Annotated in this window: 54 protein-coding genes (1 of these 54 only partly in view); 17 read left to right on the top strand and 37 right to left on the bottom strand. The window is 71.4% G+C overall.

Annotation, left to right across the window (positions count from 1 at the left end; all coding sequences use genetic code 11):
- Window positions 1–128: 128 nt before the first annotated feature.
- Window positions 129–953 (bottom strand): hypothetical protein, encoded by an 825-nt coding sequence (locus ACFRU2_RS16205; protein WP_382972337.1) that lies wholly within the window; start codon window positions 951–953, stop codon window positions 129–131.
- Between the two features lie 400 nt (window positions 954–1,353).
- Between ACFRU2_RS16205 and ACFRU2_RS16210 the strand changes: the two genes are divergently transcribed.
- Window positions 1,354–1,944, top strand: a complete 591-nt coding sequence (locus tag ACFRU2_RS16210; protein ID WP_382972339.1) for a hypothetical protein — start codon at window positions 1,354–1,356, stop codon at window positions 1,942–1,944.
- Between the two features lie 94 nt (window positions 1,945–2,038).
- Window positions 2,039–2,611, top strand: a complete 573-nt coding sequence (locus ACFRU2_RS16215; RefSeq protein WP_382972340.1) for a Uma2 family endonuclease — start codon at window positions 2,039–2,041, stop codon at window positions 2,609–2,611.
- Between the two features lie 65 nt (window positions 2,612–2,676).
- On the opposite strand, the gene nuoN is transcribed toward ACFRU2_RS16215, so the two are convergent.
- The 14 genes from nuoN to ACFRU2_RS16285 are packed head-to-tail and all read right to left on the bottom strand — an operon-like array spanning window position 2,677 to window position 18,553.
- Entirely contained in the window at window positions 2,677–4,296 is a 1,620-nt protein-coding gene (nuoN, locus tag ACFRU2_RS16220; RefSeq protein ID WP_382972574.1) for an NADH-quinone oxidoreductase subunit NuoN, read from the bottom strand.
- Between the two features lie 38 nt (window positions 4,297–4,334).
- Window positions 4,335–5,951 (bottom strand): NADH-quinone oxidoreductase subunit M, encoded by a 1,617-nt coding sequence (locus ACFRU2_RS16225; RefSeq protein ID WP_382972342.1) that lies wholly within the window; start codon window positions 5,949–5,951, stop codon window positions 4,335–4,337.
- 1 nt (window position 5,952) lies between these two features.
- A complete protein-coding gene (nuoL, locus tag ACFRU2_RS16230) occupies window positions 5,953–7,848 on the bottom strand; it encodes an NADH-quinone oxidoreductase subunit L (protein ID WP_382972344.1) in 1,896 nt (631 codons plus the stop codon).
- A 12-nt stretch (window positions 7,849–7,860) separates the two neighbouring features.
- Window positions 7,861–8,160: an NADH-quinone oxidoreductase subunit NuoK gene (gene nuoK, locus ACFRU2_RS16235; RefSeq protein ID WP_112449176.1), complete on the bottom strand. Its 300-nt coding sequence runs from the start codon at window positions 8,158–8,160 to the stop codon at window positions 7,861–7,863.
- Window positions 8,157–8,993 carry an NADH-quinone oxidoreductase subunit J gene (locus ACFRU2_RS16240; RefSeq protein ID WP_382972346.1) on the bottom strand — a complete coding sequence of 279 codons (837 nt, stop codon included), beginning with the start codon at window positions 8,991–8,993 and terminating at the stop codon, window positions 8,157–8,159. Before ACFRU2_RS16240 ends, nuoK begins: the two co-directional genes overlap by 4 nt.
- Entirely contained in the window at window positions 8,990–9,604 is a 615-nt protein-coding gene (gene nuoI, locus ACFRU2_RS16245; protein ID WP_382972348.1) for an NADH-quinone oxidoreductase subunit NuoI, read from the bottom strand. Before nuoI ends, ACFRU2_RS16240 begins: the two co-directional genes overlap by 4 nt.
- Window positions 9,597–10,967, bottom strand: coding sequence for an NADH-quinone oxidoreductase subunit NuoH (nuoH, locus tag ACFRU2_RS16250; RefSeq protein WP_266905640.1), 1,371 nt, complete (start codon window positions 10,965–10,967; stop codon window positions 9,597–9,599). Before nuoH ends, nuoI begins: the two co-directional genes overlap by 8 nt.
- On the bottom strand, window positions 10,964–13,468 hold the full coding sequence (locus ACFRU2_RS16255; protein ID WP_382972350.1) for an NADH-quinone oxidoreductase subunit G: 2,505 nt from the start codon (window positions 13,466–13,468) through the stop codon (window positions 10,964–10,966). Before ACFRU2_RS16255 ends, nuoH begins: the two co-directional genes overlap by 4 nt.
- On the bottom strand, window positions 13,465–14,814 hold the full coding sequence (gene nuoF / locus ACFRU2_RS16260) for an NADH-quinone oxidoreductase subunit NuoF (protein WP_382972352.1): 1,350 nt from the start codon (window positions 14,812–14,814) through the stop codon (window positions 13,465–13,467). Before nuoF ends, ACFRU2_RS16255 begins: the two co-directional genes overlap by 4 nt.
- Window positions 14,814–15,551, bottom strand: a complete 738-nt coding sequence (gene nuoE / locus ACFRU2_RS16265) for an NADH-quinone oxidoreductase subunit NuoE (protein ID WP_382972354.1) — start codon at window positions 15,549–15,551, stop codon at window positions 14,814–14,816. The genes nuoF and nuoE overlap by 1 nt, the downstream gene beginning before the upstream one ends.
- Complete coding sequence (locus ACFRU2_RS16270; protein ID WP_382972356.1) at window positions 15,548–16,888, bottom strand: NADH-quinone oxidoreductase subunit D; 1,341 nt, start codon at window positions 16,886–16,888, stop codon at window positions 15,548–15,550. Before ACFRU2_RS16270 ends, nuoE begins: the two co-directional genes overlap by 4 nt.
- Window positions 16,888–17,628 carry an NADH-quinone oxidoreductase subunit C gene (locus ACFRU2_RS16275; RefSeq protein WP_382972358.1) on the bottom strand — a complete coding sequence of 247 codons (741 nt, stop codon included), beginning with the start codon at window positions 17,626–17,628 and terminating at the stop codon, window positions 16,888–16,890. Before ACFRU2_RS16275 ends, ACFRU2_RS16270 begins: the two co-directional genes overlap by 1 nt.
- A complete protein-coding gene (locus ACFRU2_RS16280) occupies window positions 17,625–18,179 on the bottom strand; it encodes an NADH-quinone oxidoreductase subunit B family protein (RefSeq protein WP_243339941.1) in 555 nt (184 codons plus the stop codon). Before ACFRU2_RS16280 ends, ACFRU2_RS16275 begins: the two co-directional genes overlap by 4 nt.
- Window positions 18,180–18,193: 14 nt before the next feature.
- Window positions 18,194–18,553 (bottom strand): NADH-quinone oxidoreductase subunit A, encoded by a 360-nt coding sequence (locus tag ACFRU2_RS16285; RefSeq protein WP_030010013.1) that lies wholly within the window; start codon window positions 18,551–18,553, stop codon window positions 18,194–18,196.
- A 782-nt stretch (window positions 18,554–19,335) separates the two neighbouring features.
- Between ACFRU2_RS16285 and ACFRU2_RS16290 the strand changes: the two genes are divergently transcribed.
- The gene (locus ACFRU2_RS16290; RefSeq protein WP_382972360.1) at window positions 19,336–20,193 is read left to right on the top strand and encodes a C40 family peptidase; all 858 of its coding nucleotides are present in this window, start codon (window positions 19,336–19,338) and stop codon (window positions 20,191–20,193) included.
- Window positions 20,194–20,362: 169 nt separating this feature from the next.
- Here ACFRU2_RS16290 and ACFRU2_RS16295 read toward each other — a convergent pair whose 3' ends face one another.
- Window positions 20,363–20,776, bottom strand: coding sequence for a hypothetical protein (locus ACFRU2_RS16295; protein WP_382972361.1), 414 nt, complete (start codon window positions 20,774–20,776; stop codon window positions 20,363–20,365).
- A gap of 375 nt (window positions 20,777–21,151) precedes the next feature.
- Here ACFRU2_RS16295 and ACFRU2_RS16300 point away from each other — a divergent pair, with 375 nt between their 5' ends.
- Window positions 21,152–21,478 (top strand): hypothetical protein, encoded by a 327-nt coding sequence (locus ACFRU2_RS16300; RefSeq protein ID WP_382972363.1) that lies wholly within the window; start codon window positions 21,152–21,154, stop codon window positions 21,476–21,478.
- A 16-nt stretch (window positions 21,479–21,494) separates the two neighbouring features.
- Here ACFRU2_RS16300 and ACFRU2_RS16305 read toward each other — a convergent pair whose 3' ends face one another.
- Entirely contained in the window at window positions 21,495–22,499 is a 1,005-nt protein-coding gene (locus tag ACFRU2_RS16305; RefSeq protein ID WP_382972365.1) for a hypothetical protein, read from the bottom strand.
- 190 nt (window positions 22,500–22,689) lie between these two features.
- On the opposite strand from ACFRU2_RS16305, the gene ACFRU2_RS16310 reads away from it, so the two are divergent.
- Window positions 22,690–23,052, top strand: a complete 363-nt coding sequence (locus tag ACFRU2_RS16310; protein ID WP_382972367.1) for a hypothetical protein — start codon at window positions 22,690–22,692, stop codon at window positions 23,050–23,052.
- On the opposite strand, the gene ACFRU2_RS16315 is transcribed toward ACFRU2_RS16310, so the two are convergent.
- Window positions 23,018–24,301, bottom strand: a complete 1,284-nt coding sequence (locus tag ACFRU2_RS16315; protein ID WP_250740951.1) for a geranylgeranyl reductase family protein — start codon at window positions 24,299–24,301, stop codon at window positions 23,018–23,020. The two genes, ACFRU2_RS16310 and ACFRU2_RS16315, sit on opposite strands and share 35 nt — an antisense overlap.
- A 95-nt stretch (window positions 24,302–24,396) precedes the next feature.
- Between ACFRU2_RS16315 and ACFRU2_RS16320 the strand changes: the two genes are divergently transcribed.
- The gene (locus ACFRU2_RS16320; protein ID WP_382972368.1) at window positions 24,397–24,921 is read left to right on the top strand and encodes a GNAT family N-acetyltransferase; all 525 of its coding nucleotides are present in this window, start codon (window positions 24,397–24,399) and stop codon (window positions 24,919–24,921) included.
- A 407-nt stretch (window positions 24,922–25,328) separates the two neighbouring features.
- Here ACFRU2_RS16320 and ACFRU2_RS16325 read toward each other — a convergent pair whose 3' ends face one another.
- Both ACFRU2_RS16325 and ACFRU2_RS16330 read right to left on the bottom strand, forming a co-directional pair.
- The gene (locus tag ACFRU2_RS16325; protein WP_382972370.1) at window positions 25,329–26,240 is read right to left on the bottom strand and encodes a glutaminase; all 912 of its coding nucleotides are present in this window, start codon (window positions 26,238–26,240) and stop codon (window positions 25,329–25,331) included.
- A gap of 6 nt (window positions 26,241–26,246) precedes the next feature.
- Window positions 26,247–26,939 carry a demethylmenaquinone methyltransferase gene (locus ACFRU2_RS16330; protein ID WP_351377311.1) on the bottom strand — a complete coding sequence of 231 codons (693 nt, stop codon included), beginning with the start codon at window positions 26,937–26,939 and terminating at the stop codon, window positions 26,247–26,249.
- Window positions 26,940–27,134: 195 nt separating this feature from the next.
- Here ACFRU2_RS16330 and ACFRU2_RS16335 point away from each other — a divergent pair, with 195 nt between their 5' ends.
- The gene (locus tag ACFRU2_RS16335; RefSeq protein WP_382972371.1) at window positions 27,135–28,016 is read left to right on the top strand and encodes a CPBP family intramembrane glutamic endopeptidase; all 882 of its coding nucleotides are present in this window, start codon (window positions 27,135–27,137) and stop codon (window positions 28,014–28,016) included.
- On the opposite strand, the gene ACFRU2_RS16340 is transcribed toward ACFRU2_RS16335, so the two are convergent.
- From ACFRU2_RS16340 to ACFRU2_RS16360, 5 genes are all read right to left on the bottom strand, one after another.
- The gene (locus ACFRU2_RS16340; protein WP_382972373.1) at window positions 27,982–28,635 is read right to left on the bottom strand and encodes a hypothetical protein; all 654 of its coding nucleotides are present in this window, start codon (window positions 28,633–28,635) and stop codon (window positions 27,982–27,984) included. The two genes, ACFRU2_RS16335 and ACFRU2_RS16340, sit on opposite strands and share 35 nt — an antisense overlap.
- A gap of 7 nt (window positions 28,636–28,642) precedes the next feature.
- Complete coding sequence (gene mqnC / locus ACFRU2_RS16345; protein ID WP_382972375.1) at window positions 28,643–29,842, bottom strand: cyclic dehypoxanthinyl futalosine synthase; 1,200 nt, start codon at window positions 29,840–29,842, stop codon at window positions 28,643–28,645.
- A 164-nt stretch (window positions 29,843–30,006) separates the two neighbouring features.
- Window positions 30,007–30,813 (bottom strand): prepilin peptidase, encoded by an 807-nt coding sequence (locus ACFRU2_RS16350; RefSeq protein ID WP_382972377.1) that lies wholly within the window; start codon window positions 30,811–30,813, stop codon window positions 30,007–30,009.
- A 124-nt stretch (window positions 30,814–30,937) separates the two neighbouring features.
- Window positions 30,938–31,765: an MBL fold metallo-hydrolase gene (locus ACFRU2_RS16355; protein ID WP_382972379.1), complete on the bottom strand. Its 828-nt coding sequence runs from the start codon at window positions 31,763–31,765 to the stop codon at window positions 30,938–30,940.
- 256 nt (window positions 31,766–32,021) lie between these two features.
- Entirely contained in the window at window positions 32,022–32,885 is an 864-nt protein-coding gene (locus tag ACFRU2_RS16360; protein ID WP_250740960.1) for a menaquinone biosynthetic enzyme MqnA/MqnD family protein, read from the bottom strand.
- A 237-nt stretch (window positions 32,886–33,122) separates the two neighbouring features.
- Between ACFRU2_RS16360 and ACFRU2_RS16365 the strand changes: the two genes are divergently transcribed.
- The 3 genes from ACFRU2_RS16365 (at window position 33,123) to ACFRU2_RS16375 (ending at window position 35,100) form a co-directional block, all read left to right on the top strand.
- Entirely contained in the window at window positions 33,123–33,326 is a 204-nt protein-coding gene (locus ACFRU2_RS16365; protein ID WP_112451444.1) for a cold-shock protein, read from the top strand.
- A gap of 314 nt (window positions 33,327–33,640) precedes the next feature.
- The gene (locus tag ACFRU2_RS16370; RefSeq protein ID WP_382972382.1) at window positions 33,641–34,234 is read left to right on the top strand and encodes a TetR/AcrR family transcriptional regulator; all 594 of its coding nucleotides are present in this window, start codon (window positions 33,641–33,643) and stop codon (window positions 34,232–34,234) included.
- Window positions 34,231–35,100 (top strand): alpha/beta fold hydrolase, encoded by an 870-nt coding sequence (locus ACFRU2_RS16375; protein WP_382972384.1) that lies wholly within the window; start codon window positions 34,231–34,233, stop codon window positions 35,098–35,100. The genes ACFRU2_RS16370 and ACFRU2_RS16375 overlap by 4 nt, the downstream gene beginning before the upstream one ends.
- On the opposite strand, the gene ACFRU2_RS16380 is transcribed toward ACFRU2_RS16375, so the two are convergent.
- Window positions 35,097–36,815: a lytic transglycosylase domain-containing protein gene (locus tag ACFRU2_RS16380; protein WP_382972386.1), complete on the bottom strand. Its 1,719-nt coding sequence runs from the start codon at window positions 36,813–36,815 to the stop codon at window positions 35,097–35,099. The genes ACFRU2_RS16375 and ACFRU2_RS16380 overlap by 4 nt on opposite strands.
- A gap of 307 nt (window positions 36,816–37,122) precedes the next feature.
- Here ACFRU2_RS16380 and ACFRU2_RS16385 point away from each other — a divergent pair, with 307 nt between their 5' ends.
- The gene (locus ACFRU2_RS16385) at window positions 37,123–37,920 is read left to right on the top strand and encodes a thioredoxin domain-containing protein (protein ID WP_382972388.1); all 798 of its coding nucleotides are present in this window, start codon (window positions 37,123–37,125) and stop codon (window positions 37,918–37,920) included.
- 21 nt (window positions 37,921–37,941) lie between these two features.
- On the opposite strand, the gene ACFRU2_RS16390 is transcribed toward ACFRU2_RS16385, so the two are convergent.
- Entirely contained in the window at window positions 37,942–38,460 is a 519-nt protein-coding gene (locus ACFRU2_RS16390) for a hypothetical protein (RefSeq protein ID WP_382972390.1), read from the bottom strand.
- Window positions 38,461–39,140: 680 nt separating this feature from the next.
- On the opposite strand from ACFRU2_RS16390, the gene ACFRU2_RS16395 reads away from it, so the two are divergent.
- A complete protein-coding gene (locus ACFRU2_RS16395) occupies window positions 39,141–41,531 on the top strand; it encodes a tetratricopeptide repeat protein (RefSeq protein ID WP_382972392.1) in 2,391 nt (796 codons plus the stop codon).
- 209 nt (window positions 41,532–41,740) lie between these two features.
- On the opposite strand, the gene ACFRU2_RS16400 is transcribed toward ACFRU2_RS16395, so the two are convergent.
- Both ACFRU2_RS16400 and ACFRU2_RS16405 read right to left on the bottom strand, forming a co-directional pair.
- The gene (locus ACFRU2_RS16400) at window positions 41,741–42,079 is read right to left on the bottom strand and encodes a hypothetical protein (RefSeq protein WP_382972394.1); all 339 of its coding nucleotides are present in this window, start codon (window positions 42,077–42,079) and stop codon (window positions 41,741–41,743) included.
- Complete coding sequence (locus ACFRU2_RS16405; RefSeq protein ID WP_382972396.1) at window positions 42,079–42,600, bottom strand: DUF6232 family protein; 522 nt, start codon at window positions 42,598–42,600, stop codon at window positions 42,079–42,081. The genes ACFRU2_RS16400 and ACFRU2_RS16405 overlap by 1 nt, the downstream gene beginning before the upstream one ends.
- 217 nt (window positions 42,601–42,817) lie before the next feature.
- On the opposite strand from ACFRU2_RS16405, the gene ACFRU2_RS16410 reads away from it, so the two are divergent.
- Window positions 42,818–43,294, top strand: coding sequence for a hypothetical protein (locus ACFRU2_RS16410; protein WP_382972397.1), 477 nt, complete (start codon window positions 42,818–42,820; stop codon window positions 43,292–43,294).
- Between the two features lie 31 nt (window positions 43,295–43,325).
- Here ACFRU2_RS16410 and ACFRU2_RS16415 read toward each other — a convergent pair whose 3' ends face one another.
- Window positions 43,326–43,922 (bottom strand): hypothetical protein, encoded by a 597-nt coding sequence (locus ACFRU2_RS16415; protein WP_382972399.1) that lies wholly within the window; start codon window positions 43,920–43,922, stop codon window positions 43,326–43,328.
- A 282-nt stretch (window positions 43,923–44,204) separates the two neighbouring features.
- On the opposite strand from ACFRU2_RS16415, the gene ACFRU2_RS16420 reads away from it, so the two are divergent.
- Window positions 44,205–45,131, top strand: coding sequence for a hypothetical protein (locus ACFRU2_RS16420; protein ID WP_382972401.1), 927 nt, complete (start codon window positions 44,205–44,207; stop codon window positions 45,129–45,131).
- A 208-nt stretch (window positions 45,132–45,339) separates the two neighbouring features.
- Here ACFRU2_RS16420 and ACFRU2_RS16425 read toward each other — a convergent pair whose 3' ends face one another.
- On the bottom strand, window positions 45,340–47,112 hold the full coding sequence (locus ACFRU2_RS16425; protein ID WP_382972403.1) for an AMP-dependent synthetase/ligase: 1,773 nt from the start codon (window positions 47,110–47,112) through the stop codon (window positions 45,340–45,342).
- A gap of 119 nt (window positions 47,113–47,231) precedes the next feature.
- On the opposite strand from ACFRU2_RS16425, the gene ACFRU2_RS16430 reads away from it, so the two are divergent.
- Window positions 47,232–48,248: an AraC family transcriptional regulator gene (locus ACFRU2_RS16430; protein WP_382972405.1), complete on the top strand. Its 1,017-nt coding sequence runs from the start codon at window positions 47,232–47,234 to the stop codon at window positions 48,246–48,248.
- A 30-nt stretch (window positions 48,249–48,278) separates the two neighbouring features.
- Here the strand turns inward: ACFRU2_RS16430 and ACFRU2_RS16435 are convergent, their stop codons facing one another.
- From ACFRU2_RS16435 to ACFRU2_RS16450, 4 genes are all read right to left on the bottom strand, one after another.
- Window positions 48,279–48,836 carry a hypothetical protein gene (locus ACFRU2_RS16435; protein ID WP_382972407.1) on the bottom strand — a complete coding sequence of 186 codons (558 nt, stop codon included), beginning with the start codon at window positions 48,834–48,836 and terminating at the stop codon, window positions 48,279–48,281.
- 186 nt (window positions 48,837–49,022) lie between these two features.
- On the bottom strand, window positions 49,023–49,241 hold the full coding sequence (locus tag ACFRU2_RS16440; protein WP_382972409.1) for a hypothetical protein: 219 nt from the start codon (window positions 49,239–49,241) through the stop codon (window positions 49,023–49,025).
- Entirely contained in the window at window positions 49,163–49,639 is a 477-nt protein-coding gene (locus tag ACFRU2_RS16445) for a DUF6232 family protein (protein WP_382972576.1), read from the bottom strand. Before ACFRU2_RS16445 ends, ACFRU2_RS16440 begins: the two co-directional genes overlap by 79 nt.
- A gap of 133 nt (window positions 49,640–49,772) precedes the next feature.
- Window positions 49,773–50,264 carry a hypothetical protein gene (locus ACFRU2_RS16450; protein WP_382972411.1) on the bottom strand — a complete coding sequence of 164 codons (492 nt, stop codon included), beginning with the start codon at window positions 50,262–50,264 and terminating at the stop codon, window positions 49,773–49,775.
- 215 nt (window positions 50,265–50,479) lie between these two features.
- Here ACFRU2_RS16450 and ACFRU2_RS16455 point away from each other — a divergent pair, with 215 nt between their 5' ends.
- A complete protein-coding gene (locus ACFRU2_RS16455; protein WP_382972413.1) occupies window positions 50,480–51,667 on the top strand; it encodes a lipase family protein in 1,188 nt (395 codons plus the stop codon).
- 55 nt (window positions 51,668–51,722) lie between these two features.
- Here ACFRU2_RS16455 and ACFRU2_RS16460 read toward each other — a convergent pair whose 3' ends face one another.
- On the bottom strand, window positions 51,723–53,327 hold the full coding sequence (locus ACFRU2_RS16460) for an alpha/beta hydrolase (protein WP_382972415.1): 1,605 nt from the start codon (window positions 53,325–53,327) through the stop codon (window positions 51,723–51,725).
- 108 nt (window positions 53,328–53,435) lie between these two features.
- Here ACFRU2_RS16460 and ACFRU2_RS16465 point away from each other — a divergent pair, with 108 nt between their 5' ends.
- The gene (locus tag ACFRU2_RS16465; RefSeq protein ID WP_382972417.1) at window positions 53,436–55,307 is read left to right on the top strand and encodes a protein kinase; all 1,872 of its coding nucleotides are present in this window, start codon (window positions 53,436–53,438) and stop codon (window positions 55,305–55,307) included.
- A 65-nt stretch (window positions 55,308–55,372) separates the two neighbouring features.
- On the opposite strand, the gene ACFRU2_RS16470 is transcribed toward ACFRU2_RS16465, so the two are convergent.
- A protein-coding gene (locus ACFRU2_RS16470; protein ID WP_382972418.1) for an AMP-dependent synthetase/ligase crosses the window boundary here: on the bottom strand, window positions 55,373–55,664 show its final stretch. The gene runs 1,592 nt beyond the window's last position; only the last 292 of its 1,884 coding nucleotides appear in the window; the start codon falls outside the window, past its right edge — the gene reads right to left on this strand; the stop codon is at window positions 55,373–55,375.

Raw genomic sequence — 55,664 nt, forward strand, 5'->3', positions numbered from 1 at the left:
TTTGGGCTATGAGAAACCCACTTCGTGGGTCTCGCCAAGAAAAACAACGCGGCGACGGTCCCCACCACCTCCCCCCCCCCCCCCCGCGCCGTTCGTGTGACAGCTGGTCGATCGTGTGACGGGTAGGACTAGCCGCGGTCGGCCTTGCGGCGGCGGGCGACGAACCAGGCGGCCGCTCCGCCGATGGCGACGAGGGCGGCGGCCAGGCCGACGTACAGGCCGGTGTCGGAGCCCGAGTCGGAGTCGGAGTCGGTGTGCGCCATGGAACCGGTCGCGGGGTGGGTGCTCTCCGTGGAGGGGGCCGCGGGGGCGGCGCTCGCGGAGCCGGCCGGGGCCGGGGCGGCGGTCGCGGTGGAGGTGGAGGTGGGCGCCTTGGCGGTCGGGGCCGTGGAGGTCTTGAAGGTCAGGGAGGCCTCGCCGCCGTCGGCGATCTCGTTCTTGTAGGACGAGGAACGCAGCGTGAAGTCACCGGTGTTGGCCGGGTAGCTCTTGCCGAGGCCCATGGTGACCTTCCAGGTCAGCTTCCCGCCGGCCGGGATCTCGAAGCCCGCGTCGCCGCCGTTCCCGGCGGCCGCCGGGCGGAACAGGCCCTGCCATCCGCCGTCCTGCTGCCCGATGGAGGACGTGGTCTCCGGGGCGGACACCGCCTCGACCTTGAAGACCACGTCGCTCTCCTGGAGCTTCACGGTGCTGCCGGGCGTCTCGAGGATCATCCACGGGTGGTAGGAGGAGACCTTGTCCGTCGTGTTGGCCACCGTCAGCTCGAAGGTCTCCGTCGCGCCGCCCCGGGCCAGCGGGCCGCTCGGCGCCGGGGCGCTCATCGTGGTCTTCAGTGCCTTGGGGTTGCTCTCGTCGGCGTGGGCCGACAGCGGCATCAGGACGGTGCCGGCGATGGCGGCGACGACGAAGGCGGCGGAGGCGTTGCGCAGGACGGCGGCGGTACGAGCGGACATGGTGGACTCCCCCAGGAATCAAAGATCAGTGGATCTCGCTGGCGGTCCGGCTTCCTTCCCCCCGGTCGCTGCTGCGATGAACTGATCTTCACACAGACCACATCCCCAATCCGTCGTCGGAATGTCACCGCCACGCAACAGGCCCAGAAGCCTCCTCCACTCCTCTGACCTGCGGCGATAACGGCACCATAAACGCCTGTTTCTCCCCGCGTGACGCACGGCGCCCGAAGGCTCGCCGCACTGGCGCATGGCTACGGAGGGAAAACCCCAGCGGCCGTCTCGGTCCGGGCGGTGCGCACCCGACCCCCCGTTCGGAGGCACGCCGCGTGCAGCCTCGCCGCCTCGCCGGGATGGTGGACGAAAGCCCCGCCCCGTCCCCACCCGAACGGCAGGAGCCACGATGTCCCTCCGCCCCCGCAAGGCCGTCCTGACCTGTGCCGCCGCGATATCCATCGGCCTGGCCGCCATCGCCCCCGCCCACGGCGTCGACGGGCCCGCGCCGGACCCGAGGAACGCCAAGGCCATGCGGGACATGGCCACGGCGATCCGCGTGACGGGCAAGTACGCGGACGAGCAGCAGGCCCTGAAGGACGGGTACGTCCCGCACGGCGAGGCCTGCATGACCAACCCGTTCGGGGCGGGCGCCATGGGCTACCACTACGTCAAGGAGGCCTACTGGGGCTCGACGGACCCCAGCAAGCCGGCCGCACTGCTCTACAGCACCGAGAAGGACGAGCACGGCCGCCGCAAGCTGGAGGCGGTGGAGTGGATGTCCAAGGACCGCGACCAGGACATGAAGACCACCGACGACCGCCCGACCATGTTCGGCCTCCCCTTCGACGGCCCCATGCCCGGCCACTGGACGGGCATGCCCAAGCACTACGACCTCCACCTGTGGGCATACCGCGACAACCCAGCAGGCCGCTTCCACAACTGGAACACCGCCCTGACCTGCCCGAAGACCACCACCCCCATGCCCCACCCCCACTGACCCCGGCGTCAGCACAACGGTCCCGTTCACCCCTGCGGGCGGTCCCTAATCGATCCCCGGCGCCCCACCGACCGGACTCGCAAGACTTCGGCGCATGAGAGCACCGATGAACCGGCCGCCGGGCGGCTGGATCGCCGATGACCTGGACACGCTCCCGGAACTCCCCCCTCACACAGAGCTGATCGATGGCGACCTCGTCTCCCCGACTCCACAGACCTTGTTCCATTCGCGGGCGGTGAGCCTTCTCACCGAGTTGCTGGAGTCACTGGCACCCCCCGACCTTCATGTGCTCAGCAGGTTCACGATCGACATCGACCGGCACAACCGGCCCGAACCGGACGTCCTCGTAGTCCACGAGCACGCCATCCGAGACTGGGACCAGACGAGGCTGCCCGCCGCGGACGTGGTGCTCGCCGTGGAGGTGGCATCGGACGATTCCCGCATGCGTGATAGCGAGATCAAAACCGTCAAGTACGCCGCGGCGGGCATCCCCCACTACTGGCGCGTCGAGTACGAGAAGGGCCAAGTCCTCGTCCACGCATCGGAGCTGGACCCGGCCACCGGCGCCTACACGAGCACCGGCACCTTCCGGGACCGGGTGAATGCCTCGGTGACGTTCCCGGTGGAGCTCGACCTCACTCCCATCCTGCGTCGACGTCCTCGGTAGCCGGCACGCCAAAGGGCCCGGCCCCCCCGGAAGGGGTGCCGGGCCCTCGGCCGTGCTCGGTGCGGTCAGCGCACGAACGTGCTCGCGCTGCCCGCCAGGTCCAGGAAGTACTGCGGGGCCACGCCCAGCACCACCGTGACCGCGACGCCCACCGCGATGGTCGTCATCGTCAGCGGGGACGGGACGGCGACCGTGGGGCCGTCCGCCTTCGGCTCGCTGAAGAACATCAGGACGATCACCCGGATGTAGAAGAACGCGGCGATCGCGGACGAGATGACACCGACCACGACCAGCGCTCCCGCGCCGCCCTCCGCCGCCGCCTTGAACACGGCGAACTTGCCGGAGAAACCGGAGGTCAGCGGGATGCCCGCGAAGGCGAGCAGGAAGACCGCGAAGACCGCCGCCGTCAGAGGCGAACGACGGCCCAGCCCCGCCCACTTGGACAGGTGCGTGGCCTCGCCGCCCGCGTCGCGCACCAGCGTGACCACCGCGAAGGCGCCGATCGTCACGAAGGAGTACGCGCCCAGGTAGAAGAGGACCGACTGGACGCCCTCCGCCGAAGTCGCGATCACACCGGCCAGGATGAAGCCGGCGTGCGCGATCGAGGAGTAGGCGAGGAGCCGCTTGACGTCGGTCTGGGTGACCGCGATGACCGCGCCCGCCAGCATCGTGACGATCGCGACGCCCCACATGACCGGCCGCCAGTCCCACCGCAGGCCGGGGAGGACGACGTAGAGGAGACGCAGGAGCGCGCCGAACGCAGCGACCTTCGTCGCCGCCGCCATGAAGCCGGTGACCGGGGTGGGGGCGCCCTGGTAGACGTCCGGGGTCCACATGTGGAAGGGAACCGCGCCGACCTTGAAGAGCAGGCCCATCAGGATCAGCGCGCCGCCGATCAGCAGCAGCGCGTCGTTGCCCATGGTGTCGGCGAGCGCCGGGTCGATGTTCGCCACGGTGCCGTCGACGACCTCCGCGATCGCCGCGTAGGAGACCGAGCCGGCGTACCCGTAGACGAGGGCGATGCCGAAGAGGAGGAAGGCGGAGGAGAAGGCGCCGAGCAGGAAGTACTTGACGGCCGCCTCCTGCGACATCAGCCGCTGGCGGCGGGCGACGGCGCAGAGCAGGTACAGCGGGAGGGAGAAGACCTCCAGGGCCACGAACAGCGTCAGCAGGTCGTTGGCCGCGGGGAAGATCAGCATCCCGGCGATCGCGAACAGCGCGAGCGGGAAGACCTCGGTGGTGGTGAAGCCCGCCTTGACGGCTTCCTTCTCGCTCTCGCTGCCCGGTACGGACGCCGCCTGCGCGGCGAAGGAGTCCACCCGGTTGCCGTGGGCGGCCGGGTCCAGGCGCCGTTCGGCGAAGGTGAAGATCGCCACGACCGAGGCCAGGATGATGGTGCCCTGCAGGAAGAGCGCCGGTCCGTCGACGGCCAGGGCGCCCATGGCCGCGATGTGCGCCTTGGAGCTGCCGTACCCGCCGGCGGCGAGTCCGACGACCGCCGCGAAGGCCGAGGCCAGGGCGGCCACGGCGAGGAACACCTGCGTGTAGTAACGGCCCTTGCGCGGCACGAAGGCCTCGACGAGGACTCCGATGATCGCCGCGCCCAGCACGATGAGCGTGGGCGAGAGCTGGGCGTACTCGATGTGCGGGGCCGGGATCTTGTCGATCGGCGCCGCGGCCGCCAGGTTCGGCAGCAGGTTCTGGGCAGCAGCAGTCACGGTGCTCACTTCGCCCCCTCCCCGTTCTTGGCCTCGACAGCCACTTCCGGCTTCGGGTCCGTCTGCTTCACATCAGACATGGTGTGCTTCACCGCCGGGTTGACGATGTCGGTCAGGACCTTCGGGTAGACGCCCAGACCGATCAGCAGCGCGATCAGCGGGGCGACCACCAGGACCTCCCGCAGGCGCAGGTCCGGCATGGTGCGGACCTCCTCCTTGACCGGGCCGGTCATGGTGCGCTGGTAGAGGACCAGCGTGTAGAGCGCCGCCAGCACGATGCCGACGGTGGCGATGATGCCGACGACCGGGTACCGGGCGAAGGTGCCGACCAGAACCAGGAACTCGCTGACGAACGGGGCGAGACCGGGCAGCGACAAGGTGGCGAGGCCGCCGATCAGGAAGGTGCCGGCCAGGACCGGGGCCACCTTCTGCACGCCGCCGTAGTCGGCGATGAGCCGGGAGCCGCGGCGCGAGATCAGGAAGCCGGCGACCAGCATGAGCGCCGCCGTCGAGAGCCCGTGGTTGACCATGTACAGCGTCGCGCCCGACTGGCCCTGGGAGGTCATCGCGAAGATGCCCAGGATGATGAAGCCGAAGTGCGAGATGGAGGCGTACGCCACCAGCCGCTTGATGTCCCGCTGGCCGACCGCGACCAGCGCGCCGTAGACGATGCTGATCAGGGCCAGGACCAGGATCACCGGCGTGGCCCACTTGCTGGCCTCGGGGAAGAGCCCGAGGCAGAAGCGCAGCATCGCGAAGGTGCCGACCTTGTCGACGACGGCGGTGATCAGGACGGCGACCGGGGCCGTGGCCTCGCCCATCGCGTTCGGCAGCCAGGTGTGCAGCGGCCACAGCGGGGCCTTCACCGCGAAGGCGAAGAAGAAGCCGAGGAACAGCAGCCGCTCGGTGTTGGTCGCCATGTCGAGCGTGCCCGCGGCGCGGGCGGCGGTGATCTCCTGGAGCGAGAAGTTCCCGGCGACCACGTAGAGCCCGATGACGGCGGCCAGCATGATGAGGCCGCCGACCAGGTTGTAGAGGAGGAACTTGACCGCCGCGTACGAGCGCTGCGCGGCCGCGTTCTCATCGGACCCGGAGTGCGCCCGGTCTCCGAAGCCGCCGATGAGGAAGTACATCGGGATGAGCATGGCTTCGAAGAAGATGTAGAAGAGGAAGACGTCGGTGGCCTCGAAGGAGATGATCACCATCGCCTCGACCAGCAGGATCAGGGCGAAGAAGCCCTGGGTCGGGCGCCAGCGCGAGCCCGCAGCGAAGCTGCTATTGGCTGCTTCGGTCTCCAGCGGGTCGGCGTCGTGCCAGCCGGCCGCGATCACGAAGGGGATCAGCAGCGCGGTGAGTGCGATCAGCACGACCCCGATGCCGTCGACGCCCAGTTCGTAGCGGACGCCGAAGTCGGCGATCCAGGAGCGCGATTCGGTGAGCTGGTAGCGGTCGCCACCGGGCTCGAAGCGGACCGCGACGAGCACGGCCAGGGCCAGCGTCGCCAGCGAGAAGAGCAGGGCGAGCCATTTGGCGGCGGTCCGGCGGGCGGCCGGGACGGCCGCCGTCAGGATCGCACCGACCGCGGGGACCGCGGCCGTCACCGTCAGAAGCGGGAAACTCATCTCACACCGCCCTCATCAGCAGGGTCGCGGCGATCAGGATCGCCGTGCCCCCGAACATCGAGACCGCGTAGCTGCGGGCGTAGCCGTTCTGCAGCTTGCGCAGCCGGCCCGACAGCCCGCCGACTCCGGCGGCCGTCCCGTTGACCACGCCGTCGACCAGGCTGTGGTCGACGTAGACGAGGGAGCGGGTCAGGTGCTCCCCGCCGCGGACCAGGACCACGTGGTTGAAGTCGTCCTGGTAGAGGTCCCGTCGGGCCGCCCGGGTGAGGAGCGAGCCGCGCGGGGCGACGACCGGGACGGGCTTCCTGCCGTACATCGCCCAGGCGATGGCGACGCCGATGACGAGGACGACCATGGTGGCCGCGGTGACCGTCGTGGCGCTGATCGGCGGGTGTCCGTGCTGGTGTCCGGTGACGGGCTCCAGCCAGTGCAGGAAGCGGTCGCCGATCCCGAAGAACCCGCCCGCGAAGACCGAGCCGAAGGCCAGGATGATCATCGGGATGGTCATGGACTTCGGGGACTCGTGCGGGTGCGGGGCGTGGCCCTCAGCATCCGGCTGCCAGCGCTTCTCGCCGAAGAAGGTGAGGAGCATGACGCGGGTCATGTAGAAGGCGGTGATCGCCGCGCCGAGCAGGGTCACCCCGCCGAGGATCCAGCCCTGGGTGCCGCCCTTGGCGAAGGCGGCCTCGATGATCATGTCCTTCGAGAAGAAGCCCGACAGGCCCGGGAAGCCGATGATCGCCAGGTACCCCAGCCCGAAGGTGATGAAGGTGACCGGCATGTACTTCCGCAGGCCGCCGTACTTGCGCATGTCGACCTCGTCGTTCATCCCGTGCATCACGGAACCGGCGCCGAGGAAGAGGCCCGCCTTGAAGAAGCCGTGCGTGACCAGGTGCATGATCGCGAAGACGTACCCGATGGGGCCGAGGCCGGCCGCCAGGATCATGTAGCCGATCTGCGACATCGTCGAGCCCGCGAGGGCCTTCTTGATGTCGTCCTTCGCGCAACCGACGATCGCACCGAAGAGGAGCGTGACGGCGCCGACGATGGTGACCACCAGCTGGGCGTCCGGGGCGCCGTTGAAGATGGCACCCGAGCGGACGATCAGGTAGACGCCGGCGGTGACCATGGTCGCCGCGTGGATGAGGGCCGAGACCGGGGTCGGGCCCTCCATCGCGTCGCCGAGCCAGGACTGGAGCGGCACCTGAGCCGACTTGCCGCAGGCGGCCAGCAGCAGCATCAGGCCGATCGCCGTCAGCTTGCCCTCGGAGGCGTCGTCCGCCGAGCCGAGGACCGGGCCGAAGGCGAAGGTCCCGAAGGTGGTGAACATCAGCATGATGGCGATCGAGAGGCCGATGTCGCCGACGCGGTTGACCAGGAAGGCCTTCTTCGCCGCGGTGGCCGCGCTGGGCTTGTGCTGCCAGAAGCCGATCAGGAGGTACGAGGCAAGGCCCACGCCCTCCCAGCCGAAGTACAGCAGCAGGTAGTTGTCGGCGAGGACCAGCAGGAGCATGGCCGCGACGAACAGGTTGAGGTAGCCGAAGAAGCGGCGGCGCCGCTCGTCGTGCTCCATGTAGCCGATGGAGTAGATGTGGATGAGCGTGCCCACGCCGGAGATCAGCAGGACGAACGTCATCGACAGCTGGTCCAGCTGGAAGGCCATGTCGGCCTGGAATCCCTCGACGGGGATCCAGGTGAACAGCCGCTGGTGCAGGGTGCGGTCCTCGGCTCCGCGGCCGAGCATGTCGGCGAAGAGGACGACGCCGGTCCCGAAGGAGGCGGCGGCGAGCAGGGTGCCGAGCCAGTGCCCCACCTTGTCGAGGCGCCGGCCGCCGCAGAGCAGCACCGCCGCTCCGAGCAGGGGCGCCGCGATCAGCAGCACAATCAGGTTCTCCACTGTGAACGCCCCTTACAGCTTCATCAGGCTGGCGTCGTCGACCGAGGCCGAGTGGCGGGTACGGAACAGCGACACGATGATCGCGAGGCCCACCACGACCTCGGCGGCGGCGACGACCATCGTGAAGAACGCGATGATCTGGCCGTCGAGGTTGCCGTGCATCCGGGAGAAGGTGACGAAGGCGAGGTTGCAGGCGTTGAGCATGAGCTCGACGCACATGAACAGCACGATCGCGTTCTTCCGGATCAGGACTCCGGCCGCCCCGATGGTGAACAGCAGCGCGGACAGGTACAGGTAGTTGACCGGGTTCACTTCGAGGCCTCCTCACGTGCGTCGCGGCCGAGGGCGTCGCGGCCGAGCCGCTCGGACGACCGCTGCTCCAGGGCCTTCAGGTCGTCCAGGGCCTTGCCGGAGACGTCCCTGATCTGGCCGCGGGCGCGCAGCGTCTGGTTGACGGTGAGCTCGGAGGGGGTGCCGTCCGGCAGCAGGCCCGCGACGTCCACGGCGTTGTGCCGGGCGTAGACGCCGGGTGCGGGCAGCGGCGGGAGCTGTACGCCCTCGCGTACGCGGCGCTCGGCGAGTTCGCGCTGGGTGGCGGCCCGCTCGGTGCGCTCGCGGTGGGTGAGCACCATCGCGCCGACGGCCGCCGTGATCAGCAGGGCGCCGGTGATCTCGAAGGCGAACACGTACTTGGTGAAGATCAGCGTGGCCAGGCCCTCGACGTGCCCGCCGGAGTTGATCCGGCCGAGTCCGTTGAAGTGGGTGAGCTTGGCGTTGGAGATGCCGGCGATCAGCAGGATGCCGAAGCCGAGTCCGCACAGGGCGGCCAGCCAGCGCTGCCCCTTGATGGTCTCGGTCAGCGAGTCCGCGGCGGTGACGCCGACGAGCATGACGACGAAGAGGAAGAGCATCATGATCGCGCCGGTGTAGACGACGACCTGGACGATGCCGAGGAAGTACGCCCCGTTGGCGAGGTAGAAGACCGCCAGGATGATCATCGTCCCGGCCAGGCTCAGCGCGCTGTGCACGGCCTTCTTCATCAGGATCGTGGCCAGCGCGCCGATGACGGCGACCGTGCCGAGGATCCAGAACTGGGCCGCCTCACCGGTGGAGGTCAGGGTGGCGGCCGCGGCGATGGCGCTCATGCCCCGACCCCCTCGGAAGCGTCTTCCGGTGCGACCTCGCCCTTGGAGACGGCCACCTGGCGGACCGTGCCGGGAGCCGCCCCGGTCACCAGCCCGCGGTAGTAGTCCGTGTCGTCGGTGCCCGGGAAGATCGAGTGCGGTGCCTCGACCATGCCCTCGGTGAGCCCGGAGAGCAGCTGCTCCTTGGTGTAGATGAGCGCTTCGCGGCTGGAGTCGGCCAGTTCGAACTCGTTCGTCATGGTCAGCGCCCTGGTCGGGCACGCCTCGACGCACAGCCCGCACAGGATGCAGCGGGCGTAGTTGATCTGGTAGACCCGGCCGTACCGCTCACCCGGGGAGTAGCGCTCCTCCTCGGTGTTGTCCGCGCCCTCGACGTAGATCGCGTCGGCGGGACAGGCCCAGGCGCACAGCTCGCACCCGATGCACTTCTCCAGACCGTCCGGGTGGCGGTTGAGCTGGTGCCGCCCGTGGAAGCGGGGTGCGGTGGTCTTTTCCTGCTCCGGGTACTGCTCGGTGAGGCGCTTCTTGAACATGGCCTTGAAGGTCACGCCGAAGCCGGCCACCGGGTTCTGCCACTTCTCGCCCTGCTCGGCGTCAGACTTGTCAGACATTCTCAGCACCCTCCTCTCGGTCACTGTCAGTATTCGCCGCGCCACTGACAATGAGCTCCCGCTCACTGCGGGGCCGCCTGCGCGGTACGGGTGCCAGGTGCTGGCCGGGCTTGGGCGGTACGGGGAATCCGCCCGCCAGGGGGTCGAAGGGTTCGGCGGCGGCCGCCAGTTCGGCGTCCGCGAGGGCCGTCTTCTCCTTCTTGTCGCGGAACAGGTCCGCGACGAAGGACAGCAGCAGGAGCGCGATGACCCCGCCGCCGACGTAGAGCACGATCTCCTGGAAGTCGTAGTTCTCGTTGCGCAGCGCCCGGACGGTGGCGACCAGCATCAGCCACACCACGGAGACCGGGATGAGCACCTTCCAGCCGAGCTTCATCAGCTGGTCGTAGCGCACGCGCGGGAGCGTGCCGCGCAGCCAGATGAAGAAGAACAGCAGCAGCTGGACCTTGAGGACGAACCAGAGCATCGGCCACCAGCCGTGGTTCGCGCCCTCCCAGTACGTGGAGATCGGCGCCGGGGCCCGCCAGCCGCCCAGGAACAGGGTGACGGAGACCGCGGAGACGGTGACCATGTTGACGTACTCGGCGAGCATGAACAGCGCGAACTTGATCGAGGAGTACTCGGTGTTGAAGCCGCCGACCAGGTCGCCCTCGGACTCAGGCATGTCGAAGGGGGCGCGGTTCGTCTCGCCGACCATCGTGATGACGTAGATGATGAAGGAGACCGGCAGCAGGATGATGTACCAGCGGTCCGCCTGGGCTTCGACGATCGCCGAGGTCGACATCGACCCGGAGTAGAGGAAGACCGAGGCGAAGGCCGCGCCCATCGCGATCTCGTAGGAGATCATCTGCGCGCAGGAGCGCAGGCCGCCGAGGAGCGGGTACGTGGAGCCGGAGGACCAGCCCGCCAGGACGATGCCGTAGATGCCGACCGAGGCCACCGCGAGGATGTAGAGCATCGCGATGGGCAGGTCGGTCAGTTGCATCGTGGTGCGCTGGCCGAAGATGGAGACCTCGTTGCCCGAGGGGCCGAAGGGGATCACCGCGATGGCCATGAAGGCCGGGATCGCCGCGATGATCGGGGCCAGGACGTAGACGACCTTGTCGGCCCGCTTGACGATCAGGTCTTCCTTCAGCATCAGCTTCACGCCGTCGGCGAGCGACTGGAGCATGCCCCAGGGGCCGTGCCGGTTGGGGCCGATGCGCAGCTGCATCCAGGCGACGACCTTGCGCTCCCACACGATGGAGAAGAGCACGGTCACCATCAGGAAGGCGAAGCAGAACACCGCCTTGACGACGACGAGCCACCAGACGTCCCTGCCGAACAGGGAGAGGTCTTCGGCGGCGATCTGAACGGTGTTCACGCGCCCACCTCCGCAGGGGAGTCGCTGGTGTCGGCGGGGGTGGCCGGACCGATGCGGACCAGCTCCCCCGGGCGGGCTCCGGTGTCGGCGAGGACCCCGGAGCCGGTGGAGTTCATCGGGAGCCAGACCACCCGGTCGGGCATCTCGGTGATGCGCAGCGGGAGTTCCACGGAGCCGGCGGGGCCGGTCACCGCGAGGACGTCGCCGTTCTTGACGCCGGTCTCGGCGGCCGTGGCGGCCGACAGGCGGGCGCCGGCCTCGTGCCGGGTGCCGGCCAGGGCCTCGTCGCCCTCCTGCAGGAGCCCCTGGTCGAGGAGGAGCCGGTGGCCCGCGAGGACCGCCTCTCCCGCACCCGGCCGGGGCAGCAGTGCCCGGTCTCCGGACTGCCCGGCGGCGCGCTCCCCGGCCCACGGGCCGAGCGCGTCGAGCTCCCGGCGTACGGCGTGTACGTCGGGCAGCGCGATCGGCCGGTCGGCCGCGTCGGCCAGCATGTGCAGCACGCGGGAGTCGGCGGGGGCGAGCCGGCGGGTCATCTGCTCGGGCTTGAGCGCGGCCTCGAACGGCCGGACCCTGCCCTCCCAGTTGATGAACGCGCCCGGCTTCTCGGCGACGGCAGCGACCGGGAAGACCACGTCCGCGAGGTCGGTGACCGCTCCGGGCCGCAGTTCCAGGGAGACCACGAAGGCCTCCTGGAGGGCGGCCTTGGCGCGGGCCGGGTCCGGCAGGTCGGCGAGCTCCACGCCCGCGACGAGCAGGGCGGACAGCTCCCGGGTGGCGGCGGCCTCGACGATCTGGCCGGTGTCGCGGCCGTAGCGGTGCGGCAGCTCGTCCAGGCCCCAGGCGGTGGCGACCTCGTCGCGGGCCCGCGGGTCGGTGGCCGGGCGGGCGCCCGGCAGCAGGGACGGCAGCGCGCCCGCCTCGACGGCGGCCCGCTCTCCGGCCCGGCGCGGGATCCACACCAGGGTGGCGCCGCTGGCTGTGGCGGCCCGGACGGCCGCGGTCAGCCCGCCGGGCACGCCCGCGAGGCGCTCCCCGACCACGATGACGGCGCCGGGCAGGCGCAGCGCGTCGGCGGCGGCCTGGCCGCCGTCCTCCAGGCCGGCCTGCGAGGCCAGTGCGTTCAGCCACTCGGGCTCGGTGCCGGGGGCGGCGGCGAGCCAGGTGCCGCCCGCCTTCTCCAGACCGCGCGTGGCGAACGGGGCGAGGGCGAAGGTCCGCTGCTTGTGCTTGCGGTGGGCCTTGCGCAGCCGCAGGAAGACCCCGGGGGCCTCCTCCTCGGCCTCGATGCCGACGAGGAGCACGGCCGGGGCCGCCTCCAGCGAGGTGTTGGTGACACCGCTGCCGTCGAGGTCCTTGCCGGTGCCGGCGACGGTGGCCGCCAGGAACTCGGCCTCCTCCGCGCTGTGCACCCGGGCCCGGAAGTCGATGTCGTTGGTGTCGAGCACGACCCGGGCGAACTTGGCGTACGCGTAGGCGTCCTCGACGGTGAGGCGTCCGCCGGTCAGCACTCCGGCCCGGCCGCGCGCGGCGGCCAGCCCGTTGGCGGCGGCCTCCAGGGCCTCGGGCCAGCTGGCCGGGGCCAGGACCCCGTCGCTGCCGCGGACCAGCGGGGTGGTGAGCCGGTCGGGGCGCTGCGCGTAGCGGAACCCGAAGCGGCCCTTGTCGCAGATCCACTCCTCGTTGACCTCGGGGTCCTCCGCGGCCATCCGGCGCAGCACCTTGCCGCGGCGGTGGTCGGTGCGGGTGGCGCAGCCGCCCGCGCAGTGCTCGCACACGCTCGGGGAGGAGACCAGGTCGAAGGGGCGGGAACGGAACCGGTAGGCGGCCGAGGTGAGGGCGCCGACCGGGCAGATCTGGATGGTGTTGCCGGAGAAGTACGACTCGAAGGGGTCGCCCTCGCCGGTGCCGACCTGCTGGAGCGCGCCGCGCTCCAGGAGTTCGATCATCGGGTCGCCGGCGATCTCGTTGGAGAAGCGGGTGCAGCGCGCGCACAGCACGCACCGCTCGCGGTCCAGCAGCACCTGCGTGGAGATCGGTACGGGCTTCTCGTAGGTGCGCTTCTTGCCCTCGAACCGCGATTCGGCGTTGCCGTGCGACATCGCCTGGTTCTGGAGCGGGCACTCGCCGCCCTTGTCGCAGACCGGGCAGTCCAGCGGGTGGTTGATGAGCAGCAGCTCCATCACCCCGCGCTGGGCCTTGTCGGCGACCTCCGAGGTGAGCTGCGTCTTGACGACCATGCCGTCGGTGCAGGTGATGGTGCAGGAGGCCATCGGCTTGCGCTGGCCCTCGACCTCGACGATGCACTGGCGGCAGGCGCCGGCCGGGGAGAGGAGGGGGTGGTCGCAGAACCGGGGGATCTCGATGCCGAGCTGTTCGGCGGCCCGGATGACCAGGGTCCCCTTGGGTACCGACAGTTCGATGCCGTCGATGGTCAGGGAGATGTGGTCCGCCGGGACCGCCGCCTCTCCGCCGCCGGAGGCTGCCGTAGTGGTCACGGTCATGCGGTCACCTCCGTGTCGGCCCAGAGGGTCGACTTCTTGGGGTCGAAGGGGCAGCCCTTGCCCGTGATGTGCTGCTCGTACTCCGCGCGGAAGTACTTGAGCGAGGAGAAGATGGGGCTGGCGGCGCCGTCGCCGAGCGCGCAGAACGACTTGCCGTTGATGTTGTCGGCGATGTCGTTCAGCTTCTCGAGGTCGGACATGACCCCCTTGCCCGCTTCGATGTCGCGGAGCAACTGGACCAGCCAGTACGTGCCTTCGCGGCAGGGCGTGCACTTGCCGCAGGACTCGTGGGCGTAGAACTCGGTCCAGCGGGTCACCGCCCGCACCACGCAGGTCGTCTCGTCGAAGCACTGCAGGGCCTTGGTGCCGAGCATGGAGCCGGCGGCCACCACGCCCTCGTAGTCCAGCGGGACGTCGAGGTGCTCGTCCGTGAACATGGGGGTGGAGGAGCCGCCCGGGGTCCAGAACTTCAGCCGGTGCCCGGGGCGCATGCCGCCGCTCATGTCGAGGAGCTGGCGCAGCGTGATCCCGAGCGGGGCCTCGTACTGGCCGGGGCCGACGACGTGGCCGGAGAGCGAGTACAGGGTGAAGCCGGGGGACTTCTCGGTCCCCATCGACTTGAACCAGTCCTTGCCCTTGTTCAGGATCGCGGGGACCGAGGCGATGGACTCCACGTTGTTGACCACGGTGGGGCAGGCGTAGAGCCCCTCGACCGCGGGGAAGGGGGGCCGCAGCCGGGGCTGGCCGCGGCGGCCTTCGAGGGAGTCCAGAAGGGCCGTTTCCTCGCCGCAGATGTAGGCGCCCGCTCCCGCGTGCACCGTGATGTCGAGCTTGAGCCCGCTCCCGAGGATGTTCTCCCCGAGGTAACCGGCCTCGTACGCCTCGCGCACGGCCTCGTGCAGACGCCGCAGCACCGGCACGGTCTCGCCGCGCAGGTAGATGAAGGCGTGCTCCGAGCGGATCGCGTAGCAGGCGATGATCATTCCCTCGATGAGGGAGTGCGGGTTGGCGAAGAGGAGGGGGATGTCCTTGCAGGTCCCCGGCTCCGACTCGTCCGCGTTCACGACGAGGTAGTGCGGCTTGCCGTCGCCCTGCGGGATGAACTGCCACTTCATGCCGGTGGGGAAGCCGGCGCCGCCGCGGCCGCGCAGGCCCGAGTCCTTCACGTAGGCGATGAGGTCGTCGGGGGTCATGGCGAGCGCCTTGCGCAGGCCCTCGTAGCCCTCGTGGCGCCGGTAGGTCTCCAGCGTCCACGACTGCGGCTCGTCCCAGAACGCCGACAGGACGGGCGCGAGGAGCTTCTCCGGACTGGTTCCGTTCTTGCTCAGTTCGGTGGACACGGTCATCACTCCCCTCCCTCGATGGTGGCCTCGCCGCGCGGGTGCACGATCGGGGTGTGCGGGGCTTCGCCGCGCGCGATGCGCAGGCCGATCAGCGAGGCGGGACCCGCGCCGCCGCTCGCCTCGACCGCGCCTTCGCGCTCGTCGGGGAAGCCCGCCAGGATCCGCGCGGTCTCCTTGTACGTGCACAGCGGCGCGCCGCGGGTCGGCTCGACGGGGCGGCCCGCCAGCAGGTCGTCGACCATGGCCTTGGCGGACTCGGGGGTCTGGTTGTCGAAGAACTCCCAGTTGACCATCACCACGGGGGCGTAGTCGCAGGCCGCGTTGCACTCGATGTGCTCGAGGGTGACCTTGCCGTCGGGGGTGGTCTCGTTGTTGCCGACCCCGAGGTGGTCCTTGAGCTCCTCGAAGATGGCGTCGCCGCCCATCACCGCGCACAGGGTGTTCGTGCACACGCCGACCTGGTAGTCCCCGGAGGGCTTGCGCCGGTACATCGTGTAGAAGGTGGCCACGGCCGTGACCTCGGCGGTCGTCAGGCCCAGTACGTCGGCGCAGAACCGGATGCCGGTGCGCGAGACGTACCCCTCCTCCGACTGGATCAGGTGGAGCAGCGGCAGCAGCGCGGAGCGGCTGTCGGGGTAGCGGGCGATGACCTCGGCGGCGTCGGCGGCCAGCCGCTCGCGCACCTCGGCCGGGTAGTCGGGGGCGGGCAGCTGGGGCATGCCCAGGGAAATGTCCGTCATCGGTCGACGCCTCCCATCACGGGGTCGATGGAGGCGACGGCCACGATGACGTCGGCGACCTGGCCGCCCTCGCACATCGCCGCCATGGCCTGCAGGTTGGTGAAGGACGGGTCGCGGAAGTGGACCCGGTAGGGGCGGGTTCCGCCGTCGGAGACGACGTGCACGCCGAGCTCGCCCTTGGGCGACTCCACGGCCGCGTAGGCCTGGCCGGCCGGTACCCGGAAGCCCTCGGTCACCAGCTTGAAGTGGTGGATGAGGGACTCCATGGAGGTGCCCATGATCTGCTTGATGTGGTCGAGCGAGTTGCCGAGGCCGTCGGGGCCCATCGCGAGCTGCGCCGGCCAGGCGATCTTCTTGTCGGCGACCATGACCGGGCCCGGCTCCAGCCGGTCCAGGCACTGCTCGACGATCCGCAGGGACTGGTGCATCTCCTCCAGGCGGATCAGGAACCGCCCGTAGGAGTCGCAGGACTCGGTGGTCGGCACGTCGAACTCGTAGTTCTCGTAGCCGCAGTACGGGTCCGTCTTGCGCAGGTCGTGCGGGAGGCCGGCGGAGCGCAGCACCGGGCCGGTGGCGCCGAGCGCCATGCAGCCTGTGAGGTCGAGGTAGCCGACGTCCTGCATGCGGGCCTTGAAGATGGGGTTGCCGGTGGCGAGCTTGTCGTACTCCGGCAGGTTCTTCTTCATGGTCTTCACGAACTCGCGGAGCTGGTCCACGGCGCCCGGGGGCAGGTCCTGCGCGAGGCCGCCGGGGCGGACGAACGCGTGGTTCATGCGCAGTCCGGTGATCAGCTCGAACACGTCGAGGATCAGCTCGCGGTCGCGGAACCCGTAGATCATGATCGTGGTCGCGCCCAGCTCCATGCCGCCGGTGGCGATGCACACCAGGTGGGAGGAGAGCCGGTTGAGCTCCATCAGCAGGACGCGGATGACGGAGGCGCGGTCCGGGATCTGGTCGGTGATGCCGAGCAGCTTCTCGACGCCCAGGCAGTACGCCGTCTCGTTGAAGAACGGCGTCAGGTAGTCCATGCGCGTGACGAAGGTGGTGCCCTGCGTCCAGTTCCGGTATTCGAGGTTCTTCTCGATGCCGGTGTGGAGGTAGCCGATGCCGCAGCGGGCCTCGGTGACCGTCTCGCCGTCGATCTCCAGGATCAGGCGGAGCACTCCGTGGGTGGAGGGGTGCTGGGGGCCCATGTTGACGACGATCCGCTCGTCGTCCGCGCGGGCCGCCGACTGGACGATCTCGTCCCAGTCGCCGCCGGTGACGGTGTAGACGGTGCCCTCGGTGGTTTCGCGCGCCGAAGCGTGGTCGGCGGAGGCGTGGTTGGACGTGCTCATCAGCTGTACGACCTCCGCTGGTCGGGAGCCGGGATCTGGGCGCCCTTGTACTCGATGGCGATGCCGCCGAGCGGGTAGTCCTTGCGCTGCGGGAAGCCCTGCCAGTCGTCCGGCATCATGATCCGGGTGAGGGCCGGGTGCCCGTCGAAGATCAGGCCGAAGAAGTCGTACGTCTCGCGCTCGTGCCAGTCGTTCGTCGGGTAGACGGAGACGATCGAGGGGACGTGCGGGTCGGCGTCCGGGGCGGTGACCTCCAGCCGCACGATCCGGCCGTGGGTGAGCGAGCGCAGGTGGTAGACGGCGTGCAGCTCGCGGCCCTTGTCGTCCGGGAAGTGCACCCCGCTGACGCCCGTACAGAGCTCGAAGCGCAGGGCCGGGTCGTCGCGCAGGGTCTTCGCGACGAGGAGGAGGTGCTCGCGCGCGATGTGGAGGGTCAGCTCCGCCCGGTCGACGACGACCTTCTCGATCGCGTTGTCCGGGACGAGGTCCTGCTCCTCCAGCGCCCCTTCGAGCTCGTCGACGACCTCGTCGAAGTACGAGCCGTACGGGCGGGCGCTCGCACCGGGCAGGGCCACGGTGCGCACGAGGCCGCCGTAGCCGCTGGTGTCGCCGCCGTTGTTGGCGCCGAACATGCCCTTGCGGACGCCGATCACCTCGGGGCCGGCCGCTCCGCGGGGTGCGGGCACGTTGTCGCCGTTACCGGCTTGGGGGCCGCTGTGCACGGCCGGGTCCTCGCTCACCGCAGGAGCCCCTTCATCTCAATGGTGGGGAGCGCCTTGAGGGCCGCCTCCTCCGCCTCGCGGGCCGCCTCTTCCCGGTTCACGCCGAGCTTGCCGCCCTGGATCTTCTGGTGGAGCTTGAGGATCGCGTCGAGCAGCATCTCGGGGCGGGGCGGGCAGCCGGGCAGGTAGATATCCACGGGGACGATGTGGTCGACGCCCTGGACGATCGCGTAGTTGTTGAACATTCCGCCCGAAGACGCACAAACACCCATAGAGATGACCCACTTGGGAGCGGGCATCTGGTCATACACCTGCCGCAGCACCGGCGCCATCTTCTGGCTGACCCGGCCGGCCACGATCATCAGGTCGGCCTGGCGCGGGGATCCGCGGAAGACCTCCATGCCGAAGCGGGCCAGGTCGTACCGGCCCGCTCCGGTGGTCATCATCTCGATGGCGCAGCAGGCCAGGCCGAAGGTGGCCGGGAAGACGGACGCCTTGCGCACCCATCCCGCGGCCTGTTCGACGGTGGTCAGCAGAAAGCCGCTCGGCAGCTTCTCTTCCAGTCCCATGGAAATTCAGCCCCTCAGTCCCATTCCAGGCCGCCGCGGCGCCATACGTAGGCGTAGGCGACGAAGACGGTGAGCACGAAGAGGAGCATCTCGACGAGCCCGAAGATCCCCAGCGAGTCGAAGGTGACCGCCCAGGGGTAGAGGAAGACAACCTCGATGTCGAAGACGATGAAGAGCATCGCCGTCAGGTAGTACTTGATGGGGAAGCGGCCGCCACCGGCCGGCATGGGAGTGGGCTCGATGCCGCACTCGTACGCTTCAAGTTTTGCCCGGTTGTACCGTTTTGGACCGATCAGCGTGGCCATGACCACGGAGAAGATCGCAAACCCTGCGCCGAGGGCGCCGAGCACGAGGATGGGCGCGTACGCATTCACGCTCCTCGCTCCTTCCAGTCGTCCTTGACCGTTGGACCGCTGCCGGCGCCGCGCGCCCCGCCTCGCATGTGAGGCAGTTCACAAGCCGGACTGGTGCGCATCTTATGCCCGCCCATCTGTGATCTGCGACACGGGTTACAACAACGAGTTTGTGATCTCCACCACCTGACGAACGATCATGAAGCCCAATGAGTGGTGATCTTCATACGTGAAGCATCCACATGATCACCAAAGGTGACATCCGCACCTGTCGTTGCAGGTGGAGGGCATGTTGCACTATCAAATCGTGGCCACTGCACGCAAATTGGCGAGGCGGTGCGCGTGATGATAAAGGGATCGGCGTCCCCCGGTCGGGGGACCTCGCGCGTACGGGAGTGGACGCGTGCATGCGTTCACGAAGTCGGGGCAGTAGGGCTCCACGAGCACCCCGCAGGCGTACCCGCCGGCCGGGTCGAGGCGACCCCGACCCGGCGGCGAGTTCACGGTTCGGTCACAGGAGGGCCACAGCGTCCGCATCGCGTGACGCTTCTGTGACCTGCGCCACTCGGAATTCGCGGTACCGAAAGGGGGCTTGGCCATCTGTGCAGGTGGATGGTAGGCCCGGGATCAATTCGGACTTATTGCGGAAACCCCATGATCACAGCCTTGTGAGCGGCTGTCCGATTCGCCCGTTACGGCGTCAATAAGAGGTCCGACGCGCCCGGTTAGCCCGCTTCGCGCACAACTGTGGCGCAGACCACGTTTCTTGAACGGAACCGCGAGGCCCTGATAGCGGTTGACCCATGTCCCTCACCGCTCACATACCCAGCCACCGGAAGCCCCGCCGCAGCGCCTCGAAGCTCGCGGTCCGCGCCGGAGTTGCCGGTGGCGTCCTCAGCACCCTGGCCATGGCCGGCACGGCGAGCGCCACTCCCTCCGCCGAGCCCGTACACGAGACCACCCTCGAGATGCCGGTCCTCAACCTGGACCTGAGCGCCGAGGTGTCCTCGTCCGTGGCCAAGGCCGCGGAGAACACCCGCGCCGCCGCCGTCGACGGCGAGCTCAACGCCCTGGAGGAGACCGCCCGCACGGGCGCCGCCGCCGAGGCCAAGCAGCTGAAGGCCGACGCCCAGCAGAAGGCCGACGCCGAGGCGAAGGCGAAGGAAGAGGCGGACCGCAAGGCCGAATCCGAGCGCGCCAGCCGCAGCGCGGCCCGCACTCCGATCCAGAGCAACTCCGGTTCCTCCTCGAACGGCTCCTCCGCGGGGTCCTCGCAGGGCAAGGGCACCGTCACGGCCCCCGCGACCGGCTCCGCCGCCGCCATCGTCAACTTCGCCCGCGCGCAGGTCGGCAAGGCGTACGTCATGGGCGGCACCGGCCCGTCCTCGTTCGACTGCTCGGGCCTCGTCCAGGCCGCGTACCGCCAGGCCGGCATCAGCCTGCCGCGCATGTCGCAGGCGCAGTCCTCGGCCGGCACCTCGGTCTCCCTGAACGCCCTCCAGCCGGGCGACATCCTGTACTGGGGCTCCAAGGGCAGCGCGTACCACGTCGCCATCTACGTCGGCGGCGGCAAGTTCGTCGGCGCGCAGAACCCCAGCACCGGCATCGTCGAGCGCTCCCTGAGCTACGACAAGCCGACGGGCGCCGTCCGCGTCCTCTGACATCTCCCCGCAGTCCCGGGCCGCTCCCGGTGACGCACGAAAGGCCGGTACTCCCCCGCTCGGGGGTGGAGTACCGGCCTTTCGGCCGTCCTGGGGCTCCCGGAGGCGCCTGGAGGCTCCCGGAGCCCCTGAAGGGGCGTGAGGGGCGCCTGAGTCCTGTGCCGTTCCGTCAGTCGAGGAACGTCGCCGAGGTGATCTTGTTCTTGAAGTTGAGGCTGGCGTTGCCCGCGTAGCCCGGGGGGAGCGAACCGACCAGACCGGCGAGGTTCGGATCCGTGGCCACCTTCCACGTGTACGTGTCCCGGTTCCGGTAGGACGCGGTGTCGTCGTTCGTCACCCGGTTCCGGCCGGCGCAGTCCTCCGGCCCGACGAAGAGGTTGTTGTAGAAGTTCCAGTCCGAGGACATCAGGTCGAAGACACAGCCCCCTTGGTTGGAGTTGTAGTAAAGGCCGAACTCGCTGGTTTCCAGATAGCCGTTCCTCTCCGTGTTGGCGGCGGCCGGCCCGGCCGTCACCAGGAGAGCGGCGCCGACGGATACCGCGGCGACACAGCCGGCAGCGATTTTGTTAAGGGTCTTGCTCATGGGCATTTTCTCCATCTTGAGGGAATTGATTCCGGCCGGGATTAAACCTTCCGGGGCACTGCAGGGCAAGGGTCTTCTCAGCTGTTCAGGCCACAACCACCATGGCCCGTAACGGACTTGTCGGCATTCCGGGCACCCGATTACGCTCTCCCGCGGCCTTCGGCCCCTCCCCCGCACCGACACGACCTTTCACTCCGCCGACCGCAAGGGAAACACCTCGTGCGTGTACGCGAAATATCCTCGTCACTCCTTTTGTGCCTCGCACTGACCGGATGCGGAGGCGGGGAAGTCCCGGGGAAGAACTCCGGAGCGGGAAAGCCCGGACCCACCGCCGCCCCCTCCCTCGCGGCGGCGGATGTCCCGTTCTACACGTGCATGCAGCAGCACGGAATGACCCTCTCCTACGGGGAGAACGGGGCTCCGCACATCGTGGAGAAGGAGAGTCCGCAGTACCCCGAGGCCCAGAAGGCCTGCCTGCCGCTGCTCCCCTCGCCCTCCCCCGTGCAGGCGAGCGCCCAGGAACTCGCCGCCGCCCGCAAGTCCTCCGCGTGCATGAGGGAACGGGGCATCTCCTGGTATCCGGACCCGAATCCGGTCACCGGAGAGGTGCAGCAGCAGGACGGCGGCACCACCGAGCAGTGGCAGTCCCTCAAGAAGGACCACCTCGACGCGTACCGGACCTGCCTGCCCCGGCCCTCCTGAGCGGGCCGCGCCGGGCTCAGAGGAGCCCGGCCGCCAGCTTGTAGCGGGCCTCGCGCTGCTTCTTGTACAGCGCGAGGGTCTCGGCCTGCTCCTCCACCAGCCGCTTCTGGTAGGCGGCTTCCACCGCCGCCCAGATGCCCACGAGGTTCACCTCGCGCTTGCAGGCGACATCGGCCTTGGCCGCGGTGACGGCCTTGGGACCGCCCGGATCGGCCTCCAGGCCGAGCTTCTGGACCACCTCGTAGGGATCCTTCAGGCCGGTGTACCCCGACTTCTCCATGCACGCCGACCAGTTCTTCAGCACCTCGGCCACCCGCGAATCGCCCTTGGAGCGTTCGTGCGCCTCCGATGCCAGCCCGAACGGGAACAGCAGGTCCACGCTGTCCTTCGTCGGCGCGTACAGCTTGCGGTAGGCCTCCCGCACGCATCCGCCGGCCGGCACCTTCTGCCCGCCGACGTCGATGCCGCTGTCCACCTGCGCGGCCTGCTCCTCGTTCGGGACGTCCGGGGGCTGTGCGCCGCCCTGTTGCCCGCCCGGCCGTTCACCGTGCATGACCAGGGCCGCGCTCTCGCTCAGCGGGGCGGCCGGGGGCCTGACCGGCGGCCCCTTGCCCGCGTTCACGTCGTAGCCGTGGGCGGCCGCGAACTCCGGATCGGCCGCTCCGAAGAGCACCCGGTGCCGCCCCTCGGGCCCCTGGGCACCGGCCTGACCGGACGGCCTGACCTCCTCGTACGGAAACCCGTAGCGGGCCATGCACCGGGAGAGCAGCCGCTGCTGCACCTGCCCCATGCGGACCGTCTCGACGTCGGTGTCCGTGTACGCGTCCAGCGGCAGCGTGAGCGAGGCGGTGGGCGGGGCGACGGCGACCTCGCCGAGTTCCGGCTCCCCGTGCGCGGCTGCGCCGCCCTCCGGATCCGAACAGCCGGCCAGGACGAGCGCCAGCAGGACGGCGGCCGGGAGGGCGGGGCCCCGTGCGGGGCGGCGGAGCGGACGGGGGCGTATGCCGGAAGACCTGTTCACTCTCGGAAATTGAACAGCCCGGCCTCTACCGGGGACAAGCCCTTCTCACCTGCTGGTCAGCCAAACTTCTTGCCTGGAAACCGACTTGCCGCTCCGTCCCGCCTGGCGGGCACCTCGTGCCCTACCGGCGGAGCCCTGCGAAGATGGTCCAGGGCGAGCGCGCCCGAGTCGCCCCAGGAAGTGGTGATCCGTGACGACCAGCCCGTCCGACGAAGCCCCGGGTGCGGGTGCCGGTGCCGTCCCGGCCGCCGCCGGGCTCGGCCTCCTGTCCCTCGGCGGCTGGCTGCTGACCACCACCCGCCCCTGGCAGAAGCCCGGATCCCCGCTCACGCTCACCCTGGACTGGACGGCCTCGGGAACCCTGATGGTCTGCGGCCTGGTCCTGCTGACCCGCTGCATCCGCCTGGTCCACGGCACGCCCGAGCCCGCGCAGGGGGCCCCGCACGAGATCCCGTACGAGATCCCGCGCGAAGCCCACCCGGTCCCGGGACCGGGACCGGGCAAGGTCAGGCTCAAGCTCAGGCCTTGGGGGCGACCTTCGAAAGGCCGTTGATGACGCGGTCCATCGCGTCGCCGCCCGTCGGGTCGGTCAGGTTGGCCAGCATCTTCAGGGTGAACTTCATCAGCACCGGGTGGCTCAGCCCGCGCTGGGCGGCGACCTTCATGATCTTCGGGTTGCCGATGAGCTTCACGAAGGCGCGGCCCAGGGTGTAGTAGCCGCCGTAGGTCTCCTTGAGGACCTTCGGGTAGCTGTGCAGGGTCAGTTCGCGCAGGGCCGGAGTGGCGCGGGAGTGGGCCTGGACGATGACGTCGGCGGCGATCTGGCCCGACTCCATCGCGTAGGCGATGCCCTCGCCGTTGAAGGGGTTGACCAGGCCGCCCGCGTCGCCGACCAGCAGCAGGCCCTTGGTGTAGTGGGGCTGGCGGTTGAAGGCCATCGGCAGGGCCGCGCCGCGGATGGGCTGCGTCATGTTCTCGGGGGTGTAGCCCCAGTCCTCCGGCATCGAGGCGCACCAGGCCTTGAGGACCTCGCGCCAGTCCAGCTCCTTGAAGGCGGAGGAGGAGTTGAGGATGCCGAGGCCGACGTTGGAGGTGCCGTCGCCCATGCCGAAGATCCAGCCGTAGCCGGGCAGCAGCCGGTCCTCGGCACCGCGCCGGTCCCAGAGCTCCAGCCAGGACTCCAGGTAGTCGTCGTCGTGGCGGGGAGAGGTGAAGTACGTGCGTACGGCCACGCCCATCGGGCGGTCCTCGCGGCGGTGCAGGCCCATCGCCAGGGAGAGCCGCGAGGAGTTGCCGTCGGCGGCGACGACGAGGGGGGCGTGGAAGGTGACCTGGGTCTTCTCCTCGCCGAGCTTCGCCGTCACTCCGGTGATGTGGCCGGTACGGGGATCGCGTACGGGCTCGCCCACGTTGCAGCGCTCGTACAGCCGGGCGCCGGCCTTCTGCGCCTGGCGGGCCAGGGTCTCGTCGAAGTCGTCGCGCTTGCGGACGAGTCCGTAGTCGGGGAAGGAGGCCAGCTCGGGCCAGTCCAGCTGGAGCCGCTGGCCGCCGCCGATGATCCGCAGGCCCTTGTTGCGCAGCCAGCCGGCCTCTTCGGAGATGTCGATGCCCATCGACACGAGCTGCTTGGTGGCGCGCGGGGTCAGGCCGTCGCCGCAGACCTTCTCGCGCGGGAACGCGGTCTTCTCCAGGAGCAGCACGTCAAGTCCGGCCTTGGCCAGGTAATACGCAGTGGTCGATCCGGCGGGCCCGGCCCCGACGACGATCACGTCAGCGGAGTGCTCGGAGAGGGGCTCGGTCACGGCGGGTCTCCCGAAGGCTCGATAAAGGGTGCCCAACGGCACAAGACATGTGCAGTCTATGCAGCGAGAGAGATCGCGATCCGAAGGGCTGCCCTGTGACCACCTCGCCGACCCGGCCGCTCCCCGTCGTCCAGCTCCGTGTGCCCACGGACGAGGACGCGCACGCCTGGCACCGGGTCTTCCGCGACCCCGATGTCATGGAGTTCCTCGGGGGGCCCGCCGAGCTCTCCTTCTACGAGGAAATCACCGCCCGGCAGCGGATGCACGACGCCCGGCTCGGCTTCTGCCTGTGGACGCTGCTCGACGGGGACGGTGAGGTCCTCGGCTTCACCGGGGCCCAGCCGTGGCCGGAGTCGAAGGGGTGGGGGCCGGTCGGGGAGATCGAGATCGGCTGGCGGCTCGGGCGCTCCGCGTGGGGGCGGGGGTACGCGTATGCGGCTGCGCTGGCGACGCTGGAGCGGGTGCGGGGGGCTGGGGTTCCTGATGTGGTGGCGATGATCGACGATGCGAATGTTCGCTCGATCGCGGTGGCGGAGCGGCTGGGCATGACCCTGGCGGACCGCTCCCCGATCCCCGGCGGCCCCCGCATGGCCCGCCGCTACGCCCTGTCCCTCACGTAACCCCCGCTGCGCGGAGCCCCCACCCCGGCTGCGCCCGTCCCGCTGCGCGGGGCGAAGTCCCCGACCCGCCCTTCCACCGTTCCCCGGGCGCTGCCCGGACCCCGGAAAGACCCTGGGGCTCCGCCCCAGACCCCGCGCCTCAAACGTTGGCGAGGCTGAATTTGGCTGACGCCGGCGAGAATCCAGCCCCTCCGGCGTTTGAGGAGCGGGGTCCGGGGCGGAGCCCCGGGGAACGGGCGAAGGGCGGGTAGGGGACACCGCCCCGCAGGGCCAACCCGGCCGCACCCGCCCACCGGACCCCAAGCCGAGACGGCAGGAGCGCCAGCCCCGACCCGCCACCGCCGGACGGAGTCCGGCGCAGCGCGACGAAGCCCGCGCAGCGGTGCGAGGAGCGCGTCAAGAGGGGGCTAGAAAACGCTGAGGCCCGTCAGGGTCGTGAAGCGGTCCAGGGCGGCTACTGCGGCTACGGAGTTGCCCTGGGGGTCCAGGCCGGGGCTCCACGCGGCCAGCGTGCACGCGCCGGGCACCACCGCGACGATGCCGCCGCCCACCCCGCTCTTGCCCGGGAGGCCGACGCGGTAGGCGAACTCCCCCGCCGCGTCGTACGTCCCACAGGTCAGCATCACCGCGTTGACCTGCTTCGCCTCGCTGCGCGTGAGAAGCCGCGAGCCGTCCGCGCGCAGGCCGTGCCGGGCCAGGAAGCGGCCCGCCCGGGCCAGGTCGGCGCAGCTCATCTCGATGGAGCACTGCCAGAAGTAGTGCTCCAGCAGCGTCGGCACCGGGTTGTCGATGTTCCCGTAGGCGGCCATGAAGTGGGCCAGGGCCGCGTTGCGGTCGCCGTGTTCCTGTTCGGAGGCGGCGACCTCGGCGTCGAAGGCGAGTTCCGGGTTCTGGCTCTCCTCCCGGAGGAACCGCAGCAGTTCGCTGCTCGCGTCGCCCGTCAGCGTCTGGAGCCGGTCGGTGACGACGAGCGCGCCCGCGTTGATGAAGGGGTTGCGCGGGATGCCGTTCTCGTACTCCAGCTGCACGAGGGAGTTGAACGGGTTGCCGGAGGGTTCCCGGCCGACCCGCTCCCACAGGCTGTCGCCGCCCTCGGCGAGCGCGAGGGCCAGCGCGAAGACCTTGGTGATGGACTGCGCGGAGAACGGCGTCCGCCAGTCCCCCACCCCGAACACGTTGCCGTCGAGGTCGGCGATGGCCATCCCGAACTGCCGGGGGTCCACGGACGCCAGCGCCGGGATGTACTCGGCGGGCGCCCCGCTGCCCACCAGCGGGGCGATGTCCTTCGCGACCTGTTCCAGCAGCGCCTGGTAGTCCACGGGGAACTACCCCTTCGTGCCGCGGTGCAGGGCGACGATGCCGCCGCTCAGGTTGCGCCAGCCCACCTTGGACCAGCCGGCCTTCTGCAGCAGCGCGGCCAGCGCCGGCTGGTCGGGCCAGGCGCGGATGGAGTCGGCGAGGTAGACGTACGCGTCGGGGTTGGAGGAGACCGCACGGGCCACCGGCGGCATCGCGCGCATCAGGTACTCGGTGTACACGGTCCGGAAGGGGGCCCAGGTGGGCTGCGAGAACTCGCAGATCACGATCCGGCCGCCGGGCTTCGTGACCCGGTACAGCTCGCGCAGCGCGGAGTCGGTGTCCTGGACGTTGCGCAGGCCGAAGGAGATGGTGACGGTGTCGAAGGCGTCGTCCTTGAAGGGGAGCTTCGTCGCGTCGCCGGCCGTCAGCGGGAGCCAGGGATTGCGCTTCTTGCCCTCGCGGAGCATGCCGAGGGAGAAGTCGCAGGGCACGACGTACGCGCCGGCCGCGGCGAAGGGCAGCGAGGACGTGGCCGTGCCGGCGGCCAGGTCGAGGACGAGCTGCCCGGGGCGCGCGCCGACCGCCTTGGCGACCTCCTTGCGCCAGACGCGGTCCTGCCCGAGGGAGAGCACGTCGTTGGTGAGGTCGTAGTTCGCCGCCACGCCGTCGAACATGGAGGCGACTTCGTGCGGCTGCTTGTCCAGGGAAGCGGATGTCACTGGCGTGGGCCCCTCAGGTGCGGTGCGAATGGTTCGGCGAACGGTTCGGCAGCGGTTCGGCAGGGTCCTGCGGACCGCTCCGCCATTCTCGCAGGCCCCCGCCCGTCGCACCCGGCCGCCCGTATTGGCCCATTAGAGGAGCTCAAATGGCTTATTGTTCGATAGCCCTATAAGAGCGAGATAGGTGGATGCGTCATGGTGCAGCCGGTGGACGACGGTCCGGTCCCGTCCCGGAGGGGCTTCTTCGATCGGCCGACCCTGGGGAAGACCGTCCTGGTGATCGTCGGGTACCTGGCGTACTACCTGCTGGTCGGGCGCGCCATCGGCGCCGTCTTCGGCGACGAGGTGGACGAGGACGACCTGCTGGCGACGGGCGCGAGCATCTTCTTCGCCCTCGTGCTGCCGGTCGCGATCGGCGCCGTGACCCTCCTCGGCTTCACCGCCGCCATCGGCCGGCTCCGCTCGGTCTTCGGCAGGCGGACGGCCGTGGGCCGGCCCTGGATGTGGATCGGCCCCGCGCTCGCGCTCCTCGCCGTCGTCAGCCACGCCGCGGCCACCGACTGGAGCCGGTGGCGGCCGGAGCAGCTCCTCCTCATCGCCCTGCTCGGGGTCTGCGTGGGACTCGCCGAGGAGCTCGCGACGCGCGGGCTCGCGGCCCGGCTGCTCCACGACGCCGGGTATTCCGAGCGGTTCGTGATGGTGGTCTCGTCGCTGCTGTTCGCCCTCATGCACCTGACCAACGTGCTGTCCGGGATGAAGGTGAGCACGGTGCTCGTCACCGTCGTCTACGCCTTCTGCTTCGGCGTGTGCATGTACCTCGTCATGCGTCTCACCGGCACCATCTGGTCCGCGATCGCCCTGCACGCCGTCACCGACCCGACGACCATCTTCGCCAGCGGCGGCGTCGACGAAGCCGTCACGCAGCACACCGGCGGCTGGTCCGCCCTCGCCTCGACGGCCACGATCCTCATGGTCGTCTTCGCGTTGGCGGCCGTCTTCCTGGTCCGCGGAGACCGCCGCGGGCGGACCGACTCCCGCGGACTCAGCGACGGCGGTGGAGCAGCCTTCCGCCGATGACCGTGGCCACGCAGGTGGTCGGACCCTCCACCAGCAGCTCTGCCGGGCCGGAGACCGCGAAGACCGCGAACCGCGCCGGAGCGCCCGGCTCCAGGACTCCGTGGAAGGCCTCCTCGGCCGCGGTCCGGCCGGCGAGCGGGTCCAGGGAGGCCGGGCCCTCGTAGGGGGCGGGCGGGACGACGGTGAGGCCGGAGCGGACCACGGCCGTCCGGACGGCCGGGCTGGTGAAGCGGCCGGCCACCGCGACCACCCCGCGGGCGAGCAGCTTCTGCGTGCCGCGCCGCGCGCTGTTGCCCCAGCGCGGCTCGGTCATCTTCAGGTCCGCCAACGCCTCCGCGCCGCTGATCGGTTCGGCCCCGAGCTCGGTGATCTCGTACGGGTCGTCCGGGTAGTAGGTGCGCTCCAGCAGCTCGTCACCGCCGCGCACCAGCAGCCCCGGGGTCAGCACCCCGGGCCAGGTGCGGGCGCGCGCGTGCGGGTAGGCCGCGGCGAGCTCCTCGTAGGGGCCCACCCGGGCGATGCGGTCCCCCTCGACCAGGACCGCGCCGCCGGGCAGCGGCGCGGCTCCGGTACCCGTCGGTCCGGTGACGAGGAGTTCGGCGGTGTGGATCGTCAGCACGGGCGCGTCAGTTCGTGGAGATGAGCTTCAGCTCGGGGTGGGCCGTGCCGCCCTCGATGGCGGTCGAGGAGATGTGCGAGACCACGCGGTCGTCGACCGGGTCGTTCGCCGGGTCGTCGTGCACCAGGAGGTGCTCGTACGTCGTCGCGCGCTGGGCCGGGGTGCGGCCCGCCTTGCGGATCAGGTCGATGATCTCCATGCGGTTCGAGCGGTGCTTGGCACCGGCCGAGGAGACCACGTTCTCCTCCAGCATGATCGAACCGAGGTCGTCGGCGCCGTAGTGCAGGGAGAGCTGGCCCGCCTCCTTGCCGACGGTGAGCCAGGAGCCCTGGATGTGGGCGACGTTGTCGAGGAAGAGCCGCGCGATGGCGATCATGCGCAGGTACTCGAAGACGGTCGCCTGGGTCCGGCCCTTGAGGTGGTTGTTCTCGGGCTGGTAGGTGTACGGGATGAAGGCGCGGAAGCCGCCCGTGCGGTCCTGGGTGTCCCGGATCATCGCGATGTGCTCGATGCGCTCGGCGTTGGTCTCGCCGGTGCCCATCAGCATGGTGGAGGTGGACTCCACGCCCAGCTTGTGGGCGATCTCCATGATCTCCAGCCAGCGCTCGCCGGACTCCTTGAGCGGGGCGATCGCCTTGCGCGGCCGCTCCGGGAGCAGCTCGGCGCCGGCGCCCGCGAAGGAGTCGAGACCGGCGGCGTGGATGCGCTGGATGGCCTCCTCCGCCGACACCTTGGAGATCCGGGCCATGTGCTCGACCTCGGACGCGCCGAGGGAGTGGATGACCAGCTGCGGAAAGGCCTGCTTGATGGCGGAGAAGTGGTGCTCGTAGTACTCGACGCCGTAGTCCGGGTGGTGGCCGCCCTGGAACATGATCTGCGTGCCGCCCAGCTCGACGGTCTCCGCGCAGCGGCGCAGGATGTCCTCGAGGTCGCGGGACCAGCCCTTCTTCGCGTCCTTGGGGGCCGCGTAGAAGGCGCAGAACTTGCACGCCGTCACACACACGTTGGTGTAGTTGATGTTGCGCTCGATGATGTACGTCGCGATGTGCTCGGTACCGGCGTAGCGCAGCCGGCGGGCCGCGTCGGCGGCCTGGCCCAGGGCGTGCAGGGGCGCGTGGCGGTAGAGGTCGAGCGCCTCTTCCCGGGTGATCCGGCCCCCCGCGGCGGCTCGGTCGAGGACTGACTGGAGAGCGGCCTGGTCGGTCACCGGTGCGTCACCTTTCGGCTGTGTCGTTCGGCTGGCGCCCGGCTGCGGTCGAGATTCCCGGACCGATCCAGCCTACGCCAGCCGCTCCGGCTCCCGGGCTGGCCCCCTTCGGGACGTCCCGAAGGGTTGGGGGTCACCTCACGGGGTCGCCTCACGGGGTCGCCTCACGGAACCAGTCCGGCTCCCAGGACGGGGTCCGACGCCAGGTCGAGCCCCATGCCCAGGCCCAGGCCCGCGTAGATCACGCCCGCGAGGGCGCCGCCGGCCATGAACGGCCCGAAGGCGAGCGAGGTCCCGGGCTCCACCCGGCGCAGGGCGGCCCGGACGTACCCGTGCACGGAGGCCGCGGTGAACCCGGCGAAGCTGCCCGCGAACAGCACGAACCACCCGTACCAGCCCAGGATCTGCCCCACGGTCAGGGCCAGGGTGACGTCGCCGAAGCCCATGCCGGGCGGGTAGATCAGGTGGAAGACGAGGTACAGGGCCCCGAGGGTGAGCCCGCCGAGCAGCGCGCGCGTCCAGGATCCGCCGGTCCCCGTGAAGAGGGCGGCCACGCCGAGCGCGGCCGCGGTGGTGGCCGCCAGCGGGAGGGTCAGTACGTCGGGCAGCCGGTGCACGGCCTGGTCGACGAAGCAGAGCAGGACGGTGAACGGCGCCAGCAGCAGCCAGGCCGCCAGTTCGGGCCGCGCCCCGACCCCGGCGCCCAGCGTGAGGCACACCAGGGTGGTGGCGAGCACGGCCCCCGCGACGGGCGCGTAGCCGCCGTGCCACCGGGCCCCGGGCGCGCACCGGGGGCAGACGGCGAAGCCCAGCCAGCCTCCGGCCGGGCCGGTCAGCGGATGCCCGGCCGGGCAGTCCGACCGCCAGGGCATGCCCAACTCGACGGAGAGGCGGTAGACGGCCCGGGGCAGCAGCAGGCCCGCCAGTACGCCCCAGAGCGTGACCCCGGCCACGAATCCCGCGATGCCCATGCCCGCTCTCGCCCCCGCCCTGCCCGCCCCGGCCCACTGTGTCTCGGCATGTCTCGGCATGTCTCGGCGATGGACGCTAGCAGGGGCGGTCGTCCCCCACTACCCGGCCCGGGGCCCCCACGGCTCAGGCCGCCGCACGCGCCGAGCCCGCCGGCTCGAACCCGGCCAGCATCCGTTCCAGGGCCTCCTGGTCCGGGCCCACGAAGGGTTCGAGGCCCGGGGCGAGGGACACCGTGTCGAGCATCCGGGCGATGAGCCCGATCCCGGCGGCGGGCGGCAGGTGGGTGGAGAGCACGAGCTCGGGGTCCATCTCCCGGACCGGCCGGACGGTGGCGAGGAACTTCTCCCGGTCGGCGACGGTCACCCAGGGGCTGTCCAGCGAAGCCCAGAACAGCTGGGCGGCCCGCAGGTCCTCGGGCCCGACCGCCCCGGCGTCGCCGCCGGCCGCGAGGTCGCCGTCCGGGACGGGGGCGCCGAAGCAGTCGGAGCTGAAGCAGGCCCGCGACCGGTCGTCGTAGAAGCCCACGGTCGCGGGGTTGTCGAAGAGGGGCGGCCGGAAGGCGGTGAGGGAGCGGTCGCCCACGTCGAGGCGCTGGCCGGGGTTGAGGAAGTAGACCCGGTCCATGGGCAGCGGTCGCTCCGTGGTCATCTCGCCGGCGCCGAGGAAGGTGGTCACCACGCGGGCCTCGGGGGCGGCCTCCAGCAGGGCGAAGATCCCGCCGGTGTGGTCCCGGTCCGGGTGGGTGAGCCAGATCCACCGCACGTCGGCGGGGTCGATGGCCTCGGAGAGGGTCCTCAGGAAGTCCCGGTCGGGCAGGCCGAGGCCGGTGTCGACGACCACGGGCTCCCTGGCGTGCAGGACGAAGGCGTTGACCGGGATGAATCCGACTCCGGGCGCTTCGAGCGCGTCCCCGAGCACCGTGATGTCCCGGCCGAGTGAGCGTGTGGTCATGGCGGAGCTCCGATGGCCCCCTGGGTGAGCCCGCTCGCGACCGCCCCGGGCTTCCCCCCGTCCGCCCTTCCTCTCATCGTGTCCCCGGGCCGCCCCCGCCGCACGCCCGCGGGGGGGCGAGGGGGGTGAGGACAGGGGATGAGGGCAGGGGATGAGGACAGGGGATGAAAGGGGACGGCATTCCCGGTAAACGGCGGGCATTCGCCTTTCCGTCCCATTCCGCTCTACGGAAAGGCGAATACCCTCATAAGCCGCGCTAATGACCCGGTACGCCCACCGGCAGGAGCTCCACGTTCACATCGGGCGCATAGCCCGTCGTGAGTCCCGTCCGGCGCGCGAATTCACGTACGCCGGCCAGCTGGTCGGGGCCGAAGCGGAAGTCGAGCGTCGTGAAGTAGCGCTCCAGGAGTTCCGCGTCGAAGGCCTCCCAGCGGGCCGCCTGCTCGGCGACCTTGCCGACCTCCTCCAGGGACACGTCCCGGGAGGCGAGGAAGGCCTCGTGGACCTTCCGCACGACCTCCGGCTCACGCTCCAGGTACTCCTTGCGGGCGGCCCAGACGGCGAAGACGAACGGCAGTCCCGTCCACTCCTTCCACATCGCCCCCAGGTCGTGGACGGTGAGTCCGAGCCGGGGCGCGTCGTGCAGCGAGGCCCGCAGTGCGGCGTCGCCGATCAGCACCGCCGCGTCCGCCTCCTGCATCATCAGCCCCAGGTCGGGAGGGCAGGTGTAGTAGTCGGGCCGCACCTCGTACTTCTCCGCGAGCAGCAGCTGGGCCAGGCGCACGGACGTTCGCGAGGTGGATCCCAGAGCGACGCGGGCGCCGTCCAGCTGGTCCAGGGGGACCTGCGAAACGATCACGCAGGACATGACGGGACCGTCGCAGCCGACCGCCAGGTCGGGGAAGGCGACGAGCTCGTCCGCGTTGCGGAGGAACTCCACGAGGGTGATGGGACCGATGTCCAGGCCGCCCTGGACGAGGCTCGCGCTGAGCTTCTCCGGGGTGTCCTTGGTCAGCTCCAGGTCCAGCAGCGTGCCGGTTCTGGCCAGCCCCCAGTAGAGGGGCAGGCAGTTCAGGAACTGAATGTGGCCGACACGGGGCCGGCTGCGATAGGCGTCCACATCGCGAGACTAGCCCCCGTGTCTCCGTCAGCCGTCTGGCGGGTCTCAAACGTCCGAGTGACGTGATCTTTCCCTCTGGTCTCGGCCGGGAGGTGCGTGCTAGGCTCGACGCAAGTTGCAGTTTGGTTTCCCTTGCAGTACGAGGCCTGCGGAGAATGTGACCCGCAGGCTTTTGTAGTTTTCAGACTTCTTAGCAGGTTCTGGAGCAGGGCGACCCTTTGGCCCATAGGAGGGCTCATGGCTACCGGAACCGTCAAGTGGTTCAACGCTGAAAAGGGCTTCGGCTTCATCGCCCAGGACGGCGGCGGCCCGGATGTCTTCGTCCACTACTCCGCGATCAACGCCGCCGGCTTCCGCTCCCTTGAGGAGAACCAGCTGGTGAACTTCGACGTCACCCAGGGTCCGAAGGGCCCGCAGGCGGAGAACGTCACCCCGGCCTAGTCGCCTGGGCCAACCAATCGCGGTTGGATTATGCAGTACCCAAGGAGCCCTGTCTTCTCTGTGCGAGCAGAGTCGACGGGGCTCCTGCCTTTGCCTTTGCCCTGGCCGGGTCGTTGGACCGGGTCAGGGGCGCTTTGCCGTTCCCGGGGCGAAACGCGCCCTCGCCCCCTTCGGCCCCTCACCCCGGCGCCCGGCGCCCGGCGCCCGGCGCCCGGCGCCCGGCGCCACAGATTCCTAGGGTTCCTAGGGTTCCTAGGGTTGTGCCTAGTTGATCTAGGAGTAACCTAGGGCCCCTAGGGAAACGGGAGGGGCGCATGGTGCGGATGGGGTTGACGGCGGAGAAGGTGACCGTCGTGGGGGCCGAGGTGGCGGATGACGTGGGGCTGCACCGGGTCACCATGGCGCAGGTCGCGCGGCGGCTCGGGGTGCAGGACGCGAGCCTCTACGCGCACGTCCGCAGCCTGGAGGATCTCCGCGGACGGATCGCGCTGCTGGCGGCGGACGAGAAGACGCTGCTCATCGCGGAGGCGACGGCGGGGCTCGCCGGAAAGGACGCGCTCGTCGCGTTCGCCAACGCCTGGCGGGAGTACGCCCACAAGTTCCCCGGACGCTATGCGGCGACGCAGGCCCCGGGAAGGATCGACCCCGAGCTGGCCGCGAAGGCCGCCGGACCGCGCCGCGCGGTCGCGCTGACCTACGGCATGCTGCGCGGCTACGGACTGGCGGAGCCCGATCTGACCGACGCGGCCCGGCTGCTGCGCAGCACGTTCCACGGGTTCGTGGCCCTGGAGGCCTCGGGCGGTTTCGCCCACGCGCGGACCCCGCAGGCCTCCTGGATCCGCTCCCTCGACGCCCTCCACATCCTGCTCCGGCACTGGCCCGCACCCCGGGACGGGGGCTTCGCGTGAGCACCCCGAGTACCCCGACCACCGGCAGCCTCCGCGTGCCCGGCGCGACCCTGCACTACGAAGTACGCGGCCGGGGCCCGCTCCTGCTGCTGATCCCCGGCGGGACCGGCGGCGCGGCCGCCTTCGACGGCGTCGCCGACGCCCTGGCGGCCGAGTACACCGTCGCGTCCTACGATCCGCGCGGCCTGTCCCGCAGCCCGTTGGACGACCCGGAGGCCGAACAGAGCGTGGCCGAGCACGCCGAGGACGCGCTGCGGCTGCTCGACCTGCTGTCACCCGCCGAGCCCGCCCGGGTCTTCGGCTCCAGCTCGGGCGCGATCGCGGCCCTGCACCTGCTGACCGCCCGACCCGAACGCCTCGTACGCCTCGTGGCGCACGAGCCCCCGGTGGTGGAGGTGCTGCAGGACGCCCCCGTACACCGCGCGTTCCTCGCACGCGTACGGGACACCCTGGACACGGAGGGGCTCATGCCGGCGATGGGCGTGTTCGCAGGGGGGCTGAAGGGGGAGGGCGGCGAGGGCCGGGGTGCCCGGGCCGCCGAGCCGCCGACCCCTGCCGGGCTTCCGCCCGCCGCGGCCGCCCGGGTCGAGCGGACGATGGGCGACCTGCCCTACTTCCTCGGGCGCATCGTGCCGAGCTTCATGGCCTACTCCCCCGACCTCCGGCGGCTGGAGGCGGAGGCGGTCGCGGACCGGCTCGTGCTGGCCGGCGGCCGGGACTCGGTGGGCGAGCTGCCCCACCGCCCGGCCGCGTTCCTCGCCGAGCGGTTCGGCAGGGAACTGTTGCAGTTCCCCGGCGGGCACACCGGCCTGAGCACACACCCCGCCGAGTTCGGCGGGGTGCTCAGGCAGGCGTTCTCGTACTAGGCCTTGCGGGCGGCCGGCTGGTCGGTTGCCGGGGGCTCCGTCGCGGGCGGCTCGGTGACCGGCGGCTCGGTGACGGTGATCTCCAGGAAGAGGACCGCCTGGTCCGAGATCCGCACGCGGAGCGTGTACGTGCCCGCGGCGACGCCCGTGGTGGACAGTTCCGGCAGGGCGATCTTGCCGTCCGCCGCGGTCGCCGGGAGCTCCAGCTCCGTCAGCTTCTTGCCGTCCTTGTCCAGGAAGTACGGGGTCTTCCCCGCCGTGGCCGGGTCCGCGGGGACCCACTTCCCGTCCTTGTCCTTGGTGCCGAGCCCGGCCGTGGCCTTGGCTCCGGCGACGGCCTTGCCCTTCGCCGTCGCCAGGAACTGCACGCCCTTGATCCCGGTTCCGGCCTCCGCCGTGAGCGGCTTGCCGGCGTTCGCGTCGCTGCGGACCAGCTGGTCCGCCTCCGGAACGGGTACCGGCTTGGCCGGGGTGACCTTGCCGCCGATCCGCAGGGAGACCTCGACCGACACCGCGTAGCCCGTGGCGCGCAGGGAGAAGGTGCCCGCCTTGGCGCCCGCCTTCAGCTTCGGAACCCTGACCAGGCCGTTGGCATTGGTGCGCACGACCGCGAAGTCCTTGCCGTCGGCCGCGAAGACGGTGCGGCCGGTGGTGTCGTCGTCGACCGCGATCACGATCGGCTGGTCGACGGCCGGCATGCCGTCGCTCAGCACCGCCTTGATGAGCGGGGTGCGCGCGAACTCGGTCCCGGCCTCGGCCGTGAGCTCGGCGGTACCGACCCGGATCAGCTTGTCCAGGGTCGGCGTCGGCTTCGGCGGCGGGGTGGGGGTCGGCGAGGGGGTCGGCGGCGTGGGCGTCGGAGTCGGCGTCGGGACCGGCGCGGGGGTCGGAGGCGTCGGCAGCTGCGGCGGGTTCGGCGTCGGGTAGTCGCCGGAGGGCGGGTTGGGAACCGGGGTGGCTCCCTGGCCGGCCTGGTACTGGCGCATGTAGCCGAGCACCGTGTTCACGTACTCGCGCGACCTGTTGTAGCTGAGGATCGCCTTGTCGATGTCGCCCGCGTCGGTGAGGTTGCGCTGCCCCGCGCAGAGGTAGAGGCCGGCACCCAGCGCGGCGTCGTAGATGTTGTTCGGGTCGCGCTTGCCGTCGGCGTTGCCGTCGGCGCCCCAGGTGGACCAGGTGGAGGGGATGAACTGCATCGGGCCGACCGCGCGGTCGTACTCCGGGTCCGCGTCCCACTCGCCCTTGTCGGTGTCCTTGATCTCGGCGAAGCCGTTGCCGTCCAGGCGCGGCCCGCGGATCGGCTTCTCGGTGTACCCGTCCGCCTTGAGCCCGTAGCCGGAGGCGTGGACCGACTCCACCCGGCCTATGCCCGCGAGCAGTTGCCAGGGCAGGTGGCAGCCGGGGAGCGCGGCGGCCACCGAGATCTCGGCACGCTTGTAGGCGTCGAGGGCGGTCGCGGGTATGCCGGCGGTGGCCCCGCCGGGGGCGGCGGCGCCGGGGGGCGCCGGCGGCGGGTCGGCGACCAGGTCCGGAAGGTCCAGCCGGGCGTCACCGCGTTCGGTGGCCTGGGGGCTGTCGGGGGTCGGCTCGGCTTCCCCGGCACCCGCGATCGGTGTGTTGGTCACGACCGCGGCAGTGGTCAGGCTGGCCGCGAGGGCGGCCGTGCACACGACTTTGCGCGAGGTGTTGACGAGGTGACGGTGAAGTGGCTTCACAGTGCGGCGATCCCCCCAGAGCGGAGGCCGGTCCGGACCCCCGTAAAACGTACAAAGTCACATAAAGTCACATGCTCCGCTCCGCGCGCCCCAGACCTCTTCGCGCGGACGGCCGGTGAAACGGGCCGTGGAGGTTAACTGTCTATCAGTTCTTCGCCCGCGACTCACCGCCGCCCCCGGAGATGTGCCCCACCATTCGTCTCATCTTCACGAACCCCCCGCCGGGGCGCGGGCCAGGGACTTAAGTCCCGCCCGATTCGAACCAATGGCACACATTTGACCGCTCTACGCTCTTTATCCTTGGGGGATGGCAACCAGCAAGAAGGACCAGCGGCGCGAGGCCCGCGAGCGCATGCGCGAGGAACGCGAGGCCCGGGCCCGGCGCGAGAAGCTGCGCGGGCGCGTACTGATCGGCGGCGCGCTGGTCGCCGTACTGGCCCTCGCGGTCGGCATCGGCCTCTACGTGTCGAAGCCCTCCGCCGACGAGGAGGCCGCGGGCAAGCCATTCGTCCAGCCGGCCAACACCACCGGCAAGGACGGGATCGTGATCCCGTACGGCAAGCCGGACGCGAAGAACGTCCTCTCCGTCTGGCTCGACCCGCGCTGCCCCTACTGCGCGGGCGTCGAGATCGGCCTCGGGAAGACCATCAAGGAGCAGGCGGACGCGGGCACGTACCGCGTCGAGTACCACTTCGCCACGTTCCTGGACAAGGCACTCGGCGGCGGCAAGGGATCCAAGCGCGCGGTCAACGCCCTGGGCGCGGCCGTGAACGAGAGCCCGGAGAAGTTCATGGAGTACCTCCAGGTGCTCTACAAGAACCACCCGGAGCAGGAATCGGACGACAAGTTCGGCTCCACGGCCACCCTGCTGGACCTCGCGAACCAGGTCCCGGGGCTGCGCACGCCCGCCTTCAACCAGGCGGTCAAGGAACTCACCTACATGCCGTGGGTCGAGAAGGTCGGCCAGGCCTTCTACGACCAGAACATGCAGGGCACGCCGGACGTCTCCATCAACGGCACGAAGCTCACGGTGAACTCCGGCAAGGGCATCGACTCGATCACCCCGGACGAGTTCAAGAAGCTGATCACCGACAACTTGAAGTAGCGGGCCGGGCGGGCGGTCGGCTCAGGCCGGCTCGGCCGCCTTGGCCTTCTCGTCGAGCTGGTCCCCGTACCCGCCGGCCGTCCAGACGTGGTGGCGGAACCGTTCCACCGTCGCCACGCCCTGCCACGGACCGCCCGGCGGGAAGAACACCCCGTCGCACGCGGAGCAGAACCGGGCCCCCGCGGCGGCCTCGGCCGCCCGGGCGGCGCCCGCCTCCACCCGCCGCTTGTCCTTGCCCTCGCTGCGGATCAGGGCGATCGTCCCCCACATGACGAGCAGCGCGGCGACGATCCCCACCGGCAGGAGCCACGGCCAGTCCCGGTCGTCGGCGTAGTACGCACCCGCGGCCGCGACCAGCCCGGCGATCACGACGCCCTCGACGAAGTTCGTGCAGCCGTCCCCGGTCTTGTTCGGCGCCGGGGCGAGCCGTATCCGGTCCTTGCCCCGCTGGACGTCCTCGACCGGGACGTTGTCCCCCGTCCCGCAGCCCGGACACGCCACCACCGGACCGCCGCCGTTCGCTTCCCCGTCGTTCGTCATGGGCTCCATCATGACGGCCCGGAACCAACGGCCGCGGCCCGGCGTTCTCTTGGCCGAAAGAGCCGTGCACGCTGATGCGCGGCAGTACGTTCGGATGTGGCTCGCGCAGGGCCGCGTACGAGGGATCCGGGAACACGGGGGTGGGCGCCAGGTGCTGGCCGAATCATTGGAAGCGTTGGCCGCGGCCGGAGGTGCCGCGGTCGTACAGGCCGCGACGACGGACGCGTGGACGGAAGTCCGCGCCCGGGTCGCGCGGTGGTTCGGGCGGGGTGACGGCGCGCGCGAGCGGGTGCAGTTGGAGCGACTGGACCGCACCGCCGCAGAACTCGTGGCCGCCGGTGGGACGGAGCAGGAGCAGACCCTCCAGACACAGGTCTGGCGCAGCCGTTTCGAGGACCTGCTGGAGGGCCTCGACGAGACCGAGCGGGACGACGCGGCCGCCGGGCTACGGGCCCTGCTGGACGACACCGCGGCAGCCCGCGGAGTCTCCGCCGGAACCGGCGGCGTGGCCGCGGGGCGGGACGTCACCGTGAAGGCCGAGGGCGGATCGATCGCGGCGGCCGTCCTGCACGGGGCGCGCACATCGGCCCCCCTCCGGCGCCGGATCCGTCCCAGGGCTGACCGGACCGGCACTCCCCCCAAGCCTCCCCGTCACCGCGCCGCCGGCCGGCGGCGTACTCGTGCACGCCGCGCAGGGCAGCGTGGCGGCGAACCACATCGGCCAGGTCACCTACCAGGCCGCTCCCCGGCACACCGTCTCCTGGCCACATCAGGTCGGGGTGATCCCCCGCCGGGCCGGTTCGTTCCAGGACCGGGCCGAGGTGCACCGGCTGCGCTCCGCCGTGGAGGGCGGCGGTACGGCGGTCGTGTGCCAGGTCCTGGCCGGGATGGGCGGGGTGGGCAAGACCCAGCTCGCGGCCGACCACGCCCGCCAAGCCTGGGGCAACGGGGAGCTCGACCTACTGGTCTGGGTCACCGCCGCCACCCGCCAGGCGGTCATCGACGCCTACGCCCGGGCCGCCGCCGACATCCTGCACACGGATCCCGCCGACCCGGAGCGGGCCGCGCAGGCGTTCCTGGCCTGGCTCGAACCTGCGCCGGGCCGCCCCCGCTGGCTGATCGTCCTGGACGACGTCGCCGACCCGGGCGACCTGCGCGACCTGTGGCCGCCGGCCCATCCCGGCGGCCGGACCCTGGTCACCACCCGCCGCCGCGACGCCGCCCTCTCCAGCCATGGCCGCCTGGTCCCGGTGGGCCTGTTCACCCCGGCCGAGGCCACGGCCCACCTCCGGCACGCCTTGGCCGCGCAGGGGCGCAGCGAGCCCGAGTCTGACCTCGGGGCCCTGGCCGAGGACCTCGGGCACCTGCCGCTGGCCCTGTCCCAGGCCGCGGCCTACCTGGTCGACACGGAGCTGTCCGCAGCCGCCTACCGCACCCGCCTCGCGGATCGCGCCCGGCAATTGGCCGACCTGCTCCCGGAGGCCGGCTCCCTCCCCGACGACCAGTCGACCCCGGCGGCCGCCGCCTGGTCCCTGTCCGTGGAGCGCGCGAACGAGCTCCGCCCGGCGGGTCTGGCCCGGCCCATGCTGGAGCTCGCCGCGATGCTCGACCCGAACGGGATCCCGGAGCAGGTCCTGACCGGCGAGTCCGCCCTCGACTACCTGACAGCCGAACGATCCTTCGAGCACCGCCATGGCCCCACCCCGCAACCCTCCTCGGTCACCGAGGAGGAGGCGACCGCTGCCCTGCGGGCCCTGCACCGGCTGAGCCTGATCGACCACTCCCCCGCCGAAGCCCATCAGGTCGTACGCGTCCACCAGATCGTCCAGCGGACCGTCCGCGACCCCCTTGACCCCTACCATCGGGACGCACTCGCGCGCCGTGCGGCCGATGCCCTGACCGACGCCTGGCCGGACGTCGACCGCGACGCAGGCCTGGCCAGCAGCCTGCGCGCCAACACCACCGCCCTGATCGCGTGTGCCGAGGGCGCCCTGTACCACCATGCCGCCCACACCGTGTTGCAGCTCCTTGGTGAAAGCCTCGGGGATTCGGGGCAACTGACGGCTGCAGTAGCTCACTTCCAGCGCGTCGCGGACAACACGGCCCGCCTGCTGGGCCCCGACCACCCCAGCACTCTCGCCAGCCGGTCCGACCTCACCATCTGGCGTGGGCAGGCGGGGGATATTCACGGGGCCGCGGAGGCAGCCGCCCTCCTCCTGGAGGACCAACTGAGGCTTCTGGGCCACGACCACCCCAACACCCTCATGATCCGCGCCAACCTCGCCAGCTTGCAGGGGAGGGCGGGGGATGTTCCCGGGGCCGCTGCCGCATTCGGCGCCCTGTTGGAGGACCAGTTGCGGGTCATGGGCCCGGACCACGGCGCCACCCTCACCACCCGGAACAACCTGGCCCTCTGGCTCGGACAGGCCGGGGATGCGGCCGGGGCAGCTGCCGCGTTCGCCACCCTCCTGGAGGACCACCTGCGGCTATTCGGCCCGGACCACCCCCACACCCTCACCACGCGGCACAATCTGGCGGGCTCCCGCGGGGACGCGGGTGATCTGGCCGGGGCAGCTGCCGCATTCATCACCCTGATGGAGGACCGCTTGCGGATACTGGGTCCGGACCACCCCCACACCCTCGCCACCCGGCACAGCATCGCCCACCTCCAGGGCAAGGCAGGGGATCCGGCAGGAGCCGCACACGCAACCGCCGCGCTTCTGGAGGACCGCCTGCGCGTGCTGGGTGCGGACCACCCCGACACCCTCGCCACTCGGAGCGACCTTGCTCACCTCCGCGGCGAAGCAGGGGATCCGGCGGGTGCCATCGAGGGCCTCACCCTGCTACTGGAGGAACACCGGCGGGTCCTGGGACCCGACCACCCCCACACCCTCGCCACCCGGTTCGGTATCGCCGCTTGGCGGGGGGTGACGGGAGATCACGGCTGGGCGGCGAAAGCGACGGCCGCACTCCTGGTGGACCACCGGCGCGTGATGGGAGCGGAACACCCCGACACCCTCGCCATCCGGACCGCTCTCACCTATTGGCACCGGCTGGCCGGGGAGCAATAGTGGTCGCCCGCCGGGGGCGGAGACCAGCCCGACGGTGCGCGGCCTCGGCCACAACCCCGCCCCACACTCACAGGCACGCCCACACCGTCTTCCCCTGCCCGCCCTGCACCCTCGGCTCACGCCACACGAGTCACTGGCCCTGATCGAGAAGTTGCTGGGAGAACAGCGTAGGACAAGGGGGCCACCATCCGTGGCCCCCCGCCTTCCGTTTACCCCTCGGCCCAGAGGGCCTGGACCGCCGCGATCACCGGAACTCCGGCCTCTCCGATCAGCGTCGCAATTCCGGAGAAGGTCGCGAGGATTCTCCGGAATCTCGACTCGGGGGGATTCTCCCCGAGCTCCTCCAGCGCCGCGTCGACTTCCGCTCGGTCGCTCTCGTCCAGGTGCTGCCTCATCGCCTGGACTTCTTCGATGAGCTTTTCGAGCGCGGAGGCCTCCGGCGGAGTTCCGCCGACGTATTTGCCTCCGGCCACGATGTCTCCGCGGCCCGAGTGTTTGGCCTGCCCGATGGCCCCGGGACCGCTCACGTCGTACCGATCGCCCTGCATCAGTTGCCGCCTCCCCTGATGTCTCCCGGACCCGAGTGCACGGCCTGCCCGATGGCACCCTTTCCGTACACGTTGAACTGGTTCCCGTACACCGGGTTGTGGATGGTCTGGTTGATCGTCGGGGCGTTGGGTTTGCCGATGGCCGAGGTGATCGCGTAGACGAGGCTTTCGATCTCGGCCCGCTCCAGGGACCACACCGCGTTGCGCTGGATGCCCGAGGTGTTGAGGACGAGCCCGTACGCCGGAGGCGTCCCGAGTACCTTCACGAGCTGCCAGATCAGCAGTCCGAAGACGGCGAGCGCGATGATTCCGGCCACGTCCCCGAAGATGGCGACGGCGATGATGCCGAGGACGAAGCACAGCAATGCCCGGCGGATGAACTTCCGCCATGCCGCTCCCTTGTCCACCTCCAATACGCGCTGCCCCACGTGGGAGATGTTGTGCAACGGATAGGCCTCACCGTCGACCCACAGCACCCCCTCTTCCACACGGACTTGGACCGTCGTTTTGCTATCCGCCATATTGCGCCCCCCTGGCTCTTTTTGGCGTTGACGGCTCGAAGTGTAGGGCGGGTGCGACCGGTCAAGTAGGGATTGGACCCTTTCGACGTAGTCATGATCGATTCGGGATTCCGCTTGACATTCCACACCGCGGAATGCGGCCTTCCTCCTCTGCTCGGCTCTGGCCGTGCGGACCTTTCCGGCCCATCCTGTTCCCCACACGGCCGAGGAGGCGGGGATGGCCCGAGCACAGCGGTCCCGGTGGTGGTCCCGGTGGTGGGTGCTGGTGGCGGGGATCGCCTTGATCGTGCTCTCGGCGGGCCTGTACGAGCCGGCGCCGTTCCCCGAGCTTCGCCAGATCGACCTGACCGTCCTCAACGAGGCGTCGGACGGCCGCTGCGAGGTGCGCTGGCGCGACCCGTACGCCCCGCGGGACCGTGCGGGCGTCTACCAGTGCGACCCGGACCGGGACGCCGTCCTCAAAGCCCCGGCCTACGACCCGGAGACCGGCTTCGGCTGGGACTCCGGCTGGGTGCTCGCCGAGGGCGACCGCAAGGGGGAGCTGTACTCACTGGACGAGCACGACGACACCGGGAGCGACGTCAGCGAGGCCCTGTTCGGGGCCGGGCTGCTCGTGACGTACGTGGGGCTGCTCGCCGCGGGCGTACCGGTGAGGCTGCGGTGGCCGGGCGGCGGGGCGTCGGCCAAGGAGTGAACCGGGGCCGGCCTTCCGCCGGGGCGGCCGGTCAGCCCACCGGGCCCGCGTCCTTGCCGTGTGCCTTCATGCAGGCGTCGTCGAAGGCCGTCAGCCCGATGGTGCCGCCGTCCGGGAGACCCATGAACTCGGCGACGAGCCCCCAGCCGCGCTGCTCCAGGCGCACCTTGGAGACGATCACCACGCCGCTCTTGTCCTTGTGCTGCTCCGGTTCGCCGCGCTGCTTCCAGCCGCGCTTGCCCAACTCGCGCAGCGTCGCCTCGAACCGGGCCGGGCTGACCGGCTGGGAACCGGTCCCGAACCCCTTGTGGGAGACGGCGCACGAGGTCACCGAGTCGGCCGGGGCGTTCTCGTTCATCCTGAGCCAGTCCGGGTCGTTCGCCGGCGCTCCCGCGGCCGCCGACGACGTGTCGAGGTCCGTACGCACGACCCCCCGCGGCAACGGGCCGGTGCCCTCCGGGCGGGGCGACGCCGCGACGGACGCAGATGCGGATGCGGATGCGGTCGTGGTCGCGGTCGCGGTCCCCGCGCCCCCGGCAACGCCGTCGGTCGTGCCGCAGCCCGCGGCTCCGAGCGCGATGGCCGCCACCGCCGTGGCCGCCGTGGCCGCCCTCTTCGTCCTGTTCACCGTGCCCCCAAAGTCGGGGGCCGCTCGGCCCCCGTGATCGAGGGGGGAGTCTGGCACGGCGGCATCGAGGCGGCCCGGCCGGGGGCATTCATGCAGTTCGGCCGCCGGTTCGGGCGGTTCCAACCGCCGTGACAGTCCGGTGACATGGAACAGACACTTCGCCTACACACCCTCCGTAATTTTCTTCCTGCAGCCCACCAAGCCCCGACAGGCGACAGTCCGTCAGGCAGAGGAGGTGCCATGCAAACCCTCCTCCTTCCAGCACCTGCCACGGAGTTCCCCATGTCGATCCGCACCCGCTCCCGCCGTCAGACCCTCCTCCGCTCCGCCGTCGCCACCGCCGCCCTCGCGGGAGCCCTCCTGGCTCCGGGCACCGCCTTCGCGGCCGACGCCCCCAAGGCCGGTGCCCCGAAGGCCGACGCGTCGGTCCAGGGCCTGGGCGGGGAGCTCGTCAAGCACCTCGTGCTGGCCAACGGCACCAAGGCGGACCTGTGGAAGAAGGGCAAGGCCTCCTACTGGCTGGACGTCTACAACGAGGGCAGCAGCCAGCTCGGCTACCTCACCGTCGGCGGTCCCGGTGAGCACGCGGAGGACGGCGAGCAGATCGCCGGCATGTGGGTCACCCTGAACAACAAGGGCCAGGTCCAGTCGTGGAAGAACCCGGCGTCCCGGGGCTTCGCGCAGGGCGGCAGCGAGACGCGCGAGGGCTGCACGGTGACGCGGCACATGGCCACCCCCCTCGACGGCGTCAGCCTGCGGCTCTCCAACGGCCCCGCGGGCCCGGTCGCGAAGCTCATCGACGCGAAGAGCTCCCGGACGCTCGCCACGCTCACGCCGGCCAACCCGGTCGGCCTCGCCGGTGGCGTCCGCATCAAGGAGGCCTGGGAGCCGCAGTCGCGCCAGCTCCAGGTGCACGTCGCCGACGGCGTGATCCCGTGGCTGGGCGTCAGCTTCCCCGCGCCCCTCAAGGACTGCGGCGTCAAGCCCTCCACCCCGGCGGCCAAGCCCTCCGCGACCCCGAAGCCCGCGGTCTCCGCCCACGGCGGCTCGCAGACCGTCGTGGTCCCCAAGGGCGGCGTGGCGGCCGGCGCGGAGGTGGCCGACTCCACCAACAGCACGTCCGCGTGGATCGCGGCCGGCGCGGGCTCCGCGGTCCTCGGCGCCGGCGGCTTCCTCCTGCTGCGCCGCCGCTCGGCCCGCCAGCACTGAGGCCCCCGCTCGGCCCGGCAGCGCCGGGCCTCACAGACCGCCCCCGCAAGGCCCATCGGCCTTGCGGGGGCTTCCGGGGTGCTCCGGGGGCTCCTGGCGGCATCCGAGGGCTCCGGCCCGTCCGGAGACCGGCTGAGAGGGATGCCACGGGGGTGCGACCCACGCAGCCGCCTGCCGACCAGCAGTCCCCGGAGCACCCCGGCCGTCCCTACCCGTACAGCTCCTCGATCTCGCGCGCGTACTGCTCCGCCACCGCCCGGCGGCGGAGCTTCAGGGTCGGGGTGAGGGTGCCCGCCTCCACGGTGAACTCCCCGGGCAGGACCCGGAAGGCGCGGACGCGGGCCGGGCGGGAGACCGTGGCGTTGGCCGCCTCGACCGCTTCCGCGACGAGGGCCCGTACGGCGGGGTGATCGCCGGGGGCGGCCGGGTCCAGGGTCACCGACTCGCGGGCCGCCCAGGCTGCGATCTCCTCCGCGTCCAGGGTGATCAGGGCCACCGGGTGGGGGCGGCGGTCGCCGATCATGACCGCGCGGGAGACGTAGCGGGAGCGCTGGACGGCGAACTCCAGCTCGGTGGGGGTGATGTTCTTGCCCGCCGAGGTGATGATCAGCTCCTTCTTGCGGCCGGTGATGGAGAGGTAGCCGTCCGGGTCGATCTCCCCCAGGTCGCCCGTGTGCAGCCAGCCTTCCCCGTCCAGCGTCTCGGCCGTGGCCGTGTCGTTGGCGTGGTAGCCCGGGAAGATCATCGGGCCCCGGGCCAGGACCTCCCCGTCCTCCGCGATGCGGACCTCGCACCCGGCGATCGGCCGGCCCACCGATCCGTGGCGGATCCCGTCCGGGTGGTTGAGGCTGATGACCCCGGCCGACTCCGTCATGCCGTAGCCCTCGAAGACCGCGATCCCGCAGGCCCGCAGGAAGTCGAGGGTGGCCGGGGCGATCGGGGCGCCGCCCGTCAGCGCCCATTTCAAGCGTCCCCCGAAGGCCCCTCTGACCAGGGAGTACAGGGTCTTCTCGGCAGCCTCGTACGCCGCGCGGTCCGCATCCGGGAGGCGCCCCTCGGAGGCCAGCACCCCGAGGCGGACCGCCTCCGCGAAGCGGCCCGCACCGCCCTCCTGGGACTCCGCGAGGGAGAGGACCACGGAGTGCAGCTTCTCGAACAGGCGCGGCACGGAGGGCAGATGGGTCGGGCGGGCCTCGGCGAGCTCGCCGATGACGTCCTCGATCCGGCCGCCGAAGTAGCAGAGCTCCCCGCCCTCCAGGAGGGTGGTGAACTGGATCAGCTGGGCCAGCAGGTGGGCGAGGGGGAGGTAGAGGTACGTGGAGTCCCCCGGGCCGCCCTTGATCAGCGGGAGGGTGGCGTCCTGGATCGCGCCGAGGTTGGCGTGGGTGAGGCGGCACCCCTTGGGCAGGCCGGTGGTGCCCGAGGTGTAGACGATGGAGGCGTCGGCCGCGGGGTCCACCGCGGCCGCGCGGGCGAGGAGTTCGGCTTCCGGCGCCGGGCCGGGGAGGGCGCGCAGCCCGTCCATCTCCACCACCGCGCGCAGCCCCGGGAGCTTCGGGCGCAGTGCCTCCACCCGCGCCGCCTGCGCGGCGTCGTCGCAGACGACCACCACGGCCGCGGAGTCCGACAGCACCCAGGCGAGCTCCTCCTCCCCGGCCGTCGGGTACACCGGCACGAGGACGGCCCCGGCGGCCAGGACCCCGAAGTGGGTGTAGGTCCACTCCGGGCGGGTCTCCGCGAGCACCGCGACGCGCTCGCCGGGGGCCACCCCGAGGCCGAGCAGGGCGCGGCCGGACTCCCGGACACGGGCGCGCAGTTGGGCGTAGGAGACGGTGCCCCAGCCACTCTCCCCGCTCTTGTGGCGGAGTGCGGTCTCGGCCGCGTACCGCGCGCCGGTCCACTCGGTGAACACCGCCAGCGTGCGCGGGCGCACGGCTCGGTCCGTCCCACCAACCGATTCGATCGGGTCCATCGGGCTCATCGGGCTCGCCTCCCCCTGGGGTCGTACCGATGACGCTAGGCACCGGGGAGGCGTCCGCGGCATGACCGGAAGCGTCACCCCCGCTGACCTCAGCGCTCATTGCGGCTACCGTCGGACCCATGGGGAGGCGGACGGTCACCGTGCACCACGTGCGTGCCGTGCTCGCGGGGGCGCGGGGCAGCGGGCTCGACACCGTGCCGCTGCTCCAGGAGGCGCAGATCCCGCCGCTGCTGCTGGGCGACGACCGGGCGCGGGTCACGCCCGCGCAGTTCGCGCGGCTGTTCCGGGCGCTGTACCGGGCGACGCAGGACGAGTTCCTGGGCCTGTCCACCGTCCCCAGCCGGCCCGGGACCTTCGCGATGATGTGCAGGGCCGCCCTGGGCTGCCGCGATCTCGGTGCGGCGGTGGAGCGCTCCGCCACCTTCTACGGGCTGTTCCCGGGCGGGCCGGAGCTGGCGCTCGAAGTCGAGGGCGGGCAGGCGTGGTTCATGGTGCGGAACGAGTTCGCGCGGGACGAGGAGCGCTTCCTCACCGAGTGCGTGCTCGCCATCTGGCACCGGCTGAGCAGCTGGCTGATCGGCCGGCGCATCCCGCTGGCCCACGCCTCCTTCGCGTATCCGGCGCCGCCGCACGCGCAGGAGTACGAACTCCTCTTCGACTGTCCGGTCCGCTTCGGCGAGGCCCGCACGGGCGCGGCCGTGGCCTTCGACGCGCACTGGCTGACGGCTCCGCTCGTACGGGACGAGGCCGCGCTCGACGCGATGCTCCGGCGGGCCCCCTTCGACCTGCTGTCCCGGCCGGCGTACGGGACCACGGTCGCGGAGCAGGTCCGCCGGACCCTGACCCAGGCCCTGCGCGGCTCGCCGCGCCTGCCGGAGCTGGGCGAGGTGGCGGCGCGCCTGGCGGTCTCCCCGGCCACGCTGCGGCGGCGGCTCCAGCAGGAGGGCACGTCCTTCCAGCAGCTGAAGGACCACGTGCGGCGCGATGCGGCGATCGCCGGCCTGGCGGAGAGCCGCGAACCCATCGCGGAGCTGGCGGCCCGCCTGGGCTTCTCGGAGGACACGGCCTTCCACCGCGCCTTCCGCCGCTGGACGGGCACCACCCCGGGCGCGTACCGCATCGCGTCGGGCGGCTGAGGCGCCCGCCGGTTTTTGTTGGGTCGCGGCCTAGCGGGTCGCGGCGGGGACCTGGAGGGTGAACAGGCCGCAGTCGCAGCCGCCGTTGCCGGTGGCGCAGGAGCCCTTCGGGGTCGTGGCGGCGGCCGAGGCCGGGGCGGAGCAGCCCGTGGGGGCGGCTTCGGCGCAGGTGTTGCCCGCGCAGGAGCGGCAGGCGTTCATCTCGCAGCTGCGGCAGGCGGAGGCGGGGGCGTTGCAGCCGCGGCAGGCGCTGACCGCACAGGTGGCGCAGGCCGCGCCGGCGACGTCGCAGGAGGTGCAGGCGTTCATCTCGCACGCGGTGCAGGCCGAGGCGGGGGCCGTGCAACCCCGGCAGGCGCCGACGCCGCAGGACGCGCAGAGCTGCGTACCGCTGCCGCAACCGCCCCGCTCGGTGCGCTCGCCGCAGTCGCAGGCGCGGGCGCGGGCATCCCGGATCCCCGGGGCGGTCCGGCCGTCGCGGCGGACGGGGGTGCCGATCTCGGCGACGCGCAGCGTGGTGCGCAGGGTGGGGGCGGGACCCCGGTGGATGACCCGACGCTTGGCCATCTGTCGCACTGCCGCGTTCATCTGGTGCCTCCTGGGCGGGGTGGGAATCGCTTTCCGAGGCGGACTCTAACAATTAACTCGTATATGAATGCAAATCAGGACGATACGAGAAAGGCTTGCCTTCCCTAAGGAGGCAAGCCCTTTCTGCTGCCAGCGGAGAGAATCCTCCGACCAGAATCTATTCGGTTAGCAAATAGTTGGCCTCGGCTAGGCCAAGCCCAACAGCTCCAGCACCCGGCCCACCGCCTCGATGATCGGCCGCCCGACCTCGCCCGCGAAGGTCGCGAGGCCCAGGACGGCCATCAGGGCCCCGTGCCGCGCCTCCGGACCGCTCTCCGGGGAGACGATCACCGGCAGGTTGGCGTCGATGGTGCCCGCGCCGGCCGGCGTGACCTGGGCGCGGAGCTCCAGGAGCAGCCGCTCCAACTGCTGGATCGCCTCCTGCGGGGTGAGCGGGGCCGCCGGACGTAGTGCTTGATGTTCACCGTCGGCCGGGCCACGTGGAGCGAGAACTCCGCCTCCGGGTGCTCGATGGCGTCGACGATCCGCGCGACGAGCCCGCGCAGCTCGGCCTGGTCCGCAAGGGTGACCACCACGCTGGTCCCACCGGAGGTCTCCACGCCCATGACGTACAGGTCCGGCCTGGTCAGCCGGTGCACGAGGCACGCGCCGAGGACGACCTCCCCGAGGAGTACGGCGAGCAGGACGGGCCCCGCGGCGCCCCCGCGGCGCGGGGTGCGCGGATGGTGGCCGCGCGGGCGGTGACGCAGGCGGTGGTACGGGCGGCGGCGGTAGGGCCCCGTTGGATTCCATGGCTCCCCCAGTCAGTCGCACAGTTGACTGCACGGGGAACCATTAAGTACCCGGACCCCCGATCGCGTAAGCGTCAGTAACTCGCCAACTCCCAATAAAACAAGGGGATTTGCGGCCTCCGTTACACTCCCGCCCGTCCCCGGGTCAGCGGCGCCGCCGTCCCGGTACCGCTGCCGCCAGTGCGGCGAAGAGCAGGACGGCCAGACCGAGCGCGGCCACACCCAGCGTCGCCAAGTGGACGATGGTGATCCACAGCGTTGGCTTGCCGTACGCCCGGTCGCCCAGGGCGCGGGCCTCACCTTTGTACGTCGGCCCGTCCGGGCCGCCGCGGTCGATCTCGTCCGCGTACGAGTACAGCGTGCCGGCCCGGACCTTCCCGTCGGCGGTCCACTCCACGCCCTCGCACGTGGCGCCGGCACGCCCCGAACCGCCGCTGCGGCCCACGACGGTCATCGGCCCGCAGTTGCTCCGGAGTTGGACCGTGACCGGATCGGCGAAGGCGTAGGCGGCGCCCCAGCCGGCGGGCTGCTGGGAGGCCATGCCGACGAAGAGGAACGCGGCGAGGCCGATCCCTGCGAGGACCAGGCCCAAGGTCGCCCGGTTCTTGAACCTCTGCGCGCGCGTTGCGACCGCCACAACTCCCCCAAATGGTGTGTCCATGCCGGGCTGGATGGTCCGCACGGCTGAATTCCACCCCGCATGTCGCGCGTTCGTACCGCACCCGTGACCACAGCGGCAAGGTGGCCCCGGGCCAGGAAAGCTGAGCTGTGCGGTCAGCGACGTTCCTACCGGTCGGTCACTACCTTCTCCTCACCTACCACCCCCACCCGGACCCTTGGGAGAGCCGCCCCATGCGCATCCGAAGCTCAGCCCTCGCCGCAGTGGCCGCCCTGGCCCTCTCCGCCGCGATCCCCGGCACGGCCGACGCCGCCGACGCCGCCCAGGAGAGCATCACCACCTCCGGGGCCGCGGAGACCGCCGCCCGCCCCGGCGACATCGTCAGCAGCGCGCCGTCCGCGTTCCACCCGCTGCCCGGCCAGCCGACCAACACCAAGGCCTGGAAGATCCACTACAACTCCACGACGGCCGACGGAGCCCCGAACGTCGTCTCCGGCACCGTCATCGTCCCGCAGGACGGCCGCACCGGCCCGCGCCCCCTGATCACCTACGCCGTCGGCACGGTCGGCCTGGGCGACTCCTGCGCGCCGAGCAACAACCTCCCGTACGGCACCGCCATGGAGGCCAACCTCATCCAGCAGCTCACCCTGCGGGGCTGGGCCGTCGTCGTCACCGACTACGAGGGCCTCGGCACCCCCGGCGTGCACACCTACACCGTCGGCCCCTCCGCCGGCCACGCCGTCCTCGACGCCGCACGCGCGGCCACCCGCCTGCCCGAGGCCGGGCTGGCGGCGACGACGCCCGTCGGCATCATGGGGTACTCCCAGGGCGGCCAGGCCAGCAGCTGGGCCGCCGAGCTGCAGGGCTCGTACGCACCGGAGTTGCAGGTCAAGGGCACCGCGACGGGCGGCGTCCCGGCCGACCTGTTGAAGGTCGCCGACTTCAACAACGGCTCCTACGGCTCCGGCCTCATCTTCATGGCCGCCGCCGGCCAGGACGCGGCCTTCCCGGAACTGAAGCTCGACTCCTACCTCAACCCGGCCGGAAAGGTCCTGGTCGGCGCCATGAAGGACAACTGCGTCGCGATCGACGCCATCGCCGGCTCCTTCAAGCGGATCTCCGACCTGACCACCCGCAACCCGCTCGCGCAGCCCGACTGGCAGGCCCGCCTGAACCAGAGCAAGCTCGGGCGCACCGCCCCGGCCGCGCCCGTGTACCAGTACCACGCGCTCGGCGACGAGCTCATCCCGTACGCCGTCGGGAGCCGGCTGCGCTCCGACTGGTGCGCGCGGGGCGCGAACCTCGAATTCGACACCATCTGGATCGGCGAGCACGTCAGCGGCGTCATCACGCAGTCCCTGGCCGTCGGCAACTGGCTCGCCGACCGGTTCGCGGGCCGCTCGGCGCACCCCAACTGCTGACCGGGCAGAGGCTGTTGCTGCCGCCCCGTCCGGGAGGGAGCCGCGCTGCGCGGTCTCACTCCCCGGCGGGGCAGGAGCGCGTCCCGGAGGGCAGCCGGCCGTCGACCAGGAAGTGGTCCACGTACCCCTGCACGCAGCGCGAGGCGTCGTACCCGGTGTGCCCGTCGCCCTTGTAGTCCACGATCACCGTGTTGCCGAGCCGCTCCGCCGTCTCCTCCGTCCACTCGTACGGGGTGGCCGGGTCTCCGCGCGTCCCGACGAGCAGGATCCGCGGGATCCCGGCGGGGCGGTCGATCCTGCGGATGAAATCGGTGCCGGCGGGGCGCCCGTAGCAGGCCAGCACCGTCATCAGCTGGCGCGGCCCGAAGATCGGCGAGGCGGCCAGGAAGACCGGCTGGAGCTCCTCCAGCTCCTGCGCGACGGCCACCGGGGAGGCCTTGGCGGCGCCGCGGTCCGGGTCGTCGGCGCAGTTCACGGCGACGAGCGCGGCGGCCGCGTTGTCGGCGGGCACGGCGACGGCGCCGGCCGCCTCCTCCCGGGGCGGCGGCGGGTCGTCCGGTCCGCCGAGCTGCATCAGCCCCACGGGGTCGCCGCCCTTCTCGACCAGGGCGAGCGCGTCCGCGAGGTCGGGCCACCACTTCTGCGAGTACAGGGCGATCCCGATGGCGTCGGCCACGTCCTGCCCGGTGAAGCGCAGTCCGCCCTCACCGGTCAGCGGCGCTGCGTCCAAGCGGGTGACGAGGGCCCGGACCTTCTCCTTGGCGGTACGGGTGTTCGTGCCGTAGACGCAGTCCTGCCGGTGGGCGCACCAGACGAGGAAGTTGTCCAGCGCCCGCTGCTGGCCGACCGCCGACAGCAGGGCCTGCTCGCCGAGCGGCTCGGTGAGGGTGTCGACCCCGTCGAGGGCCATGCGGCCGGTGTGGCGCGGGAACAGCGCGGCGTAGACGGCGCCGAGGCGCGTGCCGTAGGAGAACCCGAGGAAGTCGAGCTTGTCCTCCCCGAGGGCCTGGCGCAGCAGGTCCAGGTCGCGGGCCACGCTGACGGTACCGACGTACGGGAGCACCGGGCCGGAGTCGAGCGCGCAGCGCCGGGCGACGGCGCGGAGCGCGGCGAGCTCGGCGGCGGGCCCGGTGGGGGCCGCGCCTCCCTCCGGGGCGCCTCCTCCACACGTGATGGGGGCGCTGCGGCCGACGCCGCGGGGGTCGAAGGTGACGAGGTCGTAGCGCTTGTTGAGCTCCGCGAAGGCGTTGGGGTCGGCGGCGAGGGTGGAGATGCCGGGGGCGCCGGGGCCGCCGAAGTTCAGCACGAGGGAGCCGAGCCGCTTGCCGCCGGGCGCGGTGGCGGGAAGCTTGGCGACGGCGATCCGGAGCGTGCCCTCGCCCTTGCCCTTGCCGGTGCCCTTGCCGTTGCCTTCGTAGTCGAGCGGCACGGTGAGGGTGCCGCAGCGCATGCCTGCGGGCACGGGCTTCTCGGGGCACTCGCCCCACTGGATGCCGGCTCGCGCAGGCTCGGGCGCAGGTGCCGGACCGGGCACGGCGGCGAGCAGGGCGCCGGCCAGGGCGGTGCCGACGACTCCGGCGCCTATTCGGGTACGAGCCCGCGAGGGCGAGCCGGAACGGGAGCGGGATCGGGATCGAGATCGGGAGCGTGAACGGTGCACTGCACCCTCCTGGAGCGGCCCCCCGGACCAGTCAGCTCACCATAAACGCGCCCCGCACGACCCGCCCCGCGAACATAATCGGATCCGGGCGAGTGAGGGGGCGCGCGCATGCGCGAGCGGGACGTGCTGGTCGAGCGGTACGAGCTGACCGGGTTGCTGGGGCGGGGCGGCTTCGGCGAGGTGTGGCGGGCCTTCGACACCCGGGTGCGCCGGACGGTGGCGGTCAAGATCGGACATCCGCGGTCGGCGGAGGACCGGGAGCGGTTCGCCTCCGAGGCGCACCTCGCGGGCACCCTCGTCCACCCGTGCATCGCGGCCCTGTACGACTACGGCGAGGCGCAGTACGAAGGACGTCCGCTGGTCTACCTGGTCATGGAGCTCGTGGAGGGGGAGACCCTCGCCGCCGTCCTGCTCCGCGGGGTACCGCCCACGGCGTCCGCCCTCGTCTGGGCCCGGGACGTCTGTGAGGCGCTCGGGGCCGCGCACGAGCGGAACGTGGTGCACCGGGACATCAAGGCCCTGAACGTGATGATCACCGGGTACGGCGGTCCGGGCGCGCGCGCGGGCACAGGTTCGGCCACGGCCACGGCCACGGCCACGGGCCGCGCGAAGGTGCTCGACTTCGGCATCGCCAAGTACCTGCACCAGCCCGGCCTCACGGCCACGGGCTACGTCATCGGCTCGTTCGAGTACATGGCGCCGGAACGCCTGCTCGGCGCCCCCTCCGTCGACGGACGGGCCGACCTCTACGCCCTGGGCTGCCTCCTGATGCAGCTGCTGACGGGGCGGCTCCCCTTCCCCGCGGGGGAAATCGAGGCGCTGTCCTACGCGCACGCCCACACGGCGCCGCCGCTGCCCAGCTCGCTGCGGCCCGGGCTTTCCCCCGGGGCCGACCGGCTGGTGCTGGACCTGCTCGCCAAGGACCCGGCAGGGCGGCCGGCCGGAGCCCCTGAGGTCATCGACCGGCTGAACGCCCTGATCCGCGGGGACGAGGAACCGCCCGCCGCCCGCGATGCCGCCGACCGGACCTCCACTGACCCGCGCAGGCCTCGCGACGGCACCCGCCCTGCTTCGCCGCAGGACACCGCGCGCCCGGTCCTCGCCGCGCGGCTCGACCGGATCCTGGCCTCGGGCCGCACGGGCGCCGGACCGGCCTTCGTACGCCAGCTCGACCTGCTGATCGGCGACCTCGGCGACACCCTCGGCGCCGACGACCCTCTGACCGCCGAGGCCGGCTACCACCGTTCCATGTACCTGTGGCAGTCGGCGGGCGACCCGACGGAGCTGGAACGCGTGCTCCCCCGGCTGCTGGGCGTCCTGGGCCCCGAGGACCGGCGGACCATCGACGTGCAGGCGGTGCTGGCCGGCCATGCCGCCGCGCGCGGGCAGGTCGACGGCCGGCCGTGGCTCCCCGTGCTCAGGGAGGTCATCGAACGCTCCACCCGAGTGCTGGGCGCCGACAACGCGATCACCCTGATCGCCCGGCTGGACCTCGCGGGGGCCATGGACCGCGAATACGACGGCCGTGCCCGGCCGTTGGCCGCCCCGCGGGACCGCACCCCGGAGCAGTCGGCCCGCCGCCGGGACCTGCTCGCGCCGCTGCTGCCCGACCTGGTGCGGGGCCTGGGCCCGGACGACCCGCGGGTCCGCGAGGTCACGCTGCGGCTGGCCCTGGACAGCTACGGCCTCGGCGCGTACCGCGAAGCCCTGCCGTACTACGAGGAGTTGCTGCCGAGCAGCCCCGCCGGCCTGGTGAGGACCCCCGTGAGCCTGCGGATCCAGCACGCCCACTGCGTCGCCGAGTCCGGGGACCCGCGGCGTGCGGTGGCCCTGCTCGACGCCGTGCGCGAGCTCCTGTACACCCGGGGGGACTCCCAGTCCGCCCAGTGGGACAAGCGGGCGCGCGCCCTGCGGTCGGACGCGAAGAAGATGCAGCGGCAGCAGGGCGGGGGCGGCCTGCGGGGCCGACTCCGCGGCTGACCCCGGCCGCGGGCCCGCCCCGGGCGGGGCCCTGCCTCGGGCCCGGGCCGCCCCGGGCCCGCCCGTCAGGGCCGCCGGTACAGCGCCTCGATCTCCCGCGCGAAGTCCCGCGCGACCACGCCCCGCTTCAGCTTCAGCGAAGGCGTCAAGTGCCCCCGCTCCTCCGTGAAGTCCCCCTCCAGCACCGCGAACCGCCGGATCGACTCCGCCCGCGACACCAGCCGGTTCGCCTCGTCGACCGCCCGCTGGAGGTCCGCCCGCAGGTCCTCGTCGTCCACCAGCTCCCTGATCGGCACACCCACCCTCTTGCGCATCTGCCGCCAGTGCTGGAGCCCTTCCGGTTCCAGGGTGATCAGC

Origin of the sequence: Streptomyces sp. NPDC056883, assembly GCF_042788835.1 — a bacterium.
GTDB lineage: Bacteria > Actinomycetota > Actinomycetes > Streptomycetales > Streptomycetaceae > Streptomyces > Streptomyces stoeckheimensis.

Excerpts from the sequence above, each read along its gene's own strand:
- ACFRU2_RS16205 (WP_382972337.1), bottom strand. The coding sequence starts at position 953 with ATGTCCGCTCGTACCGCCGCCGTCCTGCGCAACGCCTCCGCCGCCTTC.
- ACFRU2_RS16210 (WP_382972339.1), top strand. The coding sequence starts at position 1,354 with ATGTCCCTCCGCCCCCGCAAGGCCGTCCTGACCTGTGCCGCCGCGATA.
- ACFRU2_RS16215 (WP_382972340.1), top strand. The coding sequence starts at position 2,039 with ATGAGAGCACCGATGAACCGGCCGCCGGGCGGCTGGATCGCCGATGAC.
- ACFRU2_RS16225 (WP_382972342.1), bottom strand. The coding sequence starts at position 5,951 with ATGAGTTTCCCGCTTCTGACGGTGACGGCCGCGGTCCCCGCGGTCGGT.
- ACFRU2_RS16240 (WP_382972346.1), bottom strand. The coding sequence starts at position 8,993 with ATGAGCGCCATCGCCGCGGCCGCCACCCTGACCTCCACCGGTGAGGCG.
- nuoI (WP_382972348.1), bottom strand. The coding sequence starts at position 9,604 with ATGTCTGACAAGTCTGACGCCGAGCAGGGCGAGAAGTGGCAGAACCCG.
- ACFRU2_RS16255 (WP_382972350.1), bottom strand. The coding sequence starts at position 13,468 with ATGACCGTGACCACTACGGCAGCCTCCGGCGGCGGAGAGGCGGCGGTC.
- nuoF (WP_382972352.1), bottom strand. The coding sequence starts at position 14,814 with ATGACCGTGTCCACCGAACTGAGCAAGAACGGAACCAGTCCGGAGAAG.
- nuoE (WP_382972354.1), bottom strand. The coding sequence starts at position 15,551 with ATGACGGACATTTCCCTGGGCATGCCCCAGCTGCCCGCCCCCGACTAC.
- ACFRU2_RS16270 (WP_382972356.1), bottom strand. The coding sequence starts at position 16,888 with ATGAGCACGTCCAACCACGCCTCCGCCGACCACGCTTCGGCGCGCGAA.
- ACFRU2_RS16280 (WP_243339941.1), bottom strand. The coding sequence starts at position 18,179 with ATGGGACTGGAAGAGAAGCTGCCGAGCGGCTTTCTGCTGACCACCGTC.
- ACFRU2_RS16290 (WP_382972360.1), top strand. The coding sequence starts at position 19,336 with ATGTCCCTCACCGCTCACATACCCAGCCACCGGAAGCCCCGCCGCAGC.
- ACFRU2_RS16295 (WP_382972361.1), bottom strand. The coding sequence starts at position 20,776 with ATGAGCAAGACCCTTAACAAAATCGCTGCCGGCTGTGTCGCCGCGGTA.
- ACFRU2_RS16300 (WP_382972363.1), top strand. The coding sequence starts at position 21,152 with ATGCAGCAGCACGGAATGACCCTCTCCTACGGGGAGAACGGGGCTCCG.
- ACFRU2_RS16335 (WP_382972371.1), top strand. The coding sequence starts at position 27,135 with ATGGTGCAGCCGGTGGACGACGGTCCGGTCCCGTCCCGGAGGGGCTTC.
- ACFRU2_RS16350 (WP_382972377.1), bottom strand. The coding sequence starts at position 30,813 with ATGGGCATCGCGGGATTCGTGGCCGGGGTCACGCTCTGGGGCGTACTG.
- ACFRU2_RS16355 (WP_382972379.1), bottom strand. The coding sequence starts at position 31,765 with ATGACCACACGCTCACTCGGCCGGGACATCACGGTGCTCGGGGACGCG.
- ACFRU2_RS16365 (WP_112451444.1), top strand. The coding sequence starts at position 33,123 with ATGGCTACCGGAACCGTCAAGTGGTTCAACGCTGAAAAGGGCTTCGGC.
- ACFRU2_RS16370 (WP_382972382.1), top strand. The coding sequence starts at position 33,641 with ATGGTGCGGATGGGGTTGACGGCGGAGAAGGTGACCGTCGTGGGGGCC.
- ACFRU2_RS16385 (WP_382972388.1), top strand. The coding sequence starts at position 37,123 with ATGGCAACCAGCAAGAAGGACCAGCGGCGCGAGGCCCGCGAGCGCATG.
- ACFRU2_RS16390 (WP_382972390.1), bottom strand. The coding sequence starts at position 38,460 with ATGACGAACGACGGGGAAGCGAACGGCGGCGGTCCGGTGGTGGCGTGT.
- ACFRU2_RS16400 (WP_382972394.1), bottom strand. The coding sequence starts at position 42,079 with ATGCAGGGCGATCGGTACGACGTGAGCGGTCCCGGGGCCATCGGGCAG.
- ACFRU2_RS16405 (WP_382972396.1), bottom strand. The coding sequence starts at position 42,600 with ATGGCGGATAGCAAAACGACGGTCCAAGTCCGTGTGGAAGAGGGGGTG.
- ACFRU2_RS16410 (WP_382972397.1), top strand. The coding sequence starts at position 42,818 with ATGGCCCGAGCACAGCGGTCCCGGTGGTGGTCCCGGTGGTGGGTGCTG.
- ACFRU2_RS16420 (WP_382972401.1), top strand. The coding sequence starts at position 44,205 with ATGTCGATCCGCACCCGCTCCCGCCGTCAGACCCTCCTCCGCTCCGCC.
- ACFRU2_RS16425 (WP_382972403.1), bottom strand. The coding sequence starts at position 47,112 with ATGAGCCCGATGGACCCGATCGAATCGGTTGGTGGGACGGACCGAGCC.
- ACFRU2_RS16430 (WP_382972405.1), top strand. The coding sequence starts at position 47,232 with ATGGGGAGGCGGACGGTCACCGTGCACCACGTGCGTGCCGTGCTCGCG.
- ACFRU2_RS16435 (WP_382972407.1), bottom strand. The coding sequence starts at position 48,836 with ATGAACGCGGCAGTGCGACAGATGGCCAAGCGTCGGGTCATCCACCGG.
- ACFRU2_RS16455 (WP_382972413.1), top strand. The coding sequence starts at position 50,480 with ATGCGCATCCGAAGCTCAGCCCTCGCCGCAGTGGCCGCCCTGGCCCTC.
- ACFRU2_RS16465 (WP_382972417.1), top strand. The coding sequence starts at position 53,436 with ATGCGCGAGCGGGACGTGCTGGTCGAGCGGTACGAGCTGACCGGGTTG.